Here is a 57,671-nt window from a genome sequence, read left to right on the forward strand (position 1 = left end):
AATGCGCCTCATCTGTCAATGTCAGTCAGGGTTTGCTCACTCTTAGATACACTAAATTTATCTCTTCTTTTCTTGTTTCGCTATATATTTAGCATACTAAGTACTGAAGAACCAATCTTCTTTATTTACAGAGGGTAGTAAAGAGCTTGTGTTAGCACCAAAAATATAGCAACAACGCTCAAGTGGCTTAGCCACTTGAGCGCTGCTGGAGATTCTATTTCGATCTACGTCCATCTCTCCACTAGGAAACAAGCTTTGTAAGAAAGAAACCGCGAAGTGAACGCACTACAGAAAACTAAGTACTGAGTACACGCTTATATAGGGTAGTGACAGGGGTATCGCGTCCGCTATCTCGGAAAAGCAAAAGAAATTCTTTTATCTCCATCGATTAGCGATGGTTTACAACCTCCATGTCATTGCTTATCTGCAATGACCTACTTGAGAACCAACAATACTCTTTCATCATCTATGCCCTCGTGGGGCTTAGATCAATTTCCTAGTAGTTAGGAAACTAGCAGTAAGCGGCGATATCTTCACCACATTCATCAGCTAGATAGCACAAAGCACGGAAGCGTAAGGCAACCACTTCTTCATAAAGTGGATTCAGCTTACACATCGGCGGAATGTGAAAAAGGGTATGACCTAAGAGTTTAACGTCACGCTCAAAGGGACACTGCGCCGGGATCAGTTTGCAAAGGCGGTGTGCCAATTTGGGATTGCGGACTTCAACGTTGTCAAGCCACTGCCGTAGTGGCTGAAGCAGATCTAAGGTTTTCTTAGGTTGGAGGGGATTGGCAGAAATTGGGTTCTGTGAGGACACCCTTTGGGGATGAATCCAAGCCCAGGTTGTGTGAACTAGATTAGGTGTTGTATACTCCGATACATTCATGATTACTTTCCTGTGTCCGGAAGAAGCGAACCGCATCGCTTGTAATTAACCTACAACTGCTTAGCTATCCACACCGGATAAATCCCGGTGAATTTTTTGGCGGGCTGCCAGGAGCAATTGGCACTTCCCAGTTGCCTAGAAGAGCGAAGCTTTGTTGTTATTACAGGTATGTCGGTTCTGTATGGTCTGACCCGTTAGTAAATTGATTGGGTCACTTCACTGCTGCAATCAGCAGCTGATCTTAAAACAGGATTTATCAGGTACATTTAGTCAACAGCAGGAGTAAATGGGTGAAAATGCCTATTGATGGCAACGACTATGAATGTCAGGTTTATGAAAATTTTTAAAGTTGACCTGCTTGTTGATATGTTCTCTGAGACCACAAGAATAGTGCCTGAGTAATCTCACTGAACTTTGAGTAAAGTTTGGCGTAGTGGTTCAGTAACAACACTTAACAGCATAACTGATAACGTTTGTAAACGGCATAAGTCAAAAGACTGGCTTTGACACTGAAATGTTTCCCAATGTTAAGCCAGTCTTTTCCGAGTTAATAAGTTGTCAGCAAGGGGCATTGCCGAGACCCTACACGGTGTTGTAGTGGGTCAGTCCTATGTGGTTAGCGATGAACAGCCCTTACCCAGATTTTGATTACTGAATCAGTGTTTAGGAGGCTACCTTAGCTGTTGAGCGTCGGCGTCTACCCGTTACCTTAATGGGTGGCTCCTCCGGACTTTGCAGTAAGAAGACTAACAAGGGGCAACTCTGAAGTTCACGTCGAGCTAAACGCTGGAGGTCACGCTCAATTTGTGTTTGCAAGCCTACCCAATCAATTTCAGCTTGTTCCCCCTCAAAGGACTTAGCAAATTCTGTCCAGCGATCGCTTAATGTCCGCTCGATCGTCTTGATCACCAACTGTTGTAACAAGGACTTCTCAACTGCCGAGACAACCCCCCGTAGGTGAATTTCTGGCTTGGCAAGTAGTTTGCCCTCCCAATCCACAGCAGCTGCTACAGTCACGACACCGTCTTCTGCTAACTGTTGCCGTTCTTTTAGTACGCTGTCATGAACAACACCGCTTCTATCGACTAACTCAACTCCAGAGGGAACTTTGCCAGTAACACCAATACTATCCGGCGTTACCGACACGACATCACCGTTGTTGATAATCACCGTGTTTTCCGCAGGGATACCCATGTTCTGCGCCATCTTGGCGTGCTGAACCAGCATCCGATGTTCCCCGTGAACTGGAACGAAGAATTTCGGTCGAGTCAGGGCAAGCATTAGTTTCTGGTCTTCTTGAGAAGCGTGACCGGAAACGTGAATTCCCTTGTCGCGACCATAGACGACATTGGCTCCTTGTATCATCAGCTTGTCGATCGTATTCACTACAGCAATGGTATTGCCAGGAATTGGGTTAGCTGAGAATACCACCGTGTCGCCCTCACGGATTTTAATTTGTCGGTGTTCTTGGTTAGCAATGCGCGTCATTGCCGCCATTGGTTCTCCCTGAGAGCCTGTTGTGAGAATCAGTACCTTTTCTGGAGGTAGATTGCTAACAGCGTGTAACGGCTCAAACAAGTTGTCTGGGCACTTAATGTAACCAAGATTACGAGCATGGGCAATGACATTGAGCATCGAGCGACCAACCACCGAGACAACTCGGTTGTGTTTTTGCGCCAGTTCCAGAATCATATTCACCCGGTGAACCGATGAAGCAAATGTCGTTACCAGTAGTCGTCCGGGTGCTTGAGCGAAGACGCGATCAAGATTCGGATATACAGAGCGTTCTGATGGGGTATTTCCTGGAACTTCAGCGTTGGTGGAATCACTCAATAAGCATAGAACACCTTTTTCACCGTGTTCTGCCAGTCTTTGAAAATCAAAGAATTCACCATCTACTGGCGTGTGGTCAACTTTGAAGTCACCCGTATGAATCACGATACCAACTGGGGTGTGAAGAGCAATGGTAAAGCTATCAGAGATGGAGTGAGTATTGCGAATAAATTCGGCAACGAACGAAGTGCCAATTCGCACCATTTCACGAGGTTGTACGGTCTTCAATACCGTGCGGTCAGCCACACCTGCTTCTTCGAGCTTGCCTTGTAGCAATGCCATAGCTAGACGTGGACCATACGTGACAGGAATGTCGAACTGCTTTAGGTGGTAGGCAATCCCGCCGATATGGTCTTCGTGCCCGTGGGTGACAATCATGCCCTTGATTTTGTCACGATTATCCCGCAGATAGGTCATGTCGGGAAGGACAATGTTGACGCCATGCATTTCATCGTTGGGGAAGGCAAGTCCTGCATCTATGAGGACAATTTCGTCATTGAACTCAAAAATACAGGTGTTCTTACCGATTTCATGCAGCCCGCCGAGGGGAATAATTTTTAGGGCGGGTGTGGATTCTTTATTAGTCATTTGCCTCCTTTGAGGTTGTGTTTTCATGTGAGTAAAAGTTCCCGCTTTTGTGCGGTGGGTAAGTGTAAAGAAAGCGCAGCAGCGTTGGCAAAAGCATCAGCCTTCTCAGAATCATCAAAACTTTTTAAACCGATAATCATTCCGGCATTACGCAAAAAAGGAGATGATGGCTGAAACGTGTGCTTTATTGTTTTTTCTATCTCCTAGCTGTTAGCAACAATTAGAGAGTGCAAAACGGCTGGAAAAGGAATGATGTAGTAACTATCAAGAGTTATCCATAAGAAAGACTTGTTTGTTTTTTGGTGAAAAGTTTGTAGTAATATCTGGCTTATTTAAAGTAGAGAAAGCTCAATCAAAACATCCTCTAAACTTTTTGCAAGGTCATCTGGCAGTTCCGATAACGGTAGGCGAGGTGAGCCTACTTCCCAACCTTGTCGTTTCAGCGCTGCTTTGAGAGGGATGGGATTAGCTGTGCAAAAGAGAACTTGAAATAGGGGAAAAAGTTTTAAGTGGATGTCTGTTGCTACCTTGATTTGACCAGATTGAAAGGCTTGGATCATCTGTTGAAGCTGGTTGCCGACTAGATGACTCGCAACACTGACGACACCAGTACCTCCAACAGCCAGCATCGCTAAGGTAAAGTAGTCGTCACCTGAGTAGATAGCGAACTCCGGTGGTGTCAAGCGCCGTAGTTGGCTTGCCTGGTCAAAGTTACCCGTAGATTCTTTAAGGGCAACAATGTTCGGAATATCGGCTAAGCGGGCAACGGTCTCCGGTTGGAGATTTTGACCAGTACGACCGGGGACATTGTAGAGTATCAAGGGAAAATCAGGACAGGATTTTGCGATCGCCTGAAAATGCTGATAAAGCCCTGACTGGGGTGGCTTGTTGTAATAAGGAACGACTTGTAATGAACCATCTAATCCTAGTTTAGCGGCTTTTTGCGTCGCTGTGATCGCTTCTTCGGTAGAATTCGAGCCTGTGCCTGCAATTACCTTGGCTTTGCCTGCCACCGCTTTTTGCACCACATGAAATAACTGATACTCCTCATCCCAGCTTAGAGTCGGAGATTCACCCGTAGTGCCACAGACCACAAGAGTATCCGTGCCGTTATCAGCTAAATGAACCGCTAGCTGCTCTGCAACCTCATAATTCACGCTGCCATTTTCTGTAAATGGCGTGATCATTGCCGTCAGCACACGTCCAAAATTGCTCACCCTCTTTTCATTCCTCCTTGGCTTTTTTGGTATTGCTGCCGTTCTTTAGAGCCTATCCGAAAAGTCATGATGGTGACACTCAACCATTTATGTTCATCTATATGCTTCTTGGGTTTCAAGTTTACTTAAATCACTTCTCACTTAATAAGCAACCGTTGCCGTTGCTGCCATCGGTTTTAGCCAGTTTCGGGCAACTAGCAACTCGGCAATTTGCACCGCATTCAATGCAGCACCTTTACGAATCTGGTCTCCACAAAGCCAAAGTTCTAGACCGCAGGGATGAGAAAGGTCTTGACGAATCCGACCTACCAGTACTTCATCACGACCTGTTGCATCAATTGGCATTGGAAAATAATTTGCCTTCCAGTCTTCCACCAGTCGAACTCCAGGAGCATTAGCTAATATTTCTCGTGCCTGTGCTACTGGCATGGGCTGCCCAAATTCTAGGTTAATCGCTTCTGAGTGAGCACGTAGTACAGGAACCCGTACACAAGTTGTGCTGATTCTTAGCTGAGGCGCATTAAAAATTTTGCGCGTCTCATTGACCATCTTCATTTCTTCCTCACAGTACCCCTGATCATTCAGGGGTGAATTGTGGGGGAAGAGGTTAAAGGCTAAAGGATAAGGAAAGCACTCTGTAGGCGGGGTTTCACCCTTTAAAATCGCCTCCGCTTGCGCTTTGACTTCCTCCATCGCCCTCATGCCAGCACCACTAGCCGATTGGTAGGTTGCCGCAACAATTCGTTGCACTGGCTGTACCTGATGTAGGGGCCAAACCGCCATTGCCATCAAAATTGTCGTGCAATTGGGATTGGCGATAATTCCTTGATGGGTTGCTGCTGCCTCAGGATTCACCTCAGGAATGACCAGAGGCACTTTTGGGTCAAGACGAAAGGCACTGGAGTTGTCGATGACAACTGCACCCTTTTCGGCAGCTTTGGGGGCAAATGCTTTTGAGGTTGCTCCTCCAGCTGAGGCTAAGACTAAATCAACATTATCAAACGAATGGTCTGATACCGCTTCCACTGGCAGATTTTCGCCTTGGAAGGCGATTGTACGCCCAGCTGAGCGGGGTGATGCCAAAAGCTTCAAATCGGCAAGGGGGAAGTTGCGGCTATGCAGTAATTCCAATAACTCTGTACCTACCGCACCCGTTGCACCTAAGATGGCAACACGAATTTGAAAAGACAAATTTATTTCCTCCACCAAATCAAATCAAGAGATACTTTCAACACTGGCTTGAAGAGCCGATAAAAGTTGTTAATTTTTTTTAAGCTTATTAGTTACTCTTCCGTGAGTTTGGACGTTTGGTTTGCCTGAGTGCAGCGATATCCTAAAAACACCTGAAATTCTGAGTTCTCGAAGGGTAGGATATACGCTCTACGATCGCAAACGCTCGCCACGCGCTCCTAATGTACTATCATCAGATACGGAAACCACAAGGACAGCCAAGAGGGTTGTCTCCAAGGCGACCACAAGGGAAAAACTGCTAGATGCTTATACTTACTGGTTGCAAAACCTAGGATATCACGAGAGGCCGACATTCATCCCTCGAAATGCCCCTCTTAAATCAGGCATCTGTTGAATTATCCGTCCCGAATCATTGAAACGAAGAATCTATTTAAGTTGTCTGACACCAAAGCATCAATGAAAGTTACTCAGGAAAGACTGCCGAAGAGCCAGCTCGGTCTGGAAATTGAAATTCCCGCCGAAACGACCAAAAAAGCCTACGAAAAGGTCGTGCAAAACCTCGCCCGCTCTGCCAACATTCCTGGGTTTCGTAAAGGGAAGGTACCGCGCCAGATTTTGCTTCAGCGGATGGGTCCACAACGAATCAAGGAAGCGGCTCTCGAAGATTTAGTTCAAGATGGTCTCAAGCAAGCGATCGAGCAAGAATCGATTAAAGCGCTGGGGAACTACAAGCTAATCTCCACCTATGAAGAATTGACTAGCCAATTTCAACCGGGAGAACCGCTGACGTTCTCGGCATCGGTTGATGTTCCGCCGGAAGTTCATTTAGGTGATTACAACGGTTTAAGTGTTCAAGCCGAGGAATCCCAGCCTGACCCAGAGTCTGTTGATAAGTTTTTAGAACAGCGCCGTACTGAGCAAGCGACCCTTATCCCTGTAGAATCTCGTCCGGCACAGATGGGAGATGTAGCCGTCGTCGATTATGCCGGTCGATTAACGGGTGAAGGCGAAGAATCAACGGAAATCCAAGGAGGACAGGCAACTGATTTTCAAATTGAACTAGGGGAAGGACAGTTTATTGAGGACATCGTTAAGGGGATTGTCGGGATGAATCCCGGAGAAACAAAAGAAGTCCCTGTGTCATTTCCTGACGATTATCCGCGAGAAGATTTGGCAGGCAACTCCGGGGTTTTCAGCGTCACCCTTAAGGAACTCAAAGAAAAAGAATTGCCAGAGTTAGATGACGACTTTGCTCAAGAAGTCAGTGAAGTGGAAACAATGGCTGAGTTACGGGAATCCCTAGAAAAGCAATTTCGGGAAAAAGCCGAGGAAGAAACAGCCGCAAGTAAAGAGCAAGCGCTAGTAGAAGCACTGCTGGAGAAGGTTGAAATTGACCTTCCCGAAACAATGATTGAGCGGGAAATCGAGACGGTTTTGACGCAAACAGCGATGCAGATGGAAAGCTATGGGATGGATATCCGTAAGCTATTCACCGCTGAAATGCTGCCACAGCTCAAAGAGCGATCGCGTCCTGATGCAATTCTGCGACTTCGGCAGTCTTTGGCACTCCAGGAAGTTGCCAAGCGCGAATCTCTCACCCCCGAACCGGAGGAGATTGAAGCCAAAGTTAAAGAATTGATGGAGCAGTTTGCTGGGCAAAGTGTTGATCCAACGCGGGTGCGTGAAGTAGTTGAGTCGGATTTACTCAAAGAGAAAGCGATTAAATGGCTCGAAGAACACGCGACTATTGAACTGGTACCCAAAGGTTCCTTAACAACTGAAGCGGCCGAAGCAATCGAAGAAGCTAAAGAAACAGAAGCAGAAGCAACTTCCCAAGAGGAGGTTGATGCCTCTACTCAAACCATTGACGTAGAAGCAGAGTCAACCCCAGAGGAATAAGGAGTATTGAACTAGTCTTAACACTCAGTTCAGTTTTTGTTGTTGATCGATGTAGGGGGTGAGTCGTGACTTAAAGAAGACTCACCCCACACCTTTTTCGGTAACCCGGAAAGTTAGTCCTTATGCAGTTGAGGCATAATGGTCACTAGAAGAATGGTTGGTGCCTTGAGCTAAGCTATCTTTTGGGAAGTTATCCTGTGAGTAGGCTTGTATGGCACCACAGTCAACTATGATGCCTTAACGTTTGTTTTATGCTGCAATCCCAGTCCTCTGACTACCAATTCACCAGCTTGAGTTCCCCGGAGATTTACTCCGTCATTCCCAGCAACATCGTCCCGATGGTTGTAGAGCAGTCTGGTCTGGGTGAACGGGCTTTTGATATCTACTCACGGCTTTTACGAGAGCGTATTGTCTTTTTAGGAACACCCGTAGACGACACTGTTGCTGACTCAATTGTTGCCCAACTGCTGTTTTTAGACGCTGAAGACCCAGAAAAGGATGTCCAACTCTACATCAATTCTCCAGGTGGTTCTGTAACAGCGGGTATGGCGATTTATGACACCATGCAGCAGATTCGTCCGGATATTGTTACTATATGCTTTGGTTTAGCCGCTAGCATGGGAGCGTTTCTCCTTGCAGGCGGAGCTGCTGGTAAGCGTATGGCACTACCCAGTTCCCGGATTATGATTCACCAGCCCCTTGGTGGTGCCCAAGGGCAGGCTGTTGATATTGAAATCCAAGCCAAAGAAATTCTCTACCATAAACGGACGCTGAACAATCTACTCGCTCATCACACAGGTCAACCCATCGAAAAAATCGAAGCGGATACTGAGCGTGACTTTTTCATGTCAGCGGCGGAAGCACAAAGCTATGGTCTGATTGATCAGGTCATCACCAGGCAGAACCTTCCTTCCTCGGAAGCAGCTGTCACTCCTATCAAGTAAGAGGCTTCTTATGTCTAAATACGACTCCCATCTAAAATGTTCGTTTTGCGGCAAGTCTCAAGAGCAGGTACGCAAGTTGATTGCCGGACCGGGAGTCTACATCTGTGATGAGTGCGTTGACCTGTGTAACGAAATTTTAGATGAGGAGTTGCTTGATTCGAGTACGCCAACTCCTCAGCCAGTTCCCCCTAAAGAACCGCCTCAAAAGCGTCGGACTCGTGCTTCTGGTCTTTCATTAACTCAGATTCCCAAGCCGAGAGAACTGAAAAAGTATCTCGATGAGCATGTGATTGGTCAGGACGAAGCTAAAAAAGTTCTCTCGGTTGCCGTTTACAATCACTACAAGCGTCTGAGTTTTGTCCAGTCGAAGAACCATAACCATGGCAAAGCAGCTACGGAGGATGGTATTGAGCTGCAAAAGTCGAACATTCTCCTGATGGGCCCTACGGGTTGTGGGAAAACGCTGCTGGCTCAAACGTTAGCGAGTGTCTTGGATGTGCCCTTTGCTGTGGCAGACGCGACAACGCTGACAGAAGCAGGATATGTCGGGGAAGATGTTGAAAATATCTTACTGCGACTGTTGCAAGTGGCAGATCTGGATGTAGAGGAAGCCCAACGAGGGATTATCTACATTGACGAAATTGACAAGATTGCCCGTAAGAGTGAAAACCCCTCAATTACCAGGGATGTCTCTGGTGAGGGTGTTCAGCAAGCCTTGCTGAAGATGCTAGAAGGGACGATCGCAAATGTCCCCCCGCAAGGTGGACGTAAGCATCCTTATCAAGACTGTATTCAGATTGACACAAGCAATATCTTGTTTATTTGCGGTGGCGCATTCGTTGGTCTGGATAAGGTAGTAGAGCAGCGTATTGGTAAGCGCTCTATGGGCTTTGTTCAGCCAGGGGAAGGTCAGTCGAAGGAAAAGCGGGCAGCGGATGTTCTGCGGCATTTAGAACCGGATGATTTGGTCAAATTTGGTATGATTCCGGAGTTTATCGGGCGTGTACCAATGGTTGCTGTGGTTGACCCGCTGGACGAAGAAGCATTGATGGAGATTTTGACGGAACCCCGCAACGCACTAGTGAAGCAGTATCAGAAACTGCTGAAGATGGACAGTGTGCAGTTGGATTTCAAGCCAGACGCAATTCGTGCGATCGCGCAAGAAGCCTATCGCCGTAAAACTGGAGCGAGAGCATTACGTGGCATAGTCGAAGAATTGATGCTGGATGTAATGTATGAGCTACCTTCTCGTAAGGATGTCACCCGTTGCACCGTTACACGGGAGATGGTAGAGAAGCGCTCAACTGCTGAATTGTTGGTACATCCCTCTTCCCTACCCAAACCAGAATCGGCGTAGTTGTTATTTGCTGTTAGTTGTTAGTTGTTAATTTTTGATAGTTGTGATTGGTTGTTGGTTATTAGTTTTTGATCAATAATCACAAATACAAATAACAAACAACCCATAACAAACAACAAACAATGCCTCTAATTAACGTTCGCGGTGTCGAACATCACTACGAATGGATTCGTCAATCAACAACCTCTGAACAAAAGCCAGTGATGGTTTTTGTTCATGGCTGGGGGGGTTCGTCCCGCTATTGGGAAAGTACAGCTAATGCCCTGTCTGATACATTTGATTGCTTACTTTATGATTTGCGAGGGTTTGGGCGATCGCTTTTACCCGAAACGTCGATAGAGTTACTCTACGAAATGGAGGAGTATGCCGAAGATTTGGCAGTGTTGTTAGATGCTCTAGAACTCAAGCGAGTTTATCTCAATGCTCACTCAATGGGCGCTTCTGCGGCGGCGCTGTTCCTCAATCGCTATCCAGAGCGAGTAGAACGGGCAATTTTGACTTGTAGTGGTGTTTTTGAATACGAAGAGAAATCCTTTACCGCTTTCCATAAAATTGGCGGTTACGTTGTGAAGTTTCGTCCTCGCTGGTTCCTGCACGTTCCCTTTGCTGGTTCATTGTTCATGGCGCGATTTTTGCACCGTCCGTTACCTTCAGCAATCAGTCGTGCATTTTTGGAAGATTACCTTGCAGCAGATTACACAGCCGCTTTGGGAACAATGTTGACATCAGTGAGTAAGTATGCGGCTGAAGTAATGCCTCAAGAATTTGCTCGGCTTAGTGTACCGACACTTTTGATTTCTGGTGAGTACGACAAGATTATTCCGGCAGAGTTAGGGCGACGAGCGGCAGAGTTGAGTGAAAAAATTGAGTATTTTGAGATTTCAGAGACAGCTCACTTTCCGATGTTAGAGAAACCAGAGGTTTACCTGGAAAAGGTACGAGAGTTTTTAGGTATAGTCTCTCCAGCTACAGCTTAAGCAATTGCAATTTTTTCTTCCAGTGCAGCAGCACAGCGGTATCTGAAAATAATAAAACCCCCAGCCTGTAAAAACTGGGGGTAGTATCAGGGTGCATCTACTAAATCTTTATTCCCAACGGTAGAGGCTACTTTCCGGATAAATTTTTAACTTTCTTCTGATAGTGGTGCTATGTAACGCTTACAGAACTCCAACGCTACTGAAAAGTCGCTAGTTTGCTGTGGATAGTCAATTGCTGGACGAGCAATAATGATTAACGGGATGCCTAATTCAGCCGCAACAATTCGCTTAGTCTCTTCTCCCCCAGCTTTACCAGACGCTTTTGTTATAACAAGTGAGATATCCCACTGCTGCCAAAGTGCTTTTTCTAACTCAGCCGTTATGGGAGGACGCACAGCAATGATTCGATCTGGGCTAAATCCTGATGCGATCGCAGTTTCGAGAGACGTTACGGCTGGTAAAATCCGGGCAAATAATGTTGCTTTATCTTGCCAGTTTTGAAATAAAGGTAAAGCTTTATAGCCAACGGTAAGTAACACCCGTTGCTGGTAAAGATAATCACCTGCTACAAGTGCCTCAAAGCTATTCAACGAAATTACTGGAAAGGACTCAGTTGGCTTGTCAACAGCTAAGCGCTCAAAGCGTAAATAGGGGATTTGCTGTTTAGCCGCTACCCTCATCGCCATCTTAGAAATTTCCACGGCATAAGGATGGGAAGCATCGAGAATAGCAGCAATTTGCTGTTCCTGCAAAAATTGCTCTAGCTGATTAGTATCTAAACGCCCTACCCAAACTTGCAACACAGGAGTTTTGGGATAAAGAAATTGAGCAGCTTCTGTTGTCACAGTTATCGTGCAAGGTCGGCTCACCGCTGCGATCGCAGCCGCCAACTCAGCACTCTCAGTCGTACCACCAATCAGCCAGAGACGTTCACTAATCAACAATTATCCAGTAGTACTTAACCCTTCAAAGCTCTATTAAAGTTTTTGCGATAGGACGGATTCATCACAATCAAAGCCGGCCACAGCAGAGACAAGCGAATCCGGTTAGGCAAACTTCGGCTGAAGTTAGTCCGCTCAAAACCCTTCCAAAACTTCCATGCACCGTAGCCATAAATCCCCAACAAAGCCAAAATAATTATTGCTTTCATCTAAATCAACTCCATGACAACTGACTAAGTTAACGCCGTCCAAGCTTTTCTTTGAGTCAATTTCCGCACGTATCAATAAAACTACCTTGCTGTAGGCGCTTCGGGTTCCTCAAAAGTGAAATCAAACATTCGCCTAGCGTGGGGGAGTCTACGGAATTGATTCCAAAGACAGGTCAAAGTAGCATTGATCCAGTTTCTAGTCTATCCATTCCATTGCCCAGTTGTGGAGGGAAAGACCTTCTGAACTCCTAAACTCCTTCGTTCTCCCCTCCTTTCTAATTCATTGATAAAACTTGCCTGTGACAAAGAAAAGCGCGATCTTCAGAGTAAGTCGCGTCTTGTGGAGGATATCGTAAGTTTTACCATCATAAGAGACTATTAAATACAAGCGGAATGTAAATCATTACGACATAACACCGTAGAGCGCCCAAAATAGGAGGACTTATGCGAGCAGTGCTGATGGCCGGCGGTTCGGGAACACGTCTCAGGCCGCTGACCTGTGATCTTCCCAAACCGATGGTTCCGATTCTCAATCGACCCATCGCTGAACACATTATCAACCTACTCAAGCGACATCAGATTACAGAGGTGGTAGCGACACTGCACTATCTCCCAGATGTCATGCGAGACTACTTCCAAGACGGTAGTGACTTTGGTGTACAAATGACTTACGCCGTTGAGGAAGACCAGCCTCTAGGTACTGCCGGATGCGTAAAAAACATTGCTGAATTACTAGATGACACATTTTTAGTAATTAGTGGCGACAGTATCACCGACTTTGATCTGAGTGCTGCCATTGAATTTCATAAAAGTAATAAATCAAAAGCAACATTAGTGTTGACTCGTGTTCCCAATCCTGTTGAGTTTGGCGTCGTCATCACGGATGAACAAATGCGGATTCGACGGTTCTTAGAAAAACCGTCTACGAGCGAAATTTTTTCAGATACGGTTAATACTGGAATTTACATTCTGGAACCTTCTGTCCTAGACTATCTTCCGGTCAATACGGAAAGTGACTTCTCGAAAGATTTGTTTCCCTTGTTGCTGGAAAAAGATGAGCCAATGTACGGCTATATTGCTGAAGGGTATTGGTGTGATGTTGGTCATCTGGATGCTTACCGTGAAGCGCAGTACGATGCATTACAGCAAAAGGTAAAGCTAGATTATGCTTACAATGAGCATAAGCCGGGGTTATGGATTGGTCAGAATACATTCGTTGACCCGACGGCTAGGATTCAAACTCCAGCGCTAATTGGCAGCAACTGTCGGATTGGCGCACGGGTCACGATTGAGGCAGGAACAGTCATTGGTGATAACGTCACTATCGCCACTGACGCTGACTTGAAGCGTCCAATTCTTTGGAATGGTGCCATCATTGGCGAGGAAGCTCATCTCCGTGCTTGCGTGATTTGCCGGGGTACTCGTGTAGACCGTCGCGCTCATGTGTTGGAGGGTGCTGTTGTTGGTCCTCTATCAACTGTTGGGGAAGAAGCACAAGTTAGCCCTTATGTGCGGGTTTGGCCGAGTAAGAGGATTGAATCTGGGGCAACGCTAAATATTAACTTAATTTGGGGCAATACAGCACAACGCAATCTCTTCGGTCAACGGGGTGTTCAAGGATTAGCGAACATTGATATTACCCCAGAATTTGCTGTGAAGTTGGGAGCTGCCTATGGTTCTACCTTAAAATCCGGTTCCCAAGTAGCAATATCCCGTGACCAACGGAGTATATCCCGGATGGTTTCACGGGCTTTAATTGCGGGTTTGATGTCTGTGGGTGTCAATGTCCAGAACTTGGAGGCGACAGCCATTCCGATTACTCGCATGATTATCCCAACGCTTTCTGTAGCTGGTGGAATTCATGTGCGAGTGCATCCCGATCGCCCTGATTACATTCTCATCGAAATCTTTGACGCCAAGGGAATCAATATCTCTAAAGGGCAAGAGAAGAAGATTGAAGGGGCGTATTTTAAGGAAGACTTGCGGCGATCGCAAATTCATGAAATTGGCAATGTTACTTACCCCAGCCAAGTCATGGACCTCTACAGCACAGGCTTTGAGAAGAGTTTAAATATAGAGGCAATTCGTCACAGTAGCTCCAAGGTCGTAATTGACTATGGTTACTCGGTTTCCGGTGCTATTCTCCCGATACTACTGGCAAAGTTTGGTTGTGATGCCGTTGTCCTCAATGCCAGTCTGAACCAAATGTCACTCTCGGCAGTTGAACGAGAAGGATTGCTGACTCAGTTAGGTCATGTAGTCGAGGCACTGAGAGCGAATTTTGGTGTCCAAGTATCAGCGAATGGAGAACAGCTAATTTTAGTGGATGAATCGGGAATGCCAGTACGAGGTGAGATGTTAACGGCGCTGATGGTGAGCGTAATGTTGACGGCTCATCCCAGAGGGACTGTAATCGTACCTGTACACGCATCAAGTGCAGTGGAGCAAATTGCGCGGCGTCATGATGGTCGAGTGATTCGGACGAAAGCAAATCCTACAGCACTGATGGAGGCATCTCAGGCTAATCCCAATGTTATTTTGGGAGGAAGTGGGGACATGGGCTTTATTTTCCCGCAACTCCATCCCGGCTTTGATGCGATGTTCTGTATCGCCAAGTTGATTGAGATGCTGACGGTGCAAGAGCGATCGCTAGCTCAAATTCGCACAGAACTGCCTCGCGTTTCCCACAAAACTTATACGGTTCGCTGCCCTTGGACGGTGAAGGGGGCATTAATGCGTTATCTCGTAGAAACCCATTCCAATGAAAATCTAGAACTGATTGATGGAGTGAAGATTGTCAACCATCTCAATGATAGTTGGGTGTTGATTTTGCCGGATGCTGGAGAGCCTCTGGTACATATCTTTGCCAATAGTGATGATAGGGAGTGGGCAGATAACACCTTGAGGAAGTATCGCAGCTACGTTCAAGAGTTTGTTGAACAAGAAGAGGGGACAGAAGCCCCCAAAGCGGAAGCTCTATTATAAAATCCGCTGTGCCTTCCGGAGCCTAAGTTACTGGCATTCAGTTGAAGATTTGTCGCACAACTGAGACGGCTCTCCCGATCGCTAGACCGACGGCTTTGGTACACTTGTTCTATCATGGATGAGGAGGACGCTGAACATTGGGCGGACTCCTTTATCCTTTTTTTGCCTATTATTGGGATAAATTGCTAAGCTGTCCGCTAATAGCAACGATTGCACAGTAACAATCGCTACTGAAGTAGGCACAAGAACAGGCTGATTACTAAAAGCGCCAGGAGACTTGAACTATGAACACCTGTATCTTAATGGCACAGATCATTCAAGATCCAGAACTTCGTTATACCTCTGATAATCAAACTCCCATTGCCCAGATGCTGGTTCAGTTTCCTGGACAAAGAGCAGAAGATCCTCCAGCCACTTTAAAAATAGTAGGTTGGGGTAACTTTGCGAGTGAAATTAAAGAAAATTATTCAGTAGGCGATCGCGTAATCATTGAAGGTCGCCTTAACATGAATACAATTGACCGACCAGAGGGGTTTAAGGAAAAACGTGCTGAACTCACTGCGTCTCGGATTCACAAACTAGGCGCTGACACTAGCTTTGAGCCACATGTGGCAGTACCAGCAACATCGTCTTATGAGGCTCCAGCCCCCACCTCTCTCCCAAAATCTAACAATGTTGTTGTACCAATGAGGTCACCTCGGCAATCAGCACCGATGTCCGATAGGAGTGATTTTGAAGCCGATTATGACTCTGAGCCAATGTTTGAACCCGCTACAGTGAAGACTGCTCCTGTTGGTAATGCAGATAGCCAAAAAGATTTGGATGATATTCCCTTCTAGCTATAGCTATCAGCAGTCAGCTATCAGCGGTCAGCTTTGGGTCAAATCGGCTCTAGTTAAGGAACGCTCTTCTCCCCTTAATTTCCTAACATTCGTGGCTACTGCTATAACTGCACAGGCAACATTGCCTTAGGAAAAGAACCGAATCTTACTACCTTGCCAATCCTGCTGAGACTATTCAGTGGGAAATTTGTCTTGGGTACAACGGCAATAGAAGGGCGTGACACTTTTGCGATCGCACCTGGCTAAACTTTACATCTAGATAAGCCAGGATTGCCCCTTAATATGATTGCAAAAAGTTATAAATTCAATTAATTTTATTTATAACCGTTCCTCCTACAAAAAATAGGTCGTGTTTCAACTTCTTTATCCACTGGTTCATAGCCTCCAGCCATTTCTAGTGCCTCTGTGCTTCTGCCTAACCTGGGGGTTAATCATTCTCTTCTTCTTGACAGTCTTGTCAGCCGTTCAAGAAGGTGTAGTGGCTGCCAAACGCTTGCATCAAATCCCTTGCACTGATTGTCAGTTCTTCACTAACGACCATCGCCTTAAATGTACGGTGCATCCCTCCGATGCCAATACTGAGGCAGCAATTTACTGTTCAGACTATTGTTCCAGAAATAGAAATAATCAGGCGAGTGCCACTTAGGCTGTAGCCTAGCTTATGTGGTTATCAGGGCTAACAGGTTATGCTGGTTCAAAAGCTAAATGCTTGTGTAGAGTTCATTGCGGGGGATGGTACGCAACTCAGAGAGTTGTTGCACCCAGATAAGCAACCACTAGAGTTGCGTTATAGCTTGGCACACGCAACCGTCCCTGTGGGGCAAACTTCGGCACCGCACTCATTAACAACGTCTGAGGTTTACTACATCCTCACTGGCACAGGTGAGATGTATATTGATGATGAAATTCAGAAAGTGGAACCGGGAGATGCGGTGTACATCCCCCCAAATGCCAAGCAGTTTATCCGTAATTCTGGAGTAGAACCCTTAGTATTCATCTGCATTGTTGATCCAGCTTGGCGAGAGGAAGACGAGACAGTTTACCAGATGTAACTGCTGCTAAATTTGAAAGCTTAAAACAACAACAGCACTCAATCTAGACCTACCGATTGATTTCCTCTTTTGAGCAATTTAACGCGGAGTTGCAATGAACTAACCCGTTCAATTGTATTGCTCCCAGTTTTCTAGCTGAGGAAATATCAGTTTTCCAGTTGAGCGCTGATGTTGTTGTTTAATGAGACAGATGTTAGATAAAACAGCGGTTTTTTACCTCTTTTCTTGAATGTGAACTTCGCTGTGGTTTCTGTCAGAGAAGCTTTGTAGCTTCAATTACTAATGTACCGACTCTCTCTTCTAGATACAAGCAAATGAAATGTAAGTTTACTTTTTGAGGATAACTACTATTAACATTGCAAAATAAAGTTAAGTGAGAATTGGGTGTTAGGGAATTGTTCCTAATCTAGTTTTATGGTAGATTTTTAAATATCAATAATACAAAAAAACTGAAAACTTCTTCAACAGTAGGAATAGCGCCTACCACGATTGTGTCGCTTTCTTGAGCCGTGCCTTCATGTTTTTCCGATCGCGCTGCCGATCTGATAACCTAAAAGCGTATTAAATATTCTTGAATGAGAGTCAGCTAGTGAAGCGGCGTGAGTGGATAGAGTTACGAGAGCTTTTTGGCAAAGAGGCAGTAGACGAAGTGCTTGCCAATCAGCAACACTATGAGGAATGGGCATTTAATCACTCTAAAGAAGTCTCCAAAGCCGCTCGACTTCTATCTGAACTGAGTAACGATACTCAGGCTGCGGTGCTGTTTGTAAAGCAACTAGATGCTGCATTGAAAGGCGCTTTGATAGTTACAATGCTTCGGTATTACACAACTCGCTAAATTACTTGGTTTTCAGGGAAACGAGTTTCGGTAACGGCTGGACATTACGCTAAATCTTTCCCGTAACCATATACAGCAAGAAAAAGGGGAGTAAGAGCCACCTCTTTACCCCCCTTAGCCGCAAGACTTAGAAAACTAGAATTTCAATAATCCCTGTTACGACAGACGCAACTAGAGCGATCGCTTTTATACTCCTGCATCTCTAAACTAGAACTCACAGCCGTGTCTTCTTATCAATAAGACAGCACTGACTGATTACATCAAGCCGATTTGTTGCAGAATGTTTTGCCCTGTAATCCACTCAGTCGCTAAACCAATCACGAAGCCTAGCATCGCCAAACGACCATTCCAGGTTTCAGCAAAAGGAGTAAAACCAAACTTAGGCTTTTGTTCTTGCATTACTGTAAATTTAGGAATCCTTCTCTGTAATAAAATTTAACCTCATTTTAAATAAAAAGCAACATTTATTTAGATTCACTTCGAGATAAATCTGGTAGGAGAAATGCGATCGCTTCCAGAACCATCGTGCTGCTGAGTAGCACCATTGAACAAGAAGAACACAGGAGTTCAGGAGAGCATTGCGCCTCCTTGCAAAAAGGCAAAGTCTCTCGCGCCACTTCCAATCTCAACAACTACCCTGGAAATAAGTCGCAATATACCAATTTTTGCCATGAAACCCTTGCGTTTCCTGACACTCCTGCTTCTCCTGAGTGCCGCTACTGCCTGTAGCTTACCTAATCGCTCAATCGTAGAACCCACCTCATCACAGGCACAACAATCTCCCTCTGAGGAATCCCCTCAAACGGCACAGCAACCCACTGAAACACCTACCCAGCCCAAACAGCAAACTGCTGTCCCAACAAAAAACCGTGTTCGTACACAGCCACTAACGCCTCAACCGATTCAAATTACTCTCGACAATTTACCGGAACCCTTCGCTACCAATAGCGCCTCCAAGTCACCCAACGTCATCGACATACCGCAAAACCCAACCCTGAAGGCACCAGTAGGTTTCCAAGTTAACGTCTATGCTGACGGTTTGGATGCTCCACGCTGGCTTGCCTTGACACCCAGTGGTGATGTACTGGTAACCGAAACCAGGGCAAACCGCATTCGTCTCCTGCGCGACACCAACGGTGATGGCGTTGCCGATGTCAACAAAACCTTTGCTACCGCGCAAAATGGTGTAGACATTCCCTTTGGTATGACCTTTGCGGGTAACTCCTTCTTTCTCGCTAATACGGGTGAAGTGCGCCGCTACCGCTATACTTCAGGTCAACAGCAACTCAATGGCGGAGGGCAAAAAATTGCTGACCTCACCCCTGGTGGATATAACCAGCACTGGACACGTAACGTAGTCGCCGCACCCGATGGCACAAAGCTCTACGTCACGGTTGGTTCACGCTCAAATGTTGATGAAGAACCACTGCCTCGTGCCTCTGTACAGGTTATGAACCTGGATGGTTCCAACCAACAAACTTTCGCTTACGGTTTACGCAATCCAGTCGGACTGGACTTTCACCCCACTACAGGCGAACTCTATGCCACGGTTAATGAACGAGATGGTTTGGGTGATGACTTGGTACCCGATTACTTCACCCGCGTACAACAGGGGGGATTTTACGGCTGGCCCTATGCCTACCTGACACCAAATCGTATCGACCCACGTCAAGTAACTAACGGGCAAAGCAAACGTCCTGACTTGGTAGCCCAAACCACAACTCCCGATGTCCTGTTCCAAGCTCACTCAGCCGCTTTGGGATTACAGTTTTATGATGGACAAACCTTTCCTGAAAGATATCGTAATGGTGCCTTTGTAGCCTTTCGTGGCTCGTGGAACCGCGACCAAGGCACTGGGTACAAAGTAGTGTTTGTTCCCTTTGATGCCTCTGGACAGCCTCAAGGCTATTACGAAGACTTCCTGACTGGGTTTCTCCTCGATCCTTCTGGACCAACAACTTGGGGCCGCCCAGTTGGGTTACTAGTACTACCTGATGGCAGCCTGTTATTGACTGAAGAAGCGAATAACCGCATTTACCGCATTCAGTATCGTGGATGATTAGTTGTTGGTGGTTGGTTGTTAGTTGTTAGACACCATGAGACAAAAGCTCACAAACGTTGGGATGAAAATTTTTCTTACGCCTTCTGCCTTCTGCCCTCTGCCTTCTGCCTTCTTTTCAACGTTCACCTTAGTCAAGGGGATAAAGGGGGGGTTAGCCTATGGTGTCTTAGGTTTTGTGTCTACCTGCTTAATTAGCCAAGGGTTTGCCACCACTGCTAATGCTGCCAATCCCAAACATCTTGAACAACTACTGAATACTAAGGCTTGTCCTAAGTGTGATTTGAGGGACGCCCAGCTTAGTGATGTTAATCTCCTGGAAGCAGACCTAAGTGGTGCGAACCTAGATGGGGCAAATCTTCGAGGAGCAAACCTCGCTGGTGCTAATCTCAGCGGTGCTAAGTTAATCGGTGTCCAGCTAACGGAAGCTAACCTTCAAGGTGCCAATTTGAGGCAGGCAAAGTTAGGGCTAAAAGAAGAGGACTCTGAGGAAATTGTTGCTGATTTGCGAGAAGCTAACCTTCAAGGGGCTAACTTATCGGCGGCTGACCTTACAGGTGCGCTGTTGACTAATGCTAACCTTGCCCAAGCCCAACTCGATTATGCGACTCTGGCAGCGGCGGACTTGAGCGAGGTTGACTTGACTGGTTCTAACCTGGCAGGTGCGAATCTCTCTGAGGCAAATTTACAAAATGCACAACTGAAGATTGCTAAACTCAGCGGGGCAAATCTGAGTTACACCTTGCTCAATGGGGCAAATCTGGATACAGCAAATGCTGATAGTGTGAACTTGAGCGGTGCTGATTTAGAGGGAGCTTCTTTAAATGAAGCTGACTTGAATGCGGCAATCCTCACTGAGGCATCACTGGTGAATGTGAGTTTAATTGCTGCTAATCTCCAGAGAGCGAATTTGAGTAGTGCTACGCTTACCGGGGCGACGTTGAAGGGTGCGGGTCTGAACCGTGCTAATCTGAGTGCGGCAAATCTAGAGCGTGCTGATTTGACAAATGCCAAACTTGCGATCGCAAACCTCACAAATGCCCAACTCACAGCAGCTAAACTTCAGTTTGCTTACCTACACAGTGCTAATCTTACCAATGCCAACTTGACTGGTGTTGACTTACGGTCAGCTCAACTGCGTTCTGCTGACTTAACGAAGGCTATCTTGGTAGGAGCAACCCTAGAACGCGCCGGTCTTATCAGTGCCCAGTTGACGGGGGCAAACCTAACTTACTCCAACTTAACCCTGTGCGACTTAAGGGGGGCAAACTTGACGGATGCTAATCTGAGTTTTGCCAATCTAAATCAAGCGGACTTGGAGCTTGCTTCAGTGGTTAATGCCAATCTGAGTGGTGCTAATCTGAGTGAGGCAAAACTCAAAGGTGTTATTGGACTCAACCGATACTAGTCGCCTAGTCAGTCAGTGTATGTATAAGCTGCAAGCCGTCCTATCTTGTTTGCTTCAACTTGAAAGAGTCGAAGATGCCGGATAGCGTAAGCTACAGCTAGAAGAATGGAGTGGAGTTAGGCAGTAGATAGCAACGGGGCAAAAATCTGTGAGACTATAGCCAGATATCCTCCACTGATTGTCAAGAGCGTCAAATGACACTTGAGATAATCTACTCTATCGTGCCGTGCCAAGGTCACTTCCCTTTGCTCACAAAAAGCATCTCCATTTATGCAACTGCAAAATTCTCTGCGTCGAACTAAGATTGTTGCCACGATTGGCCCTGCCACCAGTCGCCCAGACGTTCTGAAAGCGCTGATCAAAGCAGGTGCCACTACTTTACGACTCAATTTTTCTCACGGCACTCATGAAGACCACCAGCGCAGTATTCGCCTGATACGCCAAACTGCATTTGAACTCAATCAGCCAGTTGGGATTTTACAAGACTTACAAGGACCGAAAATTCGCCTAGGCAAGTTTGAGGACGGCCCGATTGTTCTCAATAAAGGCGATCGCTATACCTTAACAAGCGAATTCATGCTTGGTAACCAAGAAATGAGTTGCGTTACCTACGAACCACTAGCGGATGAAGTGCCAGCCGGAGCAACAATTCTTCTGGATGACGGCAAAGTCGAAATGTACGTCGAAGAAGTAGACAAAGTTAAACGTGCTTTGCACTGTCGCGTCGTCGTCGCTGGCACCCTTTCCAATAACAAAGGCGTGAACTTCCCCGGTGTCTACCTATCGATTAAGGCGATGACCGATAAAGACCGGCAGGATTTAATGTTCGGTCTGGATCAAGGGGTTGACTGGGTGGCCTTAAGCTTTGTCCGTAACCCCCAAGATGTCTTAGAAATCAAAGAACTGATTGCCAGTGCCGGGAAACAGGTACCCGTGATTGCCAAGATCGAAAAGCACGAAGCGATCGAGCAAATGGAGGCGATTCTCTCTCTGTGTGACGGCGTGATGGTTGCCAGAGGTGACTTAGGTGTTGAACTGCCAGCCGAGGATGTTCCTATCCTGCAAAAGCGACTGATTGCCACAGCCAACCGCTTGGGAATTCCGGTCATCACCGCTACCCAGATGCTGGACAGCATGGTTCACTCACCTCGACCGACTCGTGCTGAGATATCCGATGTTGCTAATGCGATTCTCGATGGTACCGATGCCGTGATGCTCTCGAATGAAACTGCTGTCGGGAAATACGCTGTTGAAGCCGTAGAGACCATGGCACGGATTGCAGTACGGATTGAGCGGGAACAAATCAGTCGCAAAACCGAGGACACCCGACGCTCGATTCCCAATGCGATTTCTCAAGCTGTTGGTCAAATTGCCGAGCAATTACAAGCCTCCGCGATTATGACACTAACGAAAACAGGTGCTACTGCCCGTAATGTCTCCAAGTTCCGGCCCTTCACACCCATTCTGGCAATAACACCTCACGTTGATGTCGCACGACAGTTACAACTTGTATGGGGAGTCAAACCCTTATTAGTGCTAGATTTACCCTCCACAGGTCAAACCTTCCAAGCGGCAATTAATGTCGCTCAAGAAAAGCAACTTCTGGCAGAGGGGAATTTAGTGGTAATGACAGCAGGTACACTCCAAGGCGTTCCAGGGTCAACCGACTTGATTAAAGTCGAGGTTGTAACCGCTGTTCTTGGTCAAGGAATTGGTATTGGTCAAGGTTCCGTTAGTGGTCTTGCTCGTGTGGCTCATAGCGCGGTGGACGTGGGAAACTTCAACCCAGGAGAAATTCTCGTCGCATCGTCAACCAATGCTGATTATGTCGAAGCAATTCGTAAGGCATCTGGAATTATTACAGAAGACGAAAGTCTAACGAGTCACGCGGCTGTGATTGGCTTACGTCTCGGAGTGCCAGTAATTGTTGGTGTCAAAAATGCTACCCAAATCATTCGGGATGGCGCAATTTTGACACTAGATACCCATCGCGGCTTAGTTTATTCTGGTGCAATTGGCGCAAGTCCGGCAAATGGAGTGCTGATGGTTTAGCCTGTTCAGTTGAATGATTCTTTCCGCTCAATACTCCCCACTCCCCTTCCCTAGATATTCTTCTATCGGGAAGGGAGTCAGTGTATTGAACCAGAACGTCCTCTCCTCCTATGGCAAAAGGCAAAAGGTTGACGGGTCTTGTTTCTGTATGAAAGCGAGAGTCAAGAGTCGCTATAGCGACTGCTATATTTTCCCTCAAGTGTGACTATGCCCGTAAGCCCCAATTTCTGGCTGAAAGGGTACGACTTCCTCTTTTACCTGCATTCCTAAGTGTTCCAGCATTGTCTGCAACACATGGTCAGGAGACAACCGTACATAATTAGGAGCAACCTCTATGGGTACATGGCGATTACCCAGATGGTAAGCGGCTCGCATTAGAGCTACTGGTATCTGAGATGTCACTGTTAGCACAGGTTCCGGTTTAGCAAGAATCCGAACAACCACGTCGCCATCCTCAGATTGCAGTAAATCCCCATCATGCAAAACCGTCCCTCTGGGTAGGCGCAAATACACTTCCTTACCATCAGCTGTCTCAAAACGATGGCGTGTCCGGGTACGTTCCTCAGCAGTGAGCGAGAGGGTAAAGTTAAATGCTACCTCCTCCGTTGTAGGCAACCGTTGTGTAAGAGTCAGCATGGCGACAAAAAGAACTTAGCGTTTAAGCACCCAACGATCATTGGAGGCGAACCAATTCATTTTGAATTCGTTTGAGTAACTCCGAATCTGATTGAGCAGTCACAGTAATTGCATTAAATTGCGTCATTGTCAATCCTTGAGTTTCACCAATGTCTTTGGCTCGTTCGCAGTAGTTCACGGCAATGTCTCGAACATTACCTGGTAGAGCATAAATGGTGTCAGCTTGGGTGCAGCTAAAGTTAGGAACCTGCTCCTCGTTGATGATTTGCTGGATTTCGCTGTATGCTGCTTGACGGCTTTGCTCGATCGCTAAAACGGCTTTAGCGTAGTTTTCTAATTCTTCGGCGCTAACTGTTGTCACAGTGGCGATGGGGGAGGGAGTCTCTGAGGCGGAATTAGAAGAACAGCTCGATATAATCACTGTGACTCCAAGCAGCCAAGCCATAGACAAGATAACCCTGATTAACGACTCCCTACGGGATAGCTCTGTGGCTGAGGTACCGTAGCTAGTGGGAAGGAATGAACGTAGACTTACTACGGCAACACTCGCACGCCTCAGTATTTGACTGGAGCAAGTTTGGCACATTAGAGCAAAAGGGTTCTTCATAAATGCAGGTGGCACAGGAAATGTGAAATCCTTAAAAACGTGCCTCTATCTTTCGATATTGCCTTGCAAAACGTCAATAGTTGACAGGTGAAGTTCCTCTTTTTCTTTGTGGCAAGAATGAAAAAAACACTTGTCTTGCCTTTTGCTCCGGCATTAAAGACTCATGTCAATCCGACAACTCCTGCAAAAACTTTATTGTTGGAGGCGTCGTAATTCACTTTGAATCCGTGCGTGTAAACCTTGGTTTCTTTGCATGAGATTTGTAATTTCATTGAATCGACCAGTCTTTCCTCTGGGGAAGAAATTTGCCACAATGGCTGAAGACTGGTTACAGTAGTTCCGTGCGATCGTTTGCGCTCCAGCCGGGAGCGCTGTGATGCTTGCAGGACGACCGCAAACAATGTCGGGAATGTTCCCAGAGCCAATGATTAGCTTGATTTCGCTGTAGGCTTGTTGACGCAGTGGCTCCATTGCCAAGACGGCTCGTGCATAGCGTGTGATTTCCTCTGCACTAACCTCTTGAGCATAAGCCGTTGAACTGAAGATAAAGGATTGGGAGTTTCTGGAGTACTCTGGCGTGAGTCCAGAAAGCAAACCCATTGTAGCAAGTGCCCCCACAACGAAGAATTGGGAGAAGGTTCGGTTAAGACGACGGCGAGAACAGTATAAAGTCATCATGGTGATCGCGTGCGACCAAGAAACAAGTAAGTAAAACCATAGAGGGCTAGTTTTTCTGAACTATTTTACGGGGCAGAAGTTCCTTGGGATGTATGAAATGGATGTTTCATGATTTGAAGTGTCAAAATTGATTTCAAACAACGAGACGACTCCTTGCCTCTAAGTGATTTATTCAGCGCTGAATCAGTACGCTACAGATTTGGCAAAGTTCTATCACCTTAGTTTGCAAGGTTGAAAGAGGTTCAGACCCCCTCTTAAGGTTAATTTCCAACTCTAGTAGCACCCGTAGTGTTGAGGTTAGTTGCTCTAGAGAAAGGAATTGGACTTCTTTGGTGAGGAAGTAAATTCGTTTAGGGTTACTGACTTGGGCGGCAGTGGCGATCGCTTTTTGATCCCGTTCTCCCTCACTTACCATTAGCTTTACCCATAACCAAGTCCGAAACTGCCCAATCAGCGTGGCGACAATCCTCAAAGCGGGTTCGTTTTTGTTGATCAAATCCGCAACCAACTCTAAGGCTTTTGCTCCATCCCCCTGGAGAATCGCTGCTGCTAGTTGTAAGCTGTTATGAGTGTTTGAAGTGACTAGGGTAGCTACAGTTTTCTCATCTAAGACTTTGGCTAAATCACCTGTATAAAGTCGCAATTTTTCCAATTCGTTGTACAGTTGTCGGGTATCATTCCCAACCGACTGTGCCAAAAGTTCAGCCGCAGCACCTGTTAGTTTGACACCAACCTCTTGAGAACAAGTGCGTACCTGCTGAACTAACTGTTCTGTCTTCCAAGGCGGGATAAGAGAAAACTCTCGGATGTGGCTGTACTTTTGCAGCAGCTTTGTCGATTTGAGGCGTCCATCCGGTCGATTGGACGTTGTTAGTAACAAAACTGACTCTTCTGGAATCGCTGGTAGAGTACGCTCTAGTTCTGCCAGTAAATCCTCTGAACATTGCTGGCACAGGGTTGTCTCGACTAACCAAACTAAACGCCCACCCATACCAAAAGGCGGAGTCATTACCTGATTCAGCCCTTGGATAATGGCATCAGGCTGATCAGGAGAAATTTTGTCATAGTTGAAACTAACCCAACTGGGGTCAAGGACACTTTTACGCAATTCGTTTACAGCTTGTGTCAGGGCAAAGTCATCTTCTCCCCAGTAGAGGTAAATTGTCATAATAAACACCCACGGTTTGCGAGGGGATCTAGATTGGACGAGACTTATCAAACTTATTTAAATCGAGTGGCACGGTTGGTGCTACCAGCAACCTATCAATCCCAGTTGCAGCACATCCAGGAGTCACCTAAGTTTAAGCATCTCCCGGATGGCACCAGCGAGGCAGCGCCTTTTCCGGGCTACACGGTGGTGACACCCCCTTGGGAAGAAGACTCAGAAAATGAAGCATTTTACGTCCAGTTGCAGGAACTCCAACAACTACTGTTACAGCAACTAGACACAGGCTTACTGGTACCCGTACCTCCTGCTAGCTTTCATTTAACCTTAGCGGACTTGGTTTGGGACAGTGCCTACCGTGAACGCAAAGCGGAAAATCCTCAGTATGACGAGCAACTCCATGAACGTGTCCAAGACAGTTTTCAGAAGTATCAGCACTCAGTTGCCAGAGGTAATTCCCTTGGCTGGCAGCTTTTAGGTTTAATGGTAAGACCTCGCGCCGTCGCGGTGTGTTTGATACCGAATAACGAAGACTCCTACAAGCGACTGTCAGAACTTCGCCGAGCGATTTATCAAAATCGGAGTCTCATTGGCTTGGGTGTTGAACAGCAGTATCACTTCACAGCGCACGTTACGCTGGGATATTTTGGCGAGATTTCACCAGAACTGGAACGCGATCGCCTTAGTGATACGCTAACGAAATTGAATCAACAAGCTTTACCCGATGAAGTCATTCCCCTGAATGTTCAACGGGCAGAGTTACGAAAGTTTGAAGATATGATGCGCTACTCCCGCGAGCCTGATTGGCCAGTAGTGGAGTTTTAAATTTCAGCTTACACGTTGCTTGGTTGTATCTCCATGCGATTGCCAATCCACCCGATTATGGAGCAGAGTTTTGCGGTGATTGACCGAGAAATCGGTGAACACCACTTCAGTCCAACTGAGTACAGCATTGTCCGACGAGTGATTCATAGCACGGCGGACTTTGAATTTACTCAGTTGGTTCACTTTAGTCAGGGTGCGAAGGACGCTACCACGTCGCACTGTGCGATCGCATCGGGTATTAAAGCTCTCCAGCAACGAGTACCAATTATCACAGATGTGGGAATGGTGAAGCAGGGGGTAGTTGGAATGGTAGAAAAAACCTTCAATAACCCCCTAATTGCTGCTGTAGAACTTGCCCCTGTCGCACTGCCAGGAAAAACCCGCACAGAAACTGGTTTATTGCAGTGCTTTGAGAAATTCCCTAATGCGATTTTTGTCATTGGCAATGCCCCTACCGCCTTGCTAGCACTGTGTAGCCAGTTGTCAACAGCACCGATTCAACCGTCGCTAGTGATTGGTGCGCCTGTTGGGTTTATCTCCGTTTTAGAGTCAAAGGCTGCCTTAGCCCAAACACCAGTACCTCAAATTCGCGTTGAGGGGCGCAAAGGAGGTTCTGCTGTTGCTGCTGCAATTCTTAACGCGCTTTTGGTTTTAGCTTGGGAAGCAGTGGATTAAGCGGTCAGCTATCAGCTATCAGCGGTCAGCTTTTAGATTTTCCAGATCGAGTAGGAAGTTGAAGAATTTTAGAGAGCTAAAAGTTTGGCACAAGAGTCATCAATTAACCCTTAACATCTATCAAGTCACAGCTCGGTTTCCCCAACAGGAACTTTATGGACTTACCAGTCAGATTCGACGTGCCTCGGCATCAATTCCAGCTAATATTGCGGAAGGATGTGGTCGAGGCAGTGATGCTGACTTGGCTCGATTCTTACAAATAGCAATGGGGTCAGCCAGTGAACTGGAGTATCACTTGCTGCTGGCTTGTGACCTTAATTTTATAGAAAGCTCACACTACCAACAGCTTAATAGTGATGTCACTGAAATCAAACGAATGCTGGCTTCGTTCATCCAAAAGCTGAAATCATCCAAAAGCTGAAAGCTGACCGCTGAGCGCTGAGCGCTGATAGCTAGAAATGACACCCGTACATGTAGTGGGAATTGGGTTAGATGGTGCAGCCGGACTGACGGCTGCCGTGCGGCAGTTGGTGGAGCAGGCAACGTTGTTGGTAGGAAGCGATCGCCATTTGAGCTACTTCCCAAGCCATACGGCTTCACGCTTAATACTGGGAGATTTATCTCAGGCAATTCGGGAAATTCGCAACCAGTTAGCAGCGGATGAACCCAATAGCTGCATTGTAGTGTTGGTTAGTGGTGACCCACTCTTTTTTGGCTTGGGACGCTTATTACTGGAAGAGTTACCACCGGAGCAATTGACGTTTTATCCTCATCTGAGTGCGGTTCAGCTAGCGTTTCATCGCGTAAAAGTCCCTTGGCAGGATGCTCAGGTTATTAGTGCCCACGGACGCTCTCTAGAGCAGTTGACGGCTGCCCTACAGCAGGGTGTGGAGAAGATTGCCGTACTGACAGATGGAACAAATACGCCAAATGCGATCGCACGTCTGTTTCTCGCTCTGGATTTAGCCAGTAGCTACGAGTTCTGGGTTTGTGAAAACCTGGGAGGTGCCGATGAGATGGTGCAGCAAGTTGCGGTGGATATGTTACTGCACGAGAGGTTTGCACCGCTGAATGTCGTTCTATTACTGCGTCAGTCTGAGCCAGCTCAAGCATTGTTGGATGTTGACTCTCTACCCCTACTGGGATTACCCGATCAGACGTTTGCTAGCTTTAGCGATCGCCCTGGTTTGATGACGAAGCGTGAGGTACGGATTCTTATCCTGGGAGAACTTGCGCTGCATCCAAGGCAAATTATTTGGGATATTGGTGCAGGAACAGGTTCTGTTTCCATTGAGATTGCCCGCTTGTGTAGCACATCTCAGGTGTATGCGATTGAGAAAACTGCGATCGGTAGTGCCTTAATTGGACAGAACTGCCAACGCCTTCATGTTAAAAACGTCGTTTCAATCCACGGTACAGCACCAGAAATTTTGAATCACCTACCAGCACCAAACCGCATCTTTATTGGGGGTAGCGGTGGTAACTTAACTGCCATTCTTGATAACTGTGAGGCTCGGCTCACTAGCGGGGGTATTGTGGTACTCGCTCTAGCAACCCTGGAACATCTTAATACAGCTCTCGGCTGGCTAAAGTTACACTGTTGGGATTACCACTTGCTACAAGTTCAGCTCTCGCGTTCTGTACCTGTAGGACAACTAACTCGTTTTACTCCTCTCAATCCCGTGACGATTTTAACGGTGACGCGATCGCATTGAGAGACATCTTCTTTCACTAGCTGATCGCTCGATAATGAAATTACTTGAGTAATGTTATGGAGAGGTTGTGATGTCTATTGAGCTACTCAGACGGCGCTTCACGATAAAGCAGTATCACCAAATGGCTGAAGCAGGTATCCTCACAGAGGATGACCGAGTGGAACTGATTCGAGGAGAGATTGTTGAGATGACCCCAATTGGCAGACGTCATGCAGCGTGTGTTGACCGTCTCAATGAAATGTTTATTCTGCGTCTGGCACAGGCGACAATAGTTCGAGTTCAAAACCCAGTTGAATTAGATGACAACTCTGAACCTCAACCAGATTTGGTATTGCTGCGACGACGCGCAGATTTTTACGAGGCAGGACATCCCCAAGCAGAAGATATCTTGCTGTTAGTGGAAGTTGCAGACACGACTGTCGAAGCAGATCGGGATGTGAAAATTCTTCTCTATGCGAATAGTGGCATTGCTGAAGTCTGGCTAGTTGATATCAACGCGCAATGCTTGGAAGTTTACCGACAACCTTCTGAGAATGGTTACCAAATTATTCACAAGTATTATCGAGGTCAAACGGTCACTATACAGGCTTTTCCTGAGGTTAGTTTTACTGTAGATGAAGTGATGGGCTAAGGCGATCGCATCTCTCTATTTTTGCTCCTATGTCAGGGTAATTAACTTGGAACTTGAGCCTAATAATTGCAACTCCAATTCTATGAAAACTTTAGCCAGTCTCCTCAACAAGAAGCCGGAGCAGTTGTCGTTGCCCTCAATCAAGCCCAAAAGTAGCTGCGGGATTTGACTACTGAAGAGCTTGAGAAATTCCTTGATCAACTTAAGCCTCAACTTGCTCGCGTTCTGGCTCAACTAAGACCAGGACAACGTTTGATATTTCAAAGTTAAGTCAGTGCCATTCCAGTTAAGGACGCACCGACGTGCGCCCTTACAATAAATTTGGGTATTAGACCTCTCGATCCTGACCGTATTTCTCCCGAATGTGTGTATTGAAGTATTGACCGACCGATGGGGCTATCTTTAGCGCCTGATACACGTTCTCAGGTACGTCATGGTACTTGTAGACGCTGCCACTATTGAACTCAACTCGTAAGGTTTGAGTTTTCTCGTCATAGTCGAAAGATTTAATCACATTGCTGGTATTCTTCAGCAGAGGGAAAGCGATGACATCCCGGATACTGGCACTATCGGTTAACAGCATCACCAAGCGATCGATACCGATGCCTTCCCCACCAGTAGGGGGCATCCCGTACTCCAGCGCTGTCAGAAAGTCTTCATCAACGCCCTGTGCTTCCAAGTCCCCTGCTGCCTTCCGTGCTGCCTGCGCTTCTAATCGTTCTCGTTGGTCAATTGGATCAGTCAACTCTGTAAAGGCATTTGCTGTCTCCCGCCCAACGATAAATAGCTCAAAGCGTTCCACTAGCCCTGGTTTTTCTCGATGCAGCTTTGAAAGGGGAGAAATTTCAACCGGATAATCTAGAACAAAAGTAGGTTGAATCAGCGTTTCCTCACACTTTTGCTCGAAGCATTCGTTGAGTAGCTTCCCAATTGATTGGCACTCGTCCACATCCTGAATGCCGACTTGTTGAGCCGCTGTTTTTGCTTCTTCAAGGGTTTGGAACTGAGTAAAATCTAAACCCGTCTTCTCCTGCACTAACTCATGCATCGTCACTCTGCGCCAAGGTGGTGTTAGGTCAATCACCTCACCTTGATAGGTTATTTGCAGCGTCCCCAAGACTTCTTGAGCAACGGTGGTAATGATTTCCTCCGTTAGCCGTATCATGTCGTTGTAATCGGCATAAGCTTGATAGAACTCAACCGAAGTGAATTCAGGATTGTGGCGGGTAGAAATGCCTTCATTACGGAAGATACGCCCTAGCTCAAATACCTTTTCAAATCCCCCTACAATAAGTCGCTTCAGAGGTAACTCTGTAGCAATCCGTAGGTACAACTCCATATCTAAGGTGTTGTGATAGGTGATGAAGGGACGAGCATCTGCACCACCCGCTTCACTCTGAAGCACGGGTGTCTCAATTTCGATAAAGCCTTGGTCTTCTAGGTAGCGCCGAATCACAGCGATAATTTTGGCACGGCGTCGGAAGGTTTCCCGGACATCAGGGTTAACAATCAAGTCAACATAGCGCTGACGATAGCGCTTTTCTGTGTCGGTCAAACCATGCCACTTGTCTGGTAAGGGCAACAGCGACTTGGTTAGGACGGTGTAGCGGCTGACATAGACCGAGAGTTCGCCTTTTTCCGTCCGTCGAATTGTTCCCTTGGCGCCGATGATGTCCCCAATATCTGTTAGCTGCTTGAGATGGTTAAAGGCATCTGGCACATCTGCCATTGTTTCGGTGATGCGCTTCTTATCTAAGTAGAGCTGAATCGTGCCAGTTTCGTCTTGTAGAGCGAAGAATGCTAGCTTTCCAAAGACTCGACGCGCCAAAATACGACCCGCGATCGCTACTTCAAATTCAGCAGCTTCTTCTCCATCGGACAAGTCAGCAAATTTCTCTTGGAGTTCTGCTGCGTGGTGAGTGGACTCCCAGTGGTAGGCATAGGGATTTTGCCCCAAAGCTTTGAGCTGTTCAACCTTCTCCAAGCGCATTGCCCGGATTTTTTCTAGATTTGACTGATCTTGCGGTTCTTCTTGTGGGGAAGCGGGAGAGGACATAGTAGGCGAATAACTAGAAGCTTGAATTGTAGGATACTAAGCGCATCCTTATCTTGACACTCACCGTAGCTTTAGCTCGGTGATTCTTGGGCTGATCGTGCGGTTAGTTACTTCCCGTCTTACCGAACATTCTTGTTCCTTGCAGAACACTCCTCAAGCTTAAATTTCCGTGTGTCCCACGGTATTTGTGGCGAGTCTTTCCCAATGCACCAAGCCGCCTCAAGCTCCACACTTGGCACAAATTTCAATTCTCTTCTCTCGTCAAAGGGGGGTCAGACGAACTTGAACATCCTTTTAGGTGAGAGCAACCTAGTTATTATTGTTATTTTATCACACAAGGCGCTTAAAAGCGCTCACTAGTTTTCATCCGTGAGCTAAAGCTGCACGGCTTTCAACGGCGTCAATAGTATAGTAATGGTAGCGTTCTGTGTGCCAGTGATTGGCTTCAATTGTGTGGAGTTCCGGATTGCTGTTGCTCGCTGACAAGAACGCGATCGCATTTCGCCTGTAGTTAAGATGAGCCGTAAAATCCTGGTATCTATTGCTCAGTTCTGTAGATTTGGCTGAGTTCGTCTAGTGTACTGACTGTTTTGATGGCTTCTGCGATCGCCTCTAATAACTCCACATTTTCAATTTCACGAATCTCCGGCAGCCGCTGTAACCCTGCACTACCGAATTTCAGCTTTAGGGAAAAGATTAAAGGAAAAAAGTAAAGAAAATTTATCTCTTTAACCTTTTCTCTTTCCGCTTGTCTCGGTTCTTACCTATTCCTCACTCCAATACCTGCAAAAGTTGTTTAATCTTATCGCCCTGTCGTTGCATGAACTTCTCTGGGAAGCTTAATTCAACGGCAATTTTCCGAGTAGTAGAGTGACCGTTGTCTGAAGCAGGTGACAGTTCTATGGCTACGATTTGAGCCAAAAAGCGCTTTGGTAGCGGACTGTTTTTTTCCTTACTCAATAGCAAACCTACAAGGGGTTTATCTTGTTGCATCCGCTCTAAGTCTTCTTCTCGAAGCATATTGCCAGAAGTGATGACATTGTTATCTAACTCCAGCCGTATACTTCTAGTCCCCAGTTCAGTAACTTCCCCAGGTAAAAAGTTTCCCTCGAAATATAACTGAGCAGCGGCTTGCACACGCTTGCGTACCTTCGTTCCAGTATCCGGTTGGAACTCGCGCAGTGAGCGAATCAAACTACTAGCAAGGAATCTGAAGGAAGCGAGGGGGCGGTCTACATCATCCCGCTTCTGAGAGTACCATTCATCAACATCGGAATAGATAACCAAGGCTAAAGCATCAAGTTGGCTGCGAGTCAGATTGACAAAATCAATTGCTAAATAGGTTTGAGTTTCTTTCGTCGGTTTCCCTCGGATAATTCGTCCATTTAGAAACGCCCGTGTTCCAAAATCTCCCACTAGCTCGACTTCCACTTCATCCGGCAAGTTGGGATAAGTATCTAAGGCAATCAGAACACCTGTTTCAGAGACATTAATGGTTTTACCAACCCAACTCTTATCAATGCTGTGAACTATAGCCGTTAGGCGCCGTTGTAAGCGGTGTGTCTGGCGCAGTTGCGGTTGCTCAAAAGCCACCACCAAAGAAGCGACCAGCAGAATTAAGTTAAAGATGCACCACATTGCGTTGACCAGAACTGCCTCAGTATCCTCTGGGCGTAGAATGAGCCAAAAGGGGACAGCAATTAGAGAAACAACGACGAGTGCAGCGACTACCAACAGACCCCGCACCGATTCCCAGTCAAAGTAGCGCTTCGTTACCGTTAGCCCTTTATCCGTAACGTTAAAGGAACCCAATTTAGGGTTAATCAGCGCCATGAATGTGACATATCCGGCTTGGAACGCCATCACAAACTCAAAAACCTCGTTCCAGAAGGAAAACCGAACCCCCTTGTAAGTGATGTAGTTGGTATTTAGAGCAAGGAGAATATGGGGGAGAGCATAGGCTAAGGTTTCAGAACCCAAACCTTGGATGGGGTTGATGCCAAATAGTAGGAATGCTGTGGGTGCGATCGCATACATCAACCGAGGGAAGCCATAGAAAAAGTGCGAAGTCGCACTAAAATAACAAAGGCGCTGCGCTAAGGTCAGATTCAGCTTGCGGTTGAACATTGGATTTTCCAACCGCAGAATTTGAGCCATCCCCCGTGCCCAGCGAACTTGCTGACCGACATAGGAGGAAAACTTCTCAGGCGCAAGCCCTGCTACCATAATTTTGTCGTAGTAGACTGACTCATAGCCCAGAGAATGCAGGCGAAATGCTGTATGACAATCTTCTGTAACTGTTTCTGTCGCGATACCCCCAACCTGAAGCGCATACTCTTTGCGAATCACAGCCGCTGAACCGCAGAAAAAAGCAGCATTCCAGAAGTCGTTACCTTTTTGCAGTACCTTGTAAAAAAGTTCATTACCCACCGGAACTTTACCCTTAGTGAGCAAGTTACGCTCGAAAGGGTCAGGGTTATAGAACCAGTGGGGCGTTTGCACAAACGCGACTTTTGGGTCGAAGAAAAAGCCCACCGTATGCTGGAGAAACTGCCGCGTTGGGATGTGGTCGCAGTCGAGGATAAGGACTAAATCACCATCAGTACGGCGAAAAGCCGTGTTGATATTACCCGCCTTAGCGTGTTCATTACTGTCCCTCGTTAGGAGTGTGCAGCCAATGTCTTGACAAACTTGGCGTAACTCTTCCCGACGGGCTTGAAAGGTTTCTCTTCGCGGGTCACCTTCCTTATACCGTTCTGGGCGACCATCATCGAGTATGTAAACACGTTTTTTATCGGCTGGGTAGTCAGTCGCTACAGCAGCCAATGCCGTCTTGCGAACAATTTCAACGTCTTCGTTGTAGGTTGGGATATAAATATCGACATTAAACCATTGGTCTTGAGGAAAATTGGCAAGATCAACGGGTTCGCGGTCTTTGAGTTTCAGGGTTTGAAAGTAGGCAAGTATCAGCGTCAAGATTGCATACAGTTCTGCCCCGAATAACAGCAGACAAAATAATCCGTTGAGCCAGCTATTAAAATTCAGGGTGTACGTCGTGCGGTAGTACAGGTAGCGTAGCGTTGTTACGATACTGAGCCACGCCAAAAACAAGTGCAGGTACTCGCTGGTTTTATGGTCGGACTGTTGAGACTCAACTTGCACAATGCTTTGACCAACCGCCACAAGAAACAAGGCAACAAGACCCTGCTGCCAAACTTTCAGTGGCGTAACAATCAAAGGAACGGATAGCAACAGCAGTAGCAACGTAATCCACTTCAACTGGTTCCATCCCAGGCGTGCCAACGCTCGATCAAAAAACCGAGGTAGACGTTCGACGAGCCAGACGGTTAACAAAGCACGAGGCTGCCGCCGCCGCATCAACCGAGTTCTGAATGAGGAAAATGCCATTTCAACAAGAGGGGTTGGGGACTAAGGATTGGGCCCGTTTGACTACGTCTTATCAGTAATACGCTTGTCAGTGATGCGCTTGAGATACAGTTGACTAATGCCATAAAGCAAGAGTGCTATTCCTACAACAGCGATAGGGAGTATGAACCAGTGTTCTTGAATGAAGCGAGATGCCTTACTGAGCAGAGTCGCATTCTCTATGCGGCTGGTTGAAGGAGCATCTTCCAGAAACTTAAGCTTGTAGGCATCAGGGTCATAACTAGAGGGATTTTCTTGGTTGCTGCTAATTAGTACCGTATCCTCTCGAAGTTGGAAGAACCAGGGGTCTTTGTTGATGACTTGCCGCACCTGGTCTAAACCACTCTCCCTCTGAGCGGTGAGAGCCAATAATACGCGATCGCGGTTTGCCGGAGAGACTATTTGCTTAATCATGCCTTCCGAATCCGGCCAAGTGTTGATGCTGCCTTGACTCCACTGACGTGACAGCGCACTACCTAAGCGAAAGCCACCCGATTCAAACACTTCGGGAAAAGGGAATTTTTCCCGAATCCCAATTCCGACAAGATGATGGCTCTTGCGGATATCGGGAGGCAGTGTACTCGCCGTATAAACCGCTAGCTGTACTGAATCTGCTCGACTCAGCCGTCCCAAGCGTTCACTAGCAGCAAGTAGCGTCAGCAAATCCGCATCCGAGGGAGGGTCTGGGACAACCATTGCTGTACTCGACAAATCCTGAGGAGCTGTAAATGGATAACCCGATCGCAACAGTTTTAGATCTGGCAGTTGTGCAAAGGTATCTCGGTTGAGATTGAAGCTAGTGTCTGAGTGCAGGGTACCCGTTAGTTGTTGGTCAGTTACCCTACCGCATTTCGCGGGTTCTCTAGAATTAAGGCGGAACGCTACTGTGAGTTTGGAGTTGGACTGAATCAACTCGGCAGGCAAATCCACCTTTAGGCTTTCTCGATTCCCTCCTTTGTCGGAATTTAACCGTGCCCCGCCGATGAAAACATCATCCAGTAATACTTCTACCGCAGAAGTTCTCGGATTCACCTGCGGCCCGTAGCTGTAACGCAGGGTCATCGAACTCCCCCGCTTAAATCGGTCATCCGGTAAAGCCCGAAAATCGATCTCAATCGGCGGTGCCCCAGAACCTCGAACCGTGACATCTTTAAATGGCTCACCGTTAACTTGAGTTTTGATGTCGCTGAGGGCAAAAGAATTCTTGTCTGGTAAGTAACGGGGCCACTGACGAGGCGGAGGTGCTGACACTTCCTTAAGGTCGGAGACTAAGATTGCCTGACCTGTGCCAATTTTACTGGGGTCTGGCTGTACCAAAAACTGTGCTGCCTTAGCAACACCGACTGGTCCATTTCCGGTAGCGACTAAAACAGGGACACTACCGTCTTGAGCTGTCGCCAGCATCAGTACGCCAACATCATCAGGTAAAGGACTCTTATTCCCATCCAGAATCTGGTTACCTGCAATGCTATAGGGTAGATCCAAATCCTCTAAACCCGGCTGATCTTCCGGAGTACCAATAATCACCAATCGCTCGTTTGCCTCTACTTGGTCAATATCTTCAACCAAACGAGTTTCAATCGGGCGAAAATCAGCAAGTCTACCTAATGCAGCTTGAAGACGGGGGGCGGCGGTTAACCAAGCTTCACCGAGTTTCGGCAGCAGGTAAGCGATGCGATTCGGCTCCAAACTGAGTTCGTCAAAGAATGGATAGGGATAGCCACTAAAACTTAAGGGAACGGCTTGAGACTGGTATCCCAACACCAACTTTGAGTCGGGTAAAATCTCAGTCCAAAGGGTCGGGTCGCTTGGGTCACTGCATTGGGGGTCGGTATTTTGCTGGACGACAACGGAAAGGTCATTGTAGTCCTGAATTACACCGGGCGGGATATTGAACGCCACACTTCCCACCTCTGCCTCTTTGCGGTTCAGCGGTACACTGCCTACACTGCGATCGTTAACTCGCACGGTTAGGTTGGAGCGATTGGCAAGCAAGGAGGGTGAGTGCTGGAAGCGGATGAGTGCCTTAGCCGATTGCATCTTCCAGCCATGGGGACGGGTAAAGCCCAGTCGCGCTTCAGAATAGATACCCTGTAAACGGAAGCGATTGCCTACAACAGGAGAGCGATTAAACTCCAAAACATATTGACCTGTTGGGAGCGTCTCAGCGGTAGAAGTGTCTTCAATTGGACTATCTTCTACTGTCTCTTGTACAGGCTCACGGCGACGAGCCGGAGCTGGTTCGTCTGCTACAGGTGGAGGGGCAGAGCGAGGTGCAGGGCGTGGGGTGACATTTTGACGTTGTTGTGGTGCTGATTGCCGCTGTTGTGGTGCTGGCGCAGGAGACGTTTGCCGTTGAGCGGGGGGGACAGCTTGCCGTTGGGGTGAGGACGGACTTTGCTGTTTGGGAGGGGAAGCGGGTCGAGGCTTGTAGACAGGGGGTTTAGCTGGAGAACTGGGTAAGGCGTACTCGCGGATAAATTGGTCTTCCTGCTCTTTGAGATTACCATCACTTTGAGCAGTGACCAGGGTGGTTGTTATCCCCAGTGTTAAGACCACCACACTACAGAGTAGGAACAGCCACAGGAGTAGACTTGCGATCGCAGATCGAGGACTTCGTTGTCTGCGATTGGCAGTAGTAGTTGTGGGTTGAGAGTGACCAAACAAGCGTTTCATGGAAGTAAGTTCACCTTGGTGGCGAGGCGGTCAGTATTTTTAATCAATTAACTTTAGTGATGCTAAATATCCCTGAGGACTTTTCGATTAGGGTTGTAGGAGTTGAGGTTGAATGGCGGTGGGAGGTAAAAGCCCTAGCCCAGCTAGGTTCTGGATGTAATAAGCGGATTCATCATCCCAAATCCCTTGGTTATATCGAGGTAAAAGTTTCTGCTCTAACAGTTGTTCAGCCGTATCTGGGTCAATTAACTGGAAGGCGGGATATAGCATCGCATATTGAGAAGTTGCCTCGTAATTTACTGTCGGTTTCCCCTGAAGATTAATTCGTGCTGGAATCCGCGATGAAGATCGCAGTTGCGTTTGGAGATGCTTCGTGGCAGTGCGTAGATAGCGATCGGCTTCCGGTGACTGGAACAAAGCCGAATCCCAAGCAACCCGCCACCAAACGCGGTAGGCATCGAAACTGTAGACGCTCTGAAGTTGGCTAGAGCTTGGGATTGGCTGGAATTTCCCCGTTTTGGTGTCGAGTGCGATCCAATCGCTTGGCAAGCCCACGGTAGAAACCTGAGAAGACTTTTCGAGAACTTCATAGCTACTGTCTACTAAACTCAACCAATCATGGTCGGGGTCAACCTGAGCAAACAGGCGAAAAGCATAAGGCGCCAGGTAAGACGGGTTGAGGTATAGGGTAGATGGCGAGGGGACAAAGGCTTCTACAGGCCCAGGTAAGAGATAACGCTTGCCTTTTGGCTCGGCTATCGTGGAAAATTTCCACAAATCATTGAGTTTGGTGCGTGCTAGCTCTAGGTATTCTGGGCGATTCCAGCGACGTGAGGCAAGGATGAGAGCTGTAACGGCATCAACATCGGCATCGCTGGCAAAATTTTTGTCAATGGGTCCCCATTTACCCGCTTGATTCTTTCCCCACTTCCAAGCCCAAAGTTGGTCAGTGGGTTCGCCTTTTGCTCCCACGCGCTTGAGGTTTTTTTCTGCCCAGTCTAAGGTAAGGGCAAAGGTAGTAGGGTCATCGAGGATTACTGCCCGCAGCATGGCGTAGGCTTGTCCTTCAGAGGTTGAGCGATCGCTTGCTTCAAAGTCAATCACTCGCCCGTCTTCTTGAATAAATTTGTCTCGGTAAATCAACCAACTTTCTTCGAGCAGTTCCCGGTTAGCGGTCGCTTCGGGTAGGGATGGGGAACTGGCGACAGGCAATGCACTTGTCTGTGGGGAGGCTTCTGGTGCTTCGGGGGAAGCTGTTTCGGGGGGTGGTGTAGAGGAGATGGAAATACAGCCAGCTAAACCCAATAAAATGGTAGTGGTGGTAACGCTCTTGAGAAACCACCGAGGCTTTTTGGCAAAAGCCATCAATCTTAGTACCCGAACTAAAACCAGCATTTTCACAATCATCTGGGCTTGCAGGTTAAAAACGTTCCCAGGGGGGTTGAAATCCTCGTCGTCGCAGGAAGTCTTCTTGGATTTGCTGTCTTTGGCGAGATAAATCGCTGCTAGAAGCCCCCCTCTCAATTTGTTCGAGTTGCAGTTGTTCGACTGCTGTAAGCGCCTCTAGCTGTAGGTCTTTAGCCCTACTTAAGCTAATCAGTGACTGGCGCACTGTCAAGTCATTGGGTCGAAGCGCGATCGCTTGAGAATAAAGATTGGTCGCATCATCAAAACGTCGTTGTTGAAACCGAATCCCTCCTAAAGCCGACAATGCCTCAACGTTACTCGGTTGGGCTGCCAAAATCGCTTCATAAGCAAGGCTTGCAAACTCTAAATCATTAATAGATTGAGCGAGTTGTCCTTGTAAAAAATAGCTACCGATATTGTAAGGGTCACGAGCCACTAATTGAGCTACCCGTGCCCTCGCTTGCTCTGGAGAGCGCTTTGCCAGCACTTGAATTGTTCGCACCTGTACGGGGATGTTATTCGGATCAAATTGAAGCAGGGCATTGTATAAAGGTTCCCGTCGTGCGTCTGCTGGTAGTGTGCCAACTAAGGCAAAAAGTTCTGGTGGCGCGACGGTGGACGGTTGTGTCTGTAGCCAATAATTCAAAACAGCCTCTGCTTGTGACTCGTCTATTAGCTTAGCCTCATAAGCAAGTGTTGTCCGGGCAAGCTGAAGTGTTAAATCTTGAGGATTACGAGCTACCAATTGGTCAAAAATTGCCAGGGCTTCAACAGGTCGATTTTGTTGTAAACGAACGCCTGAAAGTCCTTGCAGGGCTGCATTCAAAATATCACTATCCGCTAAGTTACTAGCAATCAACCCTTGGTAGCGTTGGGCGCTAGCTTCTAAGTTTCCTTCACGACGCTCAATCTCTGCTGCTAACAATTGTGGTGCTAAATCCCTTGCTCCTTCATTGGTTGCAGCATAAGCGGCTAAAGCAGTTCTTGCGCCAATTAGGTCATTTCCTTCGATTAATAGCTGAGCAGTTCTGAAGTTCAGAAACGGTACATTGACACCTGATGCAAGCAGACTTTGATAAATCGGGAGAAATTCTGCTCCCGGAGGATCGATTCCTGCCAAAGCTTGCGCGATCGCATTCTGCTGGATTGGGTCTGTCGGTAGAGGCTGAAGGGCACTCGCAAGACGTATTCTCAAGTCAGCTTGAGAAATCAAACCCAGTTCACTTTCCAGCGCTAGTTGTTTAACCACCAGACTGCGGTCATCCGGTTGAAGGGCAGTTAGTTGTCGGTACAGTTGTAGAGCGGTTTGTTGTCCCTGAGGTAGTCCACTCAAAACATCAGCCACTTCACGCAGCAACCTTGGCTCTGGGTTGGGAGTTTGCTCTAATGCCTGAAGGTAAAGAGTACCAACTTGCGACGCAAGAGTAGGATTGTTGCTCTGAGTCCGAATTTCATTAAGCGATCGCGCTAATGGCAACACAGCCTCTGGGTTACCCTGCAATGGCTCTAATACTACCAAGGCTTGAGTCACCTGTTGATTCGCCAGATAGCTTAACGAAAGTGCTGCACGAGTTTGGATTGCTAAGTCATCTAATGTTTTTGAGGTTCTAAGCTGCGCCTCTAAAACCTGTACAGCCTCAGCGGGATTACCCGTTTCTCGTAAAGCACGGGCATAAGCGATCGCGGAATAGTCTGTAATCGCTTTCCCTGTGGCTTGGTAGCGGTTAAAGAGTTCAAGTCCCTGTTGAGGGTTGCCGCTATTGGTATACGCTTCTGCTGCTCCCACCAGCACTTCTGGCGTTGGATTTGCTTGCAGCGCAATTTGATAGTCAGCCAAGGCTTCGGCAAATCGTTGCTGGTAACTGTATAGTTGTCCTCGTAGTCCACGAGCTTCCGCATCATTGGGATTCAAGTTCAGCAGTGTCGTCAGTGCTTCAATCCCCGTTAGTTGCCACTCCGGACGATAGCTACCGAGTAAACCAACTGCCCTTAGTGCCAGATCATTGTTAGGGTCTTGAGCCAGGACATCTTGATAGGCTTGCCATGCTTGGGGAATCAGCCCTTGTCGCCTGTACGCGATCGCTAAACCTAACTTCGCTTCTAACAATTGAGGATACTGTCGGCGGGCTTGCTCAAAAAGTGCGATCGCATCTTGAACTCGCCCCTGTCTCAGGAGTGTGAAGGCTTGTTGTACAGTCGCAGGAACAGTCTGAGCCTGCACAACGGAAATGCTTGTCATAATCGGCACACTTACCAATAGCCCTGCTACTCCTAACCAAATCGCCATCCCTCCACTCAGAGATTTGAGGCGATGTTTATCAACTCTGCTACTCAGTTGACTCATGGAGTTACTCGCCTCCAGGAGTTACATCGAACTCGGTTTTAACTCGGAAACCGCCATAGGTATCGGAAAAGCCATCGCGTTGTTGAAGCGTGAAACCGAGCCGAATGTTGGGTAAAAATCGAAAATCGTAGAATAGCTCCAATACATCGGGTATCTCATCACCGCGATCGCGCCGTAGTTGGTCGTTTGACAAACTGCGACCATAAGCAAGTCCTAGTCGGTCATTCTCGGAAAATACATCCGAGAAACTAATTCCGAGGCTATAGGTATCCCCTCCCTGATCCAATTCCCGATTTTCGTACCGACCATAGCGACCAAATACTCCCATGCTCAGTTCGGGAACGAACACCTCTGCATTGACACCATAGGACTCTTCGCGATCGGATGGCAGGAGTCCAAAGCTATCAGTATCCCGATTATTTTGGAAAATTTCTCGGAAGCCATCATCTGAACCCGCATCCCGATCGGTGGCATAAGTTCCACGAATAATCGCATTGCCGTAGCGGATACCAATTTCTCCAGCAAATCCATCCAGGGCGAAATCACCAAGATTCTGAGCGGAAGAGAAGACAGCAGCTTTCGCTTCAATGTTATCCGTTATCGTCCAGTTGACTAAACCACCAAGGCGAGAAGAAATCCCAGTTGTACTCAAAGCGGGGTTAGTCTGAAACACTGGGTTAAAGAAATGCGTTGCCCCATCCTTAGCAAAGCTATTGCGATCAAAATAGGACGTTAAATCCAACTGACCAACCACGAATCGTAGATTGGGTAAATCCGCAATAGGAGCCGTAGCAAAATAAAGCTCATTAATATTCAATCCCTGATTGGGAGAGTCCGCCAAGGTATTTTCCTCACTCGTCAGATCAAGCGTTGCCCCAAATAGTGCTTGAGGACTAAGAGGATAAAGCCCGGAAAGGCGTGCCCGTGCCGAGGATTCGTCACCTTGGTCGATATAGAGTCCCTGTAGCTGTAAAGAGGGAGAACTTAAAGCTGTGCTACGAAGCTCTGGCGGTTGCTGAGTCGTAGGCGCTGCACCTAATTCTGTCCTGGGAGGAGAGGCGGGCGGGATGATATTCGGGTTGGGTGTTGGGAGTTGAGGTACTGTTTGTGGGTAATTTTGTAGGTAATAGGGAGATTGTCCTAACGCCGGATTGTAATTACTCCCAGCCACAGGATTGGCAGGAAGTGGCGCTGGGAGTTGAGGTACTGTTTGTGGGTAATAGGGAGATTGTCCTGCCGGATTATAGTTACTCCCCACCATCGGATTCGGGGGCAGTTGGGGGGGTGTTTGTGGGTAATAGGGAGATTGTCCTGCCGGATTATAGTTACTCCCCACCATCGGATATGGAGGCAGTTGGGGGGGTGTTTGTGGATAGTAAGGATACTGTCCTAGCGCCGGATTGTAGTTACTCCCTACCATCGCATTCGGAGGCAGTTGGGGGGGTGTTTGTGGATAGTAAGGATACTGTCCTAACGCCGGATTGTAGTTACTCCCTACCATCGCATTCGGAGGCAGTTGGGGGGCAGTTTGTGGATAGTAGGAGTACTGTCCTAGCGCCGGATTGTAGTTACTCCCTACCATCGCATTCGGAGGCAGTTGGGGGGGTGTTTGTGGATAGTAAGGATACTGCCCTAACGCCGGATTGTAGTTACTCCCTACCATCGCATTCGGAGGCAGTTGAGGGGCGGTTTGTGGGTAGTAAGGATACTGCCCTAACGCCGGATTATAGTTATTTCCTCCTGCTGGAAGCGCCGTTGCTGGCACGGGTACTAAGAGTACAGTTTGTGGATAGTAGGGGTATTGTCCTAGCGTGGGATTGTAGCCATTCCCTCCTGCCGGAAGCCCTGTTGCTGGTACGGGTACTAAGAGTACAGTTTGTGGGTAGTAAGGGTATTGTCCTAACGCGGGATTGTAGTTATTCCCTCCTGCTGGGTACACCATTGTTGGTGCTGGTACCGGATTTGGAGGTTGTGGGAAGTAAGGTAGCTGCCCCAGTTTTGTATTGGAGCTATCAGAACCTACAGGAATTGGAGTAGCTGGAACTGGTAAAGGAGGTAAAGTTTGTTGTGAGTACGGTAGTTGCGCCAACACGGGATTGGAGCCACTAAAAGTTGATTCCGGTATCACAGGGGTGAGTGTGTTGCCACAAGTTTTGCCGAGACTACAGTCACTCTGATGGCTTGGTGCCAATTGCCCCAAATTTTGCTCTATATTATTGTGCGTATTTGTACTTGATATTGGCGGAGTCGGTAGCCCCTCAATAGCAATTTCCCTTTCAGTAGTGTCATATCCAACAACTAATGGCTGATTTGCTGGGGAATGCGATCGCTTTTGAGCGTCTAGAGTGGCACTAGGTATGGCAGAAACTGTTAGCGGTTCCAGTTGTTGAGGTGCTACGGCATTAACCTTGACTGGCGCTTGCTGAACGAATGTGTTCTCTGGGACTAAATTAGTTGCAGGTTGTTCAACAGTCTCCACACCAGCACTAGAATTGCTCGTTGGTTTAACGGCAACTGCTGAGCCTTTGACTTCAGAACGCAAAGCCGTAGCTTTAAGATTCTCTTGGCTACAGGATATCCTCAAATGAGTTGGTAAAGAGGCTTGACTCTGCGCCAAACATATCGGCTGTTGCTCAGCAGGATTTGCTTGAGCGGGTTTAATGCTACTCACTCCCAACCCTAAAAAAGTTACGAGTGAACTAGCGCCAAGCAAGTTAATCCATAGCTGTGTACTCAAGGCGTTAAATCGGGGATAATCAGCACTCATTAGTTCATTGCCCAGCTTGTTTGGCTGATAAATCTTTTCCCGCCATGCTGAAGCAAAGCAATTGATAGTTGCAGCTCATAGTACCTCTGTTTAATTGCTGTTGAATTACTCGATTTTGAACACCTCTTAAGACAGGTATAGGCGCTCGTCTGTTGGTATTGATTTAACAACACTACTGTATACAGCTAAAACAGAAATGTCTCTATAATCTGGAGTTTAAAGGATAAAAATTTATCGGATGCCATGAACATAAGTAACACAGCAAAGAAGTTATGACAATCTGCCTGTCTAACTGTGCACCCTATAGCTTACACTCTTGCCCTATTTTCTAAAGAAGGCAAGGTAATAACTTTTTACCCAGTAGTTGGATTCCAGCAGCTCACTTAAAAATCTGGTGTAAGGATACTTACAAGTATCTTTTTCATCATTTAAAAAAGCTTGGCTACCATAATACCCTCGCACTACTATATCAAAAGCGAGTCAGAAAGCCTCTACCCAGAGAAAGAGAAATCTTCCTAACTTTACTCACTTAGATGAGCTAGCCGTGGCAATCAATACGACGGCTGCTCTCCTAATTCAAGCTTCTGGAGAGAGCCGAAGGTTATTGGTTTTTAGTGTATTAGCAACTTTCTACAAGCGCTTAGCTAGAGATAACTCTCTTGAGCTATAGCGTTGGTTACATTCTCTAAAGGGAAAAGGAAGACTTTCAACGATTGCGAGAAACTTACCCTAAAAGGCTTACAGGCTGCGATCGCACACTTGCGTAGACGCTTTGGATGAGCTAGTAAAACCCTGATGAAGTGAATGAGGATAAGTCTGCCGAGCAACCACTAGAAAGACATCTCAATTCTCAATGTACAGACCAAGACTGGACAGCTTGTGGTCTTGCTACATTAGCAGACACACCGACTTTTGTCTTTTCAGATCCAGCTTCTTGAGAATTTGCGGCTCGTGGTGTTGCAGCGAGAGCTGTTTGTAAAGATGCCATCTGAGCCATAATTTTTTGGAGTTGAATGTGGAGTTCTTCAACTTCCTCAGGCGCAATAGCGATCGCAGAGTTGGAGGCTTGAGCGACAGCTTTTGTCCGAGTATGACCTAGGACAGTCTGAACTGAGGGAAACTTCGCTAAGGCGTCATGCACTGTCTTGCTTGGTGTTGCAACTGGTGAAGTTTCAACGCTTTGCGTTGTCATCACCGACGGTTCAACCACCATAAAAGCTTCAGTGCTTGCTGCTGTTTTGGACTCTTGTTGTAGAGCCACTTCCTCATCCAAAAAGGCACTCAACCCAGACGCTTCCAGCCGAGATTCTGAGAGCTTAAGCGTTTCTAATAACTCTTCCTTCTGCTTGAGGTGTTTCGCTAAACCCTCTAGTTCTGCCTCGACTTGAGACGATTTGCGGCTAGATTGCCGCCAACCGGTGACAGCAACACTGGCGATTCCAGTCCCCAAACTCAAAGCACTTGCTAAACCTAAGTAAGGAGTTGCAACATCCCTTAGTTGACCAGAAAATACTGGCTCCTCTTGCAGTTGAATAGTTACTGGCTGTGAGCCAAATACAGCTAAGGGTAAAGTCAGTACAGAAAAGACTGCTGCCGAAAGCACTACTGGTGCAAGGACGAATTTCTTCAGGGGAGATGTAGTCATGAGTGATAGTTTCCTTGTACAAATGCCAGTGTTAGTCGTAAAAACTCAAGGATTGTCGAAATTTAATCCTTTCTATTTACTTGATGCTGCTCGCACTTTCTACTTGTCAGTAGAGCGTGCAGTAGCGTGCCCCTACTCCTACCATGTTTACTTTAGTTTCTGTCGCCGTAATTTTTGTAAAGCCTTGATGAAGACTCCGTAATTTCACGTAAAGTATTAGTGAACCGCCATTTGTAAGTGAAATCCCCATAGTAAAACTCGCTTTTATGTATCCAACTTTACAAAAAAAGCATAAACTGACTCTAGGTATGGAAAGGTTTCATCGTTGATAGCCTGATAGGTTAGAGTTATCAAAAATTTGCAAAGCTTCAGTTCACCCTTGTTAGTTGTTAACAGTAGGTGAGAGAGCCTATTATTATCGGTATAAACTTATACCAGCCTTGCTTAAGCAGCAATGGCTTGTTCAGGCGGCAAAAAATGTAATTGCCTGTGCTACCCGACGATAAGGGTTAGAAAAGTGTTTCTTGAAAGTTGCATTTGGATACCTTACTTAACGATCAAGAAAAGTTCAAAAGTAAGGGGCTTGTATACCTGCTACCCAGCCTTCCTTGTGAAGTAACATCTTTGGTAGCAACACGGTAGCCGTGGGAAACCAGTGCCATACCATAAGTTTGGTGACTGGAGGATGTCACGCACAAAGATAGATGCCTTCGACTAAGAGCAGACAGCTACAATCAGCTTGCGTCGAGACAAGGCTTACCTCTGTTTCGGAAAGCAACTCCTAAAGTAATAGCTATGAAATTTGTATCTGACCCGCCAATCTCGGTAAAAATTCGCAAGATGAGGCAGCGGGTGCGGTGGGAAGATCCAATAATTGTCGATCGCTCAATCGATCAAACTCAGCTGTTTATTGACGATGGAGCTTCCGATAGCCAAGAATTTTCATTTTTAGTTATTGGTGATAGTGGTTCTGGCCCCCATCCCGACCAGAACCCCCAACGACAAATTACCGAACTAATGCTAGATCATTATGATACTAGCCGTTTCATCTTGCACACAGGTGATGTTATCTATCAAGTTGGCTCAAGTGAATATTACTTGAGAAACTTCATCGCTCCCTATCGAGAGTTTCTGGTAGGTGGCGAATCGCCTGAAAAAATTCCCTATGACCAAATGGTTTTCAACAAGCCATTTTTACCTGTACCCGGTAATCACGATTACTATGATCTGCCATTTGTCTATGGAGTTCTAGCACAAAGTACTTGGCTTTTGCGCCACCTGCTCCGGTCAAAATTGGATTTAGGTGTTGGTTGGCATGGCTCAAATCAAGGCAGAGCCTATGCGAAGGCGTTCCTCGACTATCTCAAGGGGTTCAATACCAACGAAGAATTAGAGCGTCATCTAGACAGCCATTACACTGCCGAAACCGATATGGGTCGCTGCCTACGTTACGAGGCTGGGCGCTTCACCCGATTACCCAACCGCTATTACACCTTCCGATATGGCGGGATTGACTTCTTCGCCCTCGACTCAAATACCTTCAACGCACCTGCACCCCTGCCGACAACTAAAGAGGGAGAAGCCATCCGTCATCAGTTGGAACAGCGCCGAGATGAAATAGAACGCTCAAAACAGGAAATTCTTGACGCTTCAGCCCGTCTCAATCCAGATCAACCTGACGAAGCGGAAATTCTCGATGACAATCGAGCCAAGTTAGAGCAACTCGAAGAAGTACAACTCGACATTGAGAAACAACTGACAACCGACAAAACAATTGTCACGGACTTTGAACAACTGGATTGGCTAAAAAGGAGGCTAATTGAATCCTGGAACACAACCGAGGTTCGTGGACGAGTTGTCTATTTTCACCATCCTCCCTATGTCACCGAAGCGACAAAATGGAACCAAGCGCAAACTTTAGAGATTCGCTACCACCTCCGTGAGGTACTCGATGCGGTTTCTGAGGCGGTTGGGGGATTAGTGGGGGGTCGTCCAATTGTTGATTTGGTTCTTGCTGGTCACGCGCACTGTCTAGAACATCTTTGCACAGCTGACACGGGACACGCGGACTCTCATATCCATTGGATTGTTTGCGGTGGTAGTGGTCATAGTCTCCGCCGCCAACGGGTTGAAGGTTCGGAATTGATGGAAACATTTAGGCGTAATGAAGGCAGTCACACAGGTCTAGTCGCGCATTCACTGCTTTACGTCGGTCGCCATGGTCAGGGCAAAAAGAAGCGGCGACCCTACTCGTTTTTGCGGATTGATGTTCAGGCAGGTGACCCTCCCAAGTTTGTTGTTCGACCATTTATCACGGAACGCATTGGGCGAGAGTGGAGTAGTAGCCACCTTGAACCGTTTGTGATTTGAAGTTTCAGACGAATATATAGCAGAAAGCTATCAGCTTTTTTGTTTTTCCGACGCTGTAGAAATAACCTACCAGTAAATACTCTTTCCCAGATCCCCCTCATGAACGGAACTGGTGGAGAACTTTCGTCGCGAAGGTTTATAGCTTTTAGATAGAGTGAAGTAAATACTATCCAACAGGATGACCCTGCTAGAGGAGGCTGCAACTATTCTAAAAAGCGAAACTATAGTCAAGATACATTCAAGAGGTTTAACCCAATGGTTTGGTTTATATTGATATTTCTGTTAGTTTTAGCAATTTCTGCTACCCCACTTCTGGGTAGTTTCAATGTACCTTGGTCTCTGGAACTGATGATCGGACTATTTGCGGCTTTCTTTGTTACGAGTTGGATAATTCTCATTTTCTATCCTCTATTGCCGTAAACTGTGCAGTTCTTTACATAAGTCTCTTCTGTCAAGGGCTAATCCCCAGTTAAGAAAGGCTATTTCCTTACCTGAATCACTTGGAGACTGCCACCAGCATGAAGTGCGTAGGTTAACACCTCAAATCCCGCATCCTTCAGTAACTCAACCAAATCTGTTTCTAATAGCTGCCAGGAAGTTTCCGTCTCAAACAACCACAAAAACAGGGTTAATCCAGGCCAAAATAGGAAGTTCGTCGGCTTGTGAAAATCTACTAACGCGAACACCCCACCTGGCTTGAGTACTCGATAAACTTCCTTGAGGATTTGCTGCAACTCAGAAGGCTTCATTTCGTGCATTGCGACACTGGTATGCACTAAATCAAATTGATTATCTGGAAATGGCATCTCTTGAGCCAGCGCTTCTAAATACTTGGCTTGGGGGACATTTCGCCGTGCCCGTTCCAGTGACACTAGCGCCATATCCAAGCCTGTGACATCCTGGGAATAATGCACTAGGTATTTCGTGGCTTGACCACTGCCACAACAAAGGTCTAAAACCTTCATTTCTGAAGTGATCGTTAATCCTTGCAAAGGTAGCTTGTGAAATCGTGCTTCTCCTCCCACACTAAGAGCAGCGAGTCGGGAAATCGTATAATAGAACCATTGATATTGATAGCTCCAAGTTCTTAAAATTGATGCCACTGCTCACTCCCTGGTAAAGATGTGTATTTCTTATTGCGAACTTAAACCATGAAAAAGAATATATTGTTAAAATCAGTAACAAATATGAAAACTCTGGGAAACTATCATAATTATGGGTCGTGTAGGGGTATTATTACTTAATTTAGGTGGGCCAGATGAACCAGAGGATGTTCGTCCTTTTCTCTTCAACTTGTTTTCTGACCCTGAAATTATTCGTCTGCCATTTTCCTGGCTGCAAAGCCCCCTCGCCTGGTTGATTTCAACGTTACGTGCGAAAAAGTCGCAAGAGAACTACCGACAAATTGGTGGTGGTTCACCATTAAGGCATATTACAGAAGCGCAAGCGCAAGCCCTCCAGGAACATCTACAGCAACAAGGGCAAGATGCCAACGTTTATGTGGGAATGCGTTACTGGCATCCTTTTACAGAAGAAGCGATCGCACGGATTAAGCGCGATGTCGTAGAACGGTTAGTAATCCTTCCCCTTTATCCCCAGTTTTCCATCAGCACCAGTGGTTCTAGCTTCCGTCTTTTAGAGAAGCTTTGGCAAGAAGACCCAGCACTCAGACAGATTGAATATACTGTTATTCCCTCTTGGTATCAGCAACCCGGCTATTTGCAAGCAATGGCGCAGTTAATTGCCCAAGAACTCGACCAGTTTGCCAATCCTGATGCGGTTCACATCTTCTTTAGTGCTCATGGTGTTCCTGTCAGTTATGTCACAGAAGCGGGCGACCCCTACCAACAAGAAATTGAAGACTGTACGGCCCTAATCATGCAGACTCTCAACCGCCCAAACCCCCATACGTTGGCTTATCAAAGTCGAGTGGGTCCAGTTGAGTGGCTCAAACCCTACACAGAAGACGCTCTTCAAGAACTAGGTGCCCAAGGTGTTGAAGATTTGTTGGTGGTACCCATTAGCTTTGTTTCTGAACACATCGAAACACTCCAGGAAATTGATATTGAATATCGAGAACTGGCAGAAGAAGCAGGTATTCAAAACTTCCAGCGTGTACCAGCACTCAATACACATCCTGTCTTTATTGATTCCCTGGCGACTTTGGTTGTTGAAGCCCTGGAAGCTCCCAGCCGCATGTTTTCAGAGGTTATACGTCCGGATAAGAAGGTTAAGATGTATCCCCAAGAGCGTTGGGAATGGGGGATGACGACAACCGCTGAAGTTTGGAATGGTCGTCTAGCAATGATTGGCTTTTTGGCTTTAGTGTTAGAGCTAATTAGCGGTCAAGGACCGCTTCACTTCGTTGGATTATTGTAAATAGAGAATTATTACTCAGTTTCTAGAACCGTTTTTCCTATAAGACTGACTCAATTAATAACCCTGTAGAATTGTCAATTGGACTCTACAGGGCATTAATTTAGTGGAACGATTGGATTGTAAGCTCTAGCGGAACCGCCGTTTGCGCCTTCTTGCAACAGCTTTGCGCTTTTTCTTTTCTATGGGAGTCTCAAAATGGCGCAGACGCTTCATATCTGCGAAAATTCCTGCCTTTGAAACTTGACGCTTAAAACGGCGCAATGCCGACTCAATCCCTTCATTTTCGCCTACAACCACTTGGGTCATGCTATCTCCTCCTGAGTTTGAACAAGCAATTTAATTTGGGTAGTTACATTCACCCAATTGAATCTCTAACAAGATTGGTGATCACAAAAAATCGGGAGCATTCTGTGTTAGCGACTTAGACGAGAAGCTGTACTGTTAGATGTATGCTCACCGTATAGGTATCACCTCAGACTACTCAGTAAATCGAAAGCAACTTTGGCTGACGACGCTCACGCACTGAAGCGAAAAACTGAATGCCCCTGACTACAAGATTATAGGTGTTAGCTAGCCTGTAATGCTTGAGTAGGATAAGCTTAGTAACTACGAGAATACCCGCCACTTTGTCTTTTATCTTCACGAGGCTTGGCTTTATTAACCCTGAGGCTACGACCCATCCACTCAGCACCATCGAGAGCTTCAATTGCCGCATCTTCCTCAGCATCGGTTTCCATCTCTACAAAACCAAAGCCACGAGGACGACCTGTCTCGCGATCGTTTGGAATCTGGACTCTCTTTACAGTTCCATATTCCGCAAAGACACTAGTTAGATCATCTTGTGTAACGTCGTAGGATAGGTTACCCACATAGATTGACATAAAAAAGTCTCCAGAAGCAAATGATGTAGAGATTTAAATCCGGAGACACGCCTGTAATATACCCACAGAAACACTGTAGCCGAACATAATTCTCGCTAATTACCCTAACACATCAACTTGTGAGCTAGCCACTCTGGGTACTATTTCAATTCTATCAAGTAGATAGAATTTAGTTGATGTAGTTTAAGCGACTACGTGTTGAGGTATGAGTTCCGAACTGTTAGGGATATCTGATTGAAGCCGTGCGATCGCGTTGTCAATTAACTCAACACCTTGCTCAAGTGTTTCAATAACTGCTAAGTGCCCCCGCAAATCAGCGGCACCCGCAAAGTTTTTGGCATACCAGGTCATGTGTTTACGAGACTGACGAATACCGCGATCGCCTTTATACTCCCATAACGCCTGCAAATGTTCCCTAGCACACTCCAACCGTTCTACGGATGTCGGGGAAGTGAGCTTTTCTCCGGTTTTCAAGAAGTAATCAATTTCTCCCACCAGAAACGGATAACCGAGCGTTCCTCGCGAACACATTACCCCATCAGCACCTGTCTGTTCCAGACATTTTACCGCTGCCTCAACTGAAAAGATATCTCCATTCGCAATAACTGGAATGGAAAGTATCTCCTTCACTCGCCCAATCCACTCCCACTTCGCATTACCGTTATAGCCTTGGGAACGAGTGCGTCCATGCACGGTAATCATCTGTGCCCCCGCATCCTCCATCCGCTTGGCAAATTCCAGAATATTGATTTCCTTATCTGTCCAACCGATACGAGTCTTGACGGTGACTGGCACATTCACCGCCTCAACAACTGCCCTCACAATTGCCTCAGCCGTCTCTGGTTCCCGCAACAAGGAAGAACCACCCCCATTTTTCGTAATCTTATTTACAGGACAACCCATATTAATATCAACTGTATCTGCCCCTTCCTCCACCGCCATCTGTGCGGCTTCCGCTAAGAAATCTGGACGGCAGTCAAACAACTGAATACTAATCGGTCGTTCGTTGGGGTCTACCTCCATAATTTTAGGTAGCTCTTTTACATAGTGCAGCCCTGTGGCATTCACCATCTCTGTGTACATCATCGACTCTGGCGCATGACGGCGCACCAGGCGACGAAATACCATATCTGTAACCCCAGAAAGGGGCGACTGTAAAACCCGACTTTTCACCTCAAAAGAGCCAATCTTCAACGGTGTTGACAGTCGAGCTTGCAAACTGGGAGATAGAGAAACCATAGACGAGATGTTGCAGCAATCTAGCTTCTCTATTTTACTCACTTCAAATAGCTTCTATCTTTACCCAGGAGAACACCTTGTTTATTGATCAGTACTGTCTCTTAAATCGGCTAATTATAGTGCTTAACGAACTAGTTTATAGCCTTAGTGTTGAGGGATTTTTCTCGTTTCCTGATTAACCTTTGCCAAAGCTCTGGCTGCAAAACGGTGAACATCCTTTTCCCGATCGCCCAAGGCAGTGGTCAGAACCGAGACAGGAACTTCAGTGTCTGCTCCCATCGAGCGTAAAGTCTTTGCTGCAAGACGACGAATCTCTCCTTCCTCATCTTTTAAGGCTTCAATCAGAGCTGGAATAGCAACTCTAGCTTCAGAACCCATTCTTGATAAAGCCCATGCAGCGTACCAACGAATTTCTCCTTCCTCATCTTTCAATGATTCAACAAGAACCGAAACCGGAGTGTCTATTCTCCCTTGGATTCTTGACAAAACACCTGTAGAGATATGAGAGAAACCTTCTCCAATAAATGTTAAAAAATCAAGTAGTTTGCTATTAGATGTTAGTTGCATAGTACGGAATACCCAGTGACTAGATTTGGAAATATAGTGTTTTTAAATGGTTTTTAAACAGCGAAAGTGCTGAAAACTTTAGCTGACAAGGGGTGTTTATTTACATCTCAAATGAAAACACTATACTAGCTACTTACAACGGCATAGAGAAGATCATGAACATGAAGTAGCATAGGTTTTATTATCTATCCCCCTAGCGGAAGATTGCAAGAAGTCTAAGCGTAAGTTAATTCAAAGTTCATATCAGCTTTACAATAACTTCACACCCAATTGCTAGCTATTGGTAACGATCGCTTTACAGCCTGACAATTACCTTGACTATTAGTTAAAGGTTCTTAATCGTTTTAGTAAGTACAGTAGTTCTTGCCACAGGAATCTCTCGGTTCATGCTGCCACAACCACTACAAGTTAGGCGATTTATACATTAAGGGAAGAGTCCATAGGTGCTAACTCTCGATTGAAAACCCAGCGGATTTGACTCAGAAGTCTCTCAAGACGGCAAACACAACAGATTTATTACGGTTCGCCCCAATCTCCCAAGCCCATAAGTTCTATACATTAGACACAGTGAAAGCAATCAGGAGCAGCTAGCTACCGATGCGCTTCATCTAAAAAAGGAGTAGTGAAAGCAATTTTGTTATATCACCGTCCAACCCCAGGTTCGGAAACCCCTCCTTCATCAGATAGCGTCACAATGCTCACTATAGAGATTGGTAGCTCTCTCCAATGGTATTGAAGCTCTCCAAAGCTGCTGATTGAACCCTTGAATTGTTCAGTTTTCAGTTCCCCCTGCCAAATCAGTATTTGTAGTTAAACGAACCCGGAACACTCTTATGGCAAAAGTTGTTGGAATTGACCTAGGTACAACTAACTCCTGCGTCGCAGTAATGGAAGGTGGTAAGCCTACCGTCATTGCCAACGCAGAAGGTTTTCGGACAACACCTTCAGTTGTAGCCTATGCCAAGAATGGCGATCGCTTGGTCGGACAAATCGCCAAGCGTCAGTCGGTGATGAACCCCGAAAATACTTTTTACTCCGTTAAACGCTTCATTGGGCGTAGATTTGATGAAGTGGGCAACGAAACTACTGAAGTTTCTTACAAAGTCCTCAATGCTGGCGGTAGCGTCAAGATTGATTCCCCCGCGCAAAGCAAGCAATTTGCACCAGAAGAGATTTCTGCTCAGGTGCTACGCAAGCTAGTAGAGGACGCTAGCAAGTACCTCGGTGAAACGGTTACCCAAGCCGTCGTTACCGTTCCTGCTTACTTCAACGACTCTCAGCGTCAAGCCACCAAAGATGCTGGTAAGATTGCTGGGGTTGAAGTGCTGCGGATTATCAACGAACCTACCGCCGCTTCTCTGGCATACGGTTTAGACAAGAAGACCCAAGAAACCATTCTGGTATTTGATTTAGGTGGTGGTACCTTCGACGTATCTATCCTTGAAGTTGGCGACGGTGTCTTTGAAGTATTGGCAACAAGCGGTGACACTCACCTGGGTGGTGACGACTTCGACAAGAAAATAGTTGATTACCTCGCTTCAACCTTCCAAAAAGATGAAGGCATTGACCTGCGTAAAGATAAGCAAGCGCTGCAACGCCTAACTGAAGCTGCTGAAAAAGCCAAGATTGAACTTTCCAGCGTCACTCAAGCAGAAATTAACCTTCCCTTTATTACGGCTACTCAGGATGGTCCCAAGCACCTGGATATGGTGTTGACCCGTGCCAAGTTTGAAGAACTCTGCGCTGACTTGATCGACCGTTGCCGCATTCCTGTTGAGAACGCAGTACGCGATGCCAAAATCGACAAGAGCGCCATTAACGAGGTCGTCTTAGTTGGTGGTTCTACCCGGATTCCTGCGGTACAAGAGTTGGTCAAGCGGGTTCTTGGTAAAGATCCAAACCAAAGCGTCAACCCTGATGAAGTCGTAGCCGTAGGTGCTGCGATTCAAGCAGGTGTCCTTGCTGGTGAAGTGAAGGATATCCTCCTCCTCGATGTCACACCGTTATCTCTGGGTGTGGAAACCCTGGGTGGGGTCATGACCAAGATCATCCCTCGCAACACCACTATCCCCACCAAGAAGTCAGAAACCTTCTCAACGGCTGTGGATGGTCAGACCAATGTGGAAATCCACGTTCTCCAAGGTGAGCGTGAGATGTCCAACGACAACAAGAGTCTTGGTACCTTCCGCTTAGATGGTATCCCACCTGCTCCTCGTGGTGTTCCTCAAATCGAAGTGACCTTTGATATCGATGCCAACGGTATCCTCAACGTTACTGCGAAGGACAAAGGTACAGGTAAAGAGCAATCCATCAGCATTACTGGTGCTTCAACGCTACCGGATGCCGAAGTGGATCGGATGGTCAAAGAAGCCGAAGCCAATGCTTCTGCTGACAAAGAGCGTCGTGAGAAAATCGATCGCAAGAACCAGGCAGATTCTCTTACCTACCAAGCTGAGAAGCAAATCCAGGAGCTTGGCGACAAGGTTCCCGCTGCTGACAAGACCAAGGTAGAAGGATTGATCAAAGACCTACGCGAAGCCGTTCAGCAAGAAGACGACGAGCGGATTAAGACTTTGACGACTGAGTTGCAACAGTCACTCTACAGCATCAGCACCAACCTCTATCAACAACAAGGTGGCGGTGGTCCAGATGGGGGTGGTCCCGGCGCTGGTACAGGTGCGGCAGGTTCTGAAACAACCTCTGGTGGTTCCAATCCTGATGATGTGATTGACGCTGAGTTCTCAGAAACTAAGTAGTGCAACCGATAGAGGCTAGTGATGAACTGCCTCTACCCTCAGTGATTGATTCAGTGTAATTGAGAAAAGGTGGATGGGTAGCGATCGCTCCTATCCACCTTTTTTATTGTCGTAAAAATAGGAGGAGAACAGTATTCCCCTTCTCCTCCTACCCCTGTTTGAGATGAAAGCCTTATTCGTCTGAATCCTCAGTTGGGAAAGCCCCTGGTCGGACTTGAAAGGCTTGTACCCTACCCTGACGAGCAACTTCGACTTCTAAAGCACCACCAACCTGACTAGATTCGACTTGTTTTTGTACCTCACCAGCACTTTTAACTGGTTGACCAGCGACTTTTCGGATAATATCTCCAGGTTGGAGACCAGCTCTTTGTGCTGGTGAATTTGGAGCAACACCAATGATTAAAACACCAGTATCTTGCGTGACTTCAAAGTCAAAGTCCTTGTCCTCATTAATTTCTTTTCGGAGATCTGGTGTTAAGGTCGCCATCCGAATGCCTAAGTAGGGATGCTCAACTCGACCTTTTGTGAACAGTTGATCGGCAATTCGTTGTGCCGTTTCAACCGGGATTGCAAAGCCTAATCCCTGAGCACCAGCACGAATCGCTGTGTTAATCCCAATCACTTCACCTCTGGCATTCAGCAGAGGACCACCAGAATTACCGGGATTAATCGCGGCATCTGTTTGAATAAAGCTAACCCGTTTTTCTGGGACACCGACCTGAGAACTAGAGCGATCTAGGGCACTGATGATACCAACGGTCACAGTATTATCAAGCCCTAGGGGATTGCCGATCGCAATTGCCCACTCTCCGGGAATTAAAGTCTCCGATTTCCCGAGGCGTACTGTAGGTAAACGTGTCGCCTCAATTTTGACCACCGCAACGTCGGTTACCGAATCGACACCGACCACCTTACCGTCAAATGTTCGACCATCCTTAAGCGTAA

At 46.9% G+C, this 57,671-nt stretch carries 45 protein-coding genes (1 of these 45 running past the window's edge); 20 read left to right on the top strand and 25 right to left on the bottom strand.

What is annotated here, in order from left to right; all coding sequences use genetic code 11:
• Nucleotides 1-511: 511 nt before the first annotated feature.
• The 4 genes from H6F98_RS13475 to H6F98_RS13490 form a co-directional block, all read right to left on the bottom strand.
• The gene (locus H6F98_RS13475; RefSeq protein WP_192219211.1) at nucleotides 512-889 is read right to left on the bottom strand and encodes a Mo-dependent nitrogenase C-terminal domain-containing protein; all 378 of its coding nucleotides are present in this window, start codon (nucleotides 887-889) and stop codon (nucleotides 512-514) included.
• 663 nt (nucleotides 890-1,552) lie between these two features.
• Nucleotides 1,553-3,310 (bottom strand): ribonuclease J, encoded by a 1,758-nt coding sequence (locus H6F98_RS13480; protein WP_192219212.1) that lies wholly within the window; start codon nucleotides 3,308-3,310, stop codon nucleotides 1,553-1,555.
• Between the two features lie 332 nt (nucleotides 3,311-3,642).
• Nucleotides 3,643-4,527, bottom strand: coding sequence for a 4-hydroxy-tetrahydrodipicolinate synthase (gene dapA / locus H6F98_RS13485; protein ID WP_192219213.1), 885 nt, complete (start codon nucleotides 4,525-4,527; stop codon nucleotides 3,643-3,645).
• Nucleotides 4,528-4,668: 141 nt separating this feature from the next.
• Nucleotides 4,669-5,718, bottom strand: coding sequence for an aspartate-semialdehyde dehydrogenase (locus H6F98_RS13490; RefSeq protein ID WP_192219214.1), 1,050 nt, complete (start codon nucleotides 5,716-5,718; stop codon nucleotides 4,669-4,671).
• A gap of 456 nt (nucleotides 5,719-6,174) precedes the next feature.
• Here H6F98_RS13490 and tig point away from each other — a divergent pair, with 456 nt between their 5' ends.
• From tig to H6F98_RS13510, 4 genes are all read left to right on the top strand, one after another.
• Nucleotides 6,175-7,617 (top strand): trigger factor, encoded by a 1,443-nt coding sequence (tig, locus tag H6F98_RS13495; RefSeq protein WP_192219215.1) that lies wholly within the window; start codon nucleotides 6,175-6,177, stop codon nucleotides 7,615-7,617.
• A gap of 251 nt (nucleotides 7,618-7,868) precedes the next feature.
• Nucleotides 7,869-8,561 carry an ATP-dependent Clp endopeptidase proteolytic subunit ClpP gene (clpP, locus tag H6F98_RS13500; protein WP_199348459.1) on the top strand — a complete coding sequence of 231 codons (693 nt, stop codon included), beginning with the start codon at nucleotides 7,869-7,871 and terminating at the stop codon, nucleotides 8,559-8,561.
• A 10-nt stretch (nucleotides 8,562-8,571) separates the two neighbouring features.
• Nucleotides 8,572-9,918 (top strand): ATP-dependent protease ATP-binding subunit ClpX, encoded by a 1,347-nt coding sequence (clpX, locus tag H6F98_RS13505; protein WP_192219216.1) that lies wholly within the window; start codon nucleotides 8,572-8,574, stop codon nucleotides 9,916-9,918.
• 122 nt (nucleotides 9,919-10,040) lie between these two features.
• Nucleotides 10,041-10,895 (top strand): alpha/beta fold hydrolase, encoded by an 855-nt coding sequence (locus H6F98_RS13510; protein ID WP_192219217.1) that lies wholly within the window; start codon nucleotides 10,041-10,043, stop codon nucleotides 10,893-10,895.
• Between the two features lie 146 nt (nucleotides 10,896-11,041).
• Here H6F98_RS13510 and H6F98_RS13515 read toward each other — a convergent pair whose 3' ends face one another.
• Together H6F98_RS13515 and H6F98_RS13520 are read right to left on the bottom strand one after the other, a co-directional pair.
• Entirely contained in the window at nucleotides 11,042-11,836 is a 795-nt protein-coding gene (locus tag H6F98_RS13515; protein ID WP_313929869.1) for a cobalt-precorrin-6A reductase, read from the bottom strand.
• Between the two features lie 17 nt (nucleotides 11,837-11,853).
• Nucleotides 11,854-12,045, bottom strand: a complete 192-nt coding sequence (locus H6F98_RS13520; protein WP_192219219.1) for a hypothetical protein — start codon at nucleotides 12,043-12,045, stop codon at nucleotides 11,854-11,856.
• Nucleotides 12,046-12,489: 444 nt separating this feature from the next.
• Between H6F98_RS13520 and H6F98_RS13525 the strand changes: the two genes are divergently transcribed.
• From H6F98_RS13525 to H6F98_RS13545, 5 genes are all read left to right on the top strand, one after another.
• Nucleotides 12,490-15,030: a mannose-1-phosphate guanyltransferase gene (locus tag H6F98_RS13525; RefSeq protein WP_192219220.1), complete on the top strand. Its 2,541-nt coding sequence runs from the start codon at nucleotides 12,490-12,492 to the stop codon at nucleotides 15,028-15,030.
• Nucleotides 15,031-15,314: 284 nt separating this feature from the next.
• Nucleotides 15,315-15,869, top strand: a complete 555-nt coding sequence (locus H6F98_RS13530; RefSeq protein WP_192219221.1) for a single-stranded DNA-binding protein — start codon at nucleotides 15,315-15,317, stop codon at nucleotides 15,867-15,869.
• A gap of 352 nt (nucleotides 15,870-16,221) precedes the next feature.
• Complete coding sequence (locus H6F98_RS13535; protein WP_192219222.1) at nucleotides 16,222-16,518, top strand: hypothetical protein; 297 nt, start codon at nucleotides 16,222-16,224, stop codon at nucleotides 16,516-16,518.
• A gap of 40 nt (nucleotides 16,519-16,558) precedes the next feature.
• Nucleotides 16,559-16,924 carry a cupin domain-containing protein gene (locus H6F98_RS13540; RefSeq protein WP_192219223.1) on the top strand — a complete coding sequence of 122 codons (366 nt, stop codon included), beginning with the start codon at nucleotides 16,559-16,561 and terminating at the stop codon, nucleotides 16,922-16,924.
• A 571-nt stretch (nucleotides 16,925-17,495) separates the two neighbouring features.
• Nucleotides 17,496-17,762, top strand: coding sequence for a hypothetical protein (locus H6F98_RS13545; protein WP_192219224.1), 267 nt, complete (start codon nucleotides 17,496-17,498; stop codon nucleotides 17,760-17,762).
• A gap of 255 nt (nucleotides 17,763-18,017) precedes the next feature.
• Here H6F98_RS13545 and H6F98_RS13550 read toward each other — a convergent pair whose 3' ends face one another.
• Nucleotides 18,018-18,161 (bottom strand): high light inducible protein, encoded by a 144-nt coding sequence (locus H6F98_RS13550; RefSeq protein ID WP_192219225.1) that lies wholly within the window; start codon nucleotides 18,159-18,161, stop codon nucleotides 18,018-18,020.
• A gap of 65 nt (nucleotides 18,162-18,226) precedes the next feature.
• Nucleotides 18,227-18,364: a hypothetical protein gene (locus H6F98_RS33105; protein WP_206759650.1), complete on the bottom strand. Its 138-nt coding sequence runs from the start codon at nucleotides 18,362-18,364 to the stop codon at nucleotides 18,227-18,229.
• Nucleotides 18,365-18,432: 68 nt separating this feature from the next.
• On the opposite strand from H6F98_RS33105, the gene H6F98_RS13555 reads away from it, so the two are divergent.
• The 3 genes from H6F98_RS13555 to pyk all read left to right on the top strand — a co-directional run bounded on the left by H6F98_RS13555 (nucleotide 18,433) and on the right by pyk (nucleotide 23,281).
• Complete coding sequence (locus H6F98_RS13555) at nucleotides 18,433-19,821, top strand: sorbosone dehydrogenase family protein (protein WP_192219226.1); 1,389 nt, start codon at nucleotides 18,433-18,435, stop codon at nucleotides 19,819-19,821.
• A 64-nt stretch (nucleotides 19,822-19,885) separates the two neighbouring features.
• Nucleotides 19,886-21,229, top strand: coding sequence for a pentapeptide repeat-containing protein (locus H6F98_RS13560; protein WP_206759651.1), 1,344 nt, complete (start codon nucleotides 19,886-19,888; stop codon nucleotides 21,227-21,229).
• 270 nt (nucleotides 21,230-21,499) lie between these two features.
• The gene (gene pyk / locus H6F98_RS13565; RefSeq protein ID WP_192219228.1) at nucleotides 21,500-23,281 is read left to right on the top strand and encodes a pyruvate kinase; all 1,782 of its coding nucleotides are present in this window, start codon (nucleotides 21,500-21,502) and stop codon (nucleotides 23,279-23,281) included.
• A 195-nt stretch (nucleotides 23,282-23,476) separates the two neighbouring features.
• On the opposite strand, the gene ureE is transcribed toward pyk, so the two are convergent.
• The 4 genes from ureE to holA all read right to left on the bottom strand — a co-directional run bounded on the left by ureE (nucleotide 23,477) and on the right by holA (nucleotide 26,370).
• Nucleotides 23,477-23,917: an urease accessory protein UreE gene (gene ureE, locus H6F98_RS13570; protein WP_192219229.1), complete on the bottom strand. Its 441-nt coding sequence runs from the start codon at nucleotides 23,915-23,917 to the stop codon at nucleotides 23,477-23,479.
• Between the two features lie 37 nt (nucleotides 23,918-23,954).
• A complete protein-coding gene (locus tag H6F98_RS13575) occupies nucleotides 23,955-24,278 on the bottom strand; it encodes a DUF4168 domain-containing protein (protein WP_192219230.1) in 324 nt (107 codons plus the stop codon).
• Nucleotides 24,279-24,716: 438 nt separating this feature from the next.
• Nucleotides 24,717-25,202 (bottom strand): DUF4168 domain-containing protein, encoded by a 486-nt coding sequence (locus H6F98_RS13580; protein WP_192219231.1) that lies wholly within the window; start codon nucleotides 25,200-25,202, stop codon nucleotides 24,717-24,719.
• A 172-nt stretch (nucleotides 25,203-25,374) separates the two neighbouring features.
• Nucleotides 25,375-26,370: a DNA polymerase III subunit delta gene (gene holA, locus H6F98_RS13585; protein WP_192219232.1), complete on the bottom strand. Its 996-nt coding sequence runs from the start codon at nucleotides 26,368-26,370 to the stop codon at nucleotides 25,375-25,377.
• 33 nt (nucleotides 26,371-26,403) lie between these two features.
• On the opposite strand from holA, the gene H6F98_RS13590 reads away from it, so the two are divergent.
• The 5 genes from H6F98_RS13590 to H6F98_RS13610 all read left to right on the top strand — a co-directional run bounded on the left by H6F98_RS13590 (nucleotide 26,404) and on the right by H6F98_RS13610 (nucleotide 30,213).
• Nucleotides 26,404-27,192 (top strand): DUF1868 domain-containing protein, encoded by a 789-nt coding sequence (locus H6F98_RS13590; protein WP_192219233.1) that lies wholly within the window; start codon nucleotides 26,404-26,406, stop codon nucleotides 27,190-27,192.
• Between the two features lie 33 nt (nucleotides 27,193-27,225).
• Nucleotides 27,226-27,867, top strand: coding sequence for a cobalt-precorrin-8X methylmutase (locus H6F98_RS13595; protein WP_192219234.1), 642 nt, complete (start codon nucleotides 27,226-27,228; stop codon nucleotides 27,865-27,867).
• Between the two features lie 58 nt (nucleotides 27,868-27,925).
• Nucleotides 27,926-28,288 (top strand): four helix bundle protein, encoded by a 363-nt coding sequence (locus H6F98_RS13600; protein ID WP_192219235.1) that lies wholly within the window; start codon nucleotides 27,926-27,928, stop codon nucleotides 28,286-28,288.
• 37 nt (nucleotides 28,289-28,325) lie between these two features.
• On the top strand, nucleotides 28,326-29,582 hold the full coding sequence (gene cbiE / locus H6F98_RS13605; protein ID WP_192219236.1) for a precorrin-6y C5,15-methyltransferase (decarboxylating) subunit CbiE: 1,257 nt from the start codon (nucleotides 28,326-28,328) through the stop codon (nucleotides 29,580-29,582).
• Between the two features lie 70 nt (nucleotides 29,583-29,652).
• Nucleotides 29,653-30,213 (top strand): Uma2 family endonuclease, encoded by a 561-nt coding sequence (locus H6F98_RS13610; protein WP_192219237.1) that lies wholly within the window; start codon nucleotides 29,653-29,655, stop codon nucleotides 30,211-30,213.
• 328 nt (nucleotides 30,214-30,541) lie between these two features.
• Here H6F98_RS13610 and lysS read toward each other — a convergent pair whose 3' ends face one another.
• The 7 genes from lysS to H6F98_RS13645 form a co-directional block, all read right to left on the bottom strand.
• Nucleotides 30,542-32,269, bottom strand: a complete 1,728-nt coding sequence (lysS, locus tag H6F98_RS13615) for a lysine--tRNA ligase (protein ID WP_192219238.1) — start codon at nucleotides 32,267-32,269, stop codon at nucleotides 30,542-30,544.
• Nucleotides 32,270-33,040: 771 nt separating this feature from the next.
• Nucleotides 33,041-35,677 carry a UDP-forming cellulose synthase catalytic subunit gene (gene bcsA, locus H6F98_RS13620; RefSeq protein WP_192219239.1) on the bottom strand — a complete coding sequence of 879 codons (2,637 nt, stop codon included), beginning with the start codon at nucleotides 35,675-35,677 and terminating at the stop codon, nucleotides 33,041-33,043.
• 42 nt (nucleotides 35,678-35,719) lie between these two features.
• Entirely contained in the window at nucleotides 35,720-38,371 is a 2,652-nt protein-coding gene (locus tag H6F98_RS13625) for a cellulose biosynthesis cyclic di-GMP-binding regulatory protein BcsB (RefSeq protein WP_192219240.1), read from the bottom strand.
• A gap of 87 nt (nucleotides 38,372-38,458) precedes the next feature.
• A complete protein-coding gene (locus H6F98_RS13630; protein WP_242058525.1) occupies nucleotides 38,459-39,766 on the bottom strand; it encodes a glycosyl hydrolase family 8 in 1,308 nt (435 codons plus the stop codon).
• 25 nt (nucleotides 39,767-39,791) lie between these two features.
• The gene (locus tag H6F98_RS13635; protein ID WP_192219241.1) at nucleotides 39,792-42,122 is read right to left on the bottom strand and encodes a tetratricopeptide repeat protein; all 2,331 of its coding nucleotides are present in this window, start codon (nucleotides 42,120-42,122) and stop codon (nucleotides 39,792-39,794) included.
• Nucleotides 42,123-42,126: 4 nt separating this feature from the next.
• The gene (locus tag H6F98_RS32775) at nucleotides 42,127-44,889 is read right to left on the bottom strand and encodes a hypothetical protein (RefSeq protein ID WP_199348460.1); all 2,763 of its coding nucleotides are present in this window, start codon (nucleotides 44,887-44,889) and stop codon (nucleotides 42,127-42,129) included.
• A gap of 850 nt (nucleotides 44,890-45,739) precedes the next feature.
• On the bottom strand, nucleotides 45,740-46,534 hold the full coding sequence (locus H6F98_RS13645) for a hypothetical protein (RefSeq protein ID WP_192219242.1): 795 nt from the start codon (nucleotides 46,532-46,534) through the stop codon (nucleotides 45,740-45,742).
• 795 nt (nucleotides 46,535-47,329) lie between these two features.
• On the opposite strand from H6F98_RS13645, the gene H6F98_RS13650 reads away from it, so the two are divergent.
• On the top strand, nucleotides 47,330-48,904 hold the full coding sequence (locus H6F98_RS13650; RefSeq protein ID WP_192219243.1) for a metallophosphoesterase: 1,575 nt from the start codon (nucleotides 47,330-47,332) through the stop codon (nucleotides 48,902-48,904).
• A 479-nt stretch (nucleotides 48,905-49,383) separates the two neighbouring features.
• Here H6F98_RS13650 and H6F98_RS13655 read toward each other — a convergent pair whose 3' ends face one another.
• Nucleotides 49,384-50,007: a methyltransferase domain-containing protein gene (locus tag H6F98_RS13655; protein ID WP_192219244.1), complete on the bottom strand. Its 624-nt coding sequence runs from the start codon at nucleotides 50,005-50,007 to the stop codon at nucleotides 49,384-49,386.
• A gap of 112 nt (nucleotides 50,008-50,119) precedes the next feature.
• On the opposite strand from H6F98_RS13655, the gene hemH reads away from it, so the two are divergent.
• Nucleotides 50,120-51,283, top strand: coding sequence for a ferrochelatase (gene hemH, locus H6F98_RS13660; protein WP_192219245.1), 1,164 nt, complete (start codon nucleotides 50,120-50,122; stop codon nucleotides 51,281-51,283).
• A gap of 126 nt (nucleotides 51,284-51,409) precedes the next feature.
• On the opposite strand, the gene rpsU is transcribed toward hemH, so the two are convergent.
• From rpsU to H6F98_RS13680, 4 genes are all read right to left on the bottom strand, one after another.
• Nucleotides 51,410-51,589 (bottom strand): 30S ribosomal protein S21, encoded by a 180-nt coding sequence (gene rpsU / locus H6F98_RS13665; protein ID WP_192219246.1) that lies wholly within the window; start codon nucleotides 51,587-51,589, stop codon nucleotides 51,410-51,412.
• A gap of 293 nt (nucleotides 51,590-51,882) precedes the next feature.
• Nucleotides 51,883-52,164: an RNA-binding protein gene (locus tag H6F98_RS13670; protein ID WP_192219247.1), complete on the bottom strand. Its 282-nt coding sequence runs from the start codon at nucleotides 52,162-52,164 to the stop codon at nucleotides 51,883-51,885.
• Between the two features lie 183 nt (nucleotides 52,165-52,347).
• Complete coding sequence (dusB, locus tag H6F98_RS13675; protein WP_192219248.1) at nucleotides 52,348-53,403, bottom strand: tRNA dihydrouridine synthase DusB; 1,056 nt, start codon at nucleotides 53,401-53,403, stop codon at nucleotides 52,348-52,350.
• Nucleotides 53,404-53,547: 144 nt separating this feature from the next.
• Entirely contained in the window at nucleotides 53,548-53,970 is a 423-nt protein-coding gene (locus H6F98_RS13680; protein ID WP_192219249.1) for a HEAT repeat domain-containing protein, read from the bottom strand.
• Nucleotides 53,971-54,803: 833 nt separating this feature from the next.
• On the opposite strand from H6F98_RS13680, the gene dnaK reads away from it, so the two are divergent.
• Complete coding sequence (dnaK, locus tag H6F98_RS13685; RefSeq protein WP_192219250.1) at nucleotides 54,804-56,726, top strand: molecular chaperone DnaK; 1,923 nt, start codon at nucleotides 54,804-54,806, stop codon at nucleotides 56,724-56,726.
• A gap of 172 nt (nucleotides 56,727-56,898) precedes the next feature.
• Here dnaK and H6F98_RS13690 read toward each other — a convergent pair whose 3' ends face one another.
• A protein-coding gene (locus H6F98_RS13690; protein WP_192219251.1) for an HhoA/HhoB/HtrA family serine endopeptidase crosses the window boundary here: on the bottom strand, nucleotides 56,899-57,671 show its 3' portion. It continues 433 nt past the right edge of the window; the window shows 773 of its 1,206 coding nt (coding positions 434-1,206); its start codon lies off the right edge, out of view; it ends in the stop codon at nucleotides 56,899-56,901.

It is taken from the genome of Microcoleus sp. FACHB-SPT15 (assembly GCF_014849525.1).
Classification (GTDB): Bacteria; Cyanobacteriota; Cyanobacteriia; order Cyanobacteriales; family Coleofasciculaceae; genus Symplocastrum; species Symplocastrum torsivum.

Excerpts from the sequence above, each read along its gene's own strand:
- H6F98_RS13475 (WP_192219211.1), bottom strand. The coding sequence starts at position 889 with ATGAATGTATCGGAGTATACAACACCTAATCTAGTTCACACAACCTGG.
- H6F98_RS13480 (WP_192219212.1), bottom strand. The coding sequence starts at position 3,310 with ATGACTAATAAAGAATCCACACCCGCCCTAAAAATTATTCCCCTCGGC.
- tig (WP_192219215.1), top strand. The coding sequence starts at position 6,175 with ATGAAAGTTACTCAGGAAAGACTGCCGAAGAGCCAGCTCGGTCTGGAA.
- clpP (WP_199348459.1), top strand. The coding sequence starts at position 7,869 with ATGCTGCAATCCCAGTCCTCTGACTACCAATTCACCAGCTTGAGTTCC.
- clpX (WP_192219216.1), top strand. The coding sequence starts at position 8,572 with ATGTCTAAATACGACTCCCATCTAAAATGTTCGTTTTGCGGCAAGTCT.
- H6F98_RS13510 (WP_192219217.1), top strand. The coding sequence starts at position 10,041 with ATGCCTCTAATTAACGTTCGCGGTGTCGAACATCACTACGAATGGATT.
- H6F98_RS13520 (WP_192219219.1), bottom strand. The coding sequence starts at position 12,045 with ATGAAAGCAATAATTATTTTGGCTTTGTTGGGGATTTATGGCTACGGT.
- H6F98_RS13525 (WP_192219220.1), top strand. The coding sequence starts at position 12,490 with ATGCGAGCAGTGCTGATGGCCGGCGGTTCGGGAACACGTCTCAGGCCG.
- H6F98_RS13530 (WP_192219221.1), top strand. The coding sequence starts at position 15,315 with ATGAACACCTGTATCTTAATGGCACAGATCATTCAAGATCCAGAACTT.
- H6F98_RS13540 (WP_192219223.1), top strand. The coding sequence starts at position 16,559 with ATGCTGGTTCAAAAGCTAAATGCTTGTGTAGAGTTCATTGCGGGGGAT.
- H6F98_RS13550 (WP_192219225.1), bottom strand. The coding sequence starts at position 18,161 with ATGCAAGAACAAAAGCCTAAGTTTGGTTTTACTCCTTTTGCTGAAACC.
- H6F98_RS13555 (WP_192219226.1), top strand. The coding sequence starts at position 18,433 with ATGAAACCCTTGCGTTTCCTGACACTCCTGCTTCTCCTGAGTGCCGCT.
- H6F98_RS13560 (WP_206759651.1), top strand. The coding sequence starts at position 19,886 with ATGAAAATTTTTCTTACGCCTTCTGCCTTCTGCCCTCTGCCTTCTGCC.
- pyk (WP_192219228.1), top strand. The coding sequence starts at position 21,500 with ATGCAACTGCAAAATTCTCTGCGTCGAACTAAGATTGTTGCCACGATT.
- ureE (WP_192219229.1), bottom strand. The coding sequence starts at position 23,917 with ATGCTGACTCTTACACAACGGTTGCCTACAACGGAGGAGGTAGCATTT.
- H6F98_RS13580 (WP_192219231.1), bottom strand. The coding sequence starts at position 25,202 with ATGATGACTTTATACTGTTCTCGCCGTCGTCTTAACCGAACCTTCTCC.
- holA (WP_192219232.1), bottom strand. The coding sequence starts at position 26,370 with ATGACAATTTACCTCTACTGGGGAGAAGATGACTTTGCCCTGACACAA.
- H6F98_RS13595 (WP_192219234.1), top strand. The coding sequence starts at position 27,226 with ATGCGATTGCCAATCCACCCGATTATGGAGCAGAGTTTTGCGGTGATT.
- cbiE (WP_192219236.1), top strand. The coding sequence starts at position 28,326 with ATGACACCCGTACATGTAGTGGGAATTGGGTTAGATGGTGCAGCCGGA.
- H6F98_RS13610 (WP_192219237.1), top strand. The coding sequence starts at position 29,653 with ATGTCTATTGAGCTACTCAGACGGCGCTTCACGATAAAGCAGTATCAC.
- lysS (WP_192219238.1), bottom strand. The coding sequence starts at position 32,269 with ATGTCCTCTCCCGCTTCCCCACAAGAAGAACCGCAAGATCAGTCAAAT.
- bcsA (WP_192219239.1), bottom strand. The coding sequence starts at position 35,677 with ATGGCATTTTCCTCATTCAGAACTCGGTTGATGCGGCGGCGGCAGCCT.
- H6F98_RS13625 (WP_192219240.1), bottom strand. The coding sequence starts at position 38,371 with ATGAAACGCTTGTTTGGTCACTCTCAACCCACAACTACTACTGCCAAT.
- H6F98_RS13630 (WP_242058525.1), bottom strand. The coding sequence starts at position 39,766 with ATGCTGGTTTTAGTTCGGGTACTAAGATTGATGGCTTTTGCCAAAAAG.
- H6F98_RS13635 (WP_192219241.1), bottom strand. The coding sequence starts at position 42,122 with ATGAGTCAACTGAGTAGCAGAGTTGATAAACATCGCCTCAAATCTCTG.
- H6F98_RS32775 (WP_199348460.1), bottom strand. The coding sequence starts at position 44,889 with ATGAGTGCTGATTATCCCCGATTTAACGCCTTGAGTACACAGCTATGG.
- H6F98_RS13645 (WP_192219242.1), bottom strand. The coding sequence starts at position 46,534 with ATGACTACATCTCCCCTGAAGAAATTCGTCCTTGCACCAGTAGTGCTT.
- H6F98_RS13650 (WP_192219243.1), top strand. The coding sequence starts at position 47,330 with ATGAAATTTGTATCTGACCCGCCAATCTCGGTAAAAATTCGCAAGATG.
- hemH (WP_192219245.1), top strand. The coding sequence starts at position 50,120 with ATGGGTCGTGTAGGGGTATTATTACTTAATTTAGGTGGGCCAGATGAA.
- rpsU (WP_192219246.1), bottom strand. The coding sequence starts at position 51,589 with ATGACCCAAGTGGTTGTAGGCGAAAATGAAGGGATTGAGTCGGCATTG.
- H6F98_RS13670 (WP_192219247.1), bottom strand. The coding sequence starts at position 52,164 with ATGTCAATCTATGTGGGTAACCTATCCTACGACGTTACACAAGATGAT.
- dusB (WP_192219248.1), bottom strand. The coding sequence starts at position 53,403 with ATGGTTTCTCTATCTCCCAGTTTGCAAGCTCGACTGTCAACACCGTTG.
- H6F98_RS13680 (WP_192219249.1), bottom strand. The coding sequence starts at position 53,970 with ATGCAACTAACATCTAATAGCAAACTACTTGATTTTTTAACATTTATT.
- dnaK (WP_192219250.1), top strand. The coding sequence starts at position 54,804 with ATGGCAAAAGTTGTTGGAATTGACCTAGGTACAACTAACTCCTGCGTC.